Below are 56,470 nucleotides of genomic sequence, written 5' to 3' on the forward strand. Positions count from 1 at the left end.
CACGGTGATCCTGGCGTACGGCACCAAGCTGTCGGCCGGGGTGAGCCTGGCCGTCACCACGCTCAAGGTCGCGGTGGTGCTGCTGGTGGTGTCGGTGGGCGCGTTCTACATCAAGGCCGAGAACTACTCGCCGTTCATCCCGCCCGCCGAGCCCGGGGGTGCCGAAGGCGGCACGGCCGCCGAGCAGTCGCTGTTCTCGCTGATCACCGGCGCCGAAGGCAGCAGCTACGGCTGGTACGGGCTGCTGGCCGGCGCGTCGATCGTGTTCTTTGCGTTCATCGGTTTCGACATCGTCGCGACCACCGCCGAAGAGACCAAGAACCCGCAGCGCGACGTGCCCCGCGGCATCCTGGCCTCGCTGGGGATCGTGACCGTCCTCTACGTCGCCGTGGCCGTGGTGCTGTCCGGCATGGTCAATTACACCGAGCTGCGCGACGCCGAATCGCCCAACCTCGCGACCGCGTTCGCGCTCAACGGGGTGGACTGGGCGGCCAAGGTGATCTCCATCGGCGCGCTGGCCGGGCTGACCACCGTCGTCATCGTGCTGGTGCTCGGACAGACGCGGGTGCTGTTCGCGATGTCGCGGGACGGGTTGCTGCCGCGCCAGCTGGCCAAGACCGGCAACCGCGGCACGCCGGTGCGGATCACGCTGCTGGTCGGTGTGGTGGTGGCGGTGACTGCCACGGTCTTCCCGATCGACAACCTCGAGGAAATGGTGAACATCGGCACGCTGTTCGCGTTCGTGCTGGTGTCGGCGGGTGTGCTCGTGCTGCGGCGCACCCGGCCCGACCTCAAGCGTGGCTTCCGCACGCCGTGGGTCCCACTGCTGCCGATCCTGGCGATCATCGCCTGCGTGTGGTTGATGCTGAACCTGACCGGGCTGACGTGGATTCGCTTCAGCATCTGGATGGCGATCGGTGTGGTCGTCTACTTCCTGTATGGCCGCAGGCACTCGCGCCTGGCGCAGTAACTCCCGACGCCCCGCGAGCGCGCGCGTTTGCACGTCGACACGCCGCGCTGACTGGCATTCTGCGCGCGCTCGTCACCGACGAGCGCGACGTTCTTCACGCAACACGCCGCCCGGTGGCGTACAAACACGCGGCCTCGCGGGACCAGGGTGTTTTACAAAACAGCTAGTTCTGTCTAGACACGCGACAAAAGTGTCGATATAGTCAACCCCAGTTCGTGATCGCACTCACAGCAAGGAGGCATTGGGGTGACCACCGAAATCTCAGGAATGACCGACAGCGGCGTGACGCAGTGGCGGGACAAGAAGCGCTACCTCTGGTTGATGGGCCTGATCGTGCCCACGGCGCTGTTCGTCGTGATGCCCCTGGTGTGGGCGTTCAACCAGGCGGGTTGGCACGCCGCCGCACAGGTCCCGTTCTGGATCGGGCCGATCCTGCTCTACCTGGTGCTGCCCGCGCTGGACCTGCGGTACGGCCCGGACGGTCAGAACGCGCCGGACGCCGTGATGGAGCAGTTGGAGAACGACAAGTACTACCGCTACTGCACCTACATCTTCATCCCGTTCCAGTACGCCAGCGTCGTCTTCGGCGCGTACCTGTTCACGGCGTCCAACCTGAGCTGGCTCGGGTTCGACGGTGGCTTGGGCTGGCCGGCGAAGATCGGTCTGGCGCTGTCGGTGGGCGTGCTCGGCGGGGTGGGGATCAACACCGCGCACGAGATGGGTCACAAGAAGGACGAGCTGGAACGTTGGCTGGCCAAGATCACGCTGGCGCAGACCGGATACGGCCACTTCTACATCGAGCACAACCGCGGCCACCACGTCCGGGTCGCCACACCGGAGGATCCCGCTTCGGCACGATTCGGCGAGACGTTCTGGGAGTTCCTGCCGCGCAGCGTGTGGGGCAGCCTGAAGTCCTCATGGGAGTTGGAGACCAAGCGTCTGGAACGGGCCGGCAAGAGCAAGTGGCACTGGTCCAACGACGTGCTCAATGCGTGGGCGATGTCCATCGTGTTCTATGCCGTACTGATCGCGGTCTTCGGCCTCGCTCTCGTTCCGTTCATCGTGATCTCCGCCGTGTTCGGATTCGCACTGCTGGAAGCGGTGAACTACCTCGAGCACTACGGCCTGCTGCGGCAGAAGACCGAAAGCGGCCGCTACGTGCGGTGCGCGCCCGAACACAGCTGGAACTCCGACCATCTGGTGACCAACCTGTTCCTGTACCACCTGCAGCGGCACAGTGACCACCACGCCAACCCGACGCGCCGCTACCAGACGCTGCGCAGCATGCAGGGAGCACCGAACCTGCCCAGCGGGTATGCCTCGCTGATCGGGCTCACCTACTTCCCGCCGCTGTGGCGCAAGGTGATGGACCACCGGGTCATGGAGCACTACGACGGCGATATCTCCAAGGTCAACGTCCACCCGCGAGTGCGGGACAAGGTGATGGCCAAGTACGGGGCCGACGAGCGCTTGCGCGAGGAGCAGACGGGCCGAGACGCATGAGCGCCTACCGCTGCCCCGGCTGTGACTACGTCTACGACGAGGCCAAAGGTGCGCCGCGGGAGGGCTTTCCGGCTGGCACGCCATGGGAGGACGTCCCCGACGACTGGTGCTGCCCCGACTGCGCGGTGCGCGAGAAGGTCGATTTCGAAGAGATTGGAGCAACCAAATGAGCGACTACAAGCTGTTCGTCTGTGTGCAGTGCGGCTTCGAGTACGACGAGGCCAAGGGCTGGCCCGAGGACGGCATCGAGCCGGGCACCCGCTGGGACGACATCCCCGACGACTGGAGCTGCCCGGACTGCGGCGCGGCCAAGTCGGACTTCGAGATGGTCGAGGTCGCGCGGCCGTGAGCGCACACTCGATGTCCGCCAGCGCGCGCGCAGGTACGCGACATGCCGAGCGAAGGTGTGCAGACACGCGCGCTCGCGGGGAAGACGGGACGACATGACAGCCTGGGCGAGCACGACCGTCGGAAGCGATAGTGTCGCGCGTGTGAGCCGCTCCCACGAGAAGCGCATCAGCTACGCCGAGGCGTCCAGGGTGCTGTTGCGCGACTCGATCCTCGACGGCATGCGGGAGATGCTGCTGGCCCGCGACTGGTCGGCGATCACGCTGTCCGACGTCGCCAGGGCGGCCGGCATCAGCCGCCAGACGATCTACAACGAGTTCGGCTCGCGGCAGGGCCTCGCGCAGGGGTACGCCCTGCGCCTGGCCGACCGGCTCGTCGATCAGATCCACGACGCCATCAACCACAACGCCGGCGACATCTACGCCGCCTTCCTGCAGGGGTTCCGCGACTTCTTCACCGAATCGGCCGCCGACCCGCTGGTGATCTCGCTGCTGACCGGCACCTCCAAGCCAGACCTGCTGCAGATCATCACCACCGACAGCGCGCCGATCATCAGCCGGTGCTCCACGCGGCTGACCGAATCGTTGATGTCGAGCTGGGTGCGGGCCAGCGAGGAGGACGCCGGTGTCCTGGCCCGGGCCATCGTCCGGCTCGCCATGAGCTACGTGTCGATGCCCCCGGAAGCCGACCACGATGTGGCCAGGGACCTGGCCAGATTGATGACGCCCTTCGCCGAACGCTACGGTGTCATAGATACTTCTTAGCCGGCAGAGCGCAGCCGCTGTTGCAAAACGGATGAGCGCCTGTCCCGCGAGCCCGCAGGCTATGGGTGTCGCCGACTGCACATCCGTGCACGCACAGGCAATCGAACGAATATAGGGGCTCTACATGACTGCACTGACCGCCGATGTCCGCAACGGCATCGACTACAAGGTCGCCGACCTGGGACTGGCCGAGTTCGGCCGCAAGGAGATCCGGCTGGCCGAACACGAGATGCCCGGCCTGATGGCGCTGCGCCGCGAGTACGCCGACGTGCTGCCGCTCAAGGGCGCGCGGATCTCCGGCTCGCTGCACATGACCGTCCAGACCGCGGTGCTCATCGAGACGTTGGTGAGCCTCGGTGCTGAGGTGCGCTGGGCGTCGTGCAACATCTTCTCCACCCAGGACCACGCCGCCGCGGCCGTCGTCGTCGGCCCCAACGGCACCGTCGACGCGCCCAAGGGCACCCCGGTGTTCGCATGGAAGGGCGAATCGCTGGAGGAGTACTGGTGGGCCGCCGAGCAGATGCTCACCTGGCCCGGCGAGCCGGCCAACATGATCCTCGACGACGGCGGTGACGCCACCATGCTGGTGCTGCGCGGCGCGCAGTTCGAGAAGGCCGGCGTGGTTCCCCCCGGCGAGGACGACGACTCCGCCGAGTACAAGGTGTTCCTGTCACTGATCCGGGAGCGCTTCGAGACCGACAAAACCAAGTGGACCAAGATCGCCGAGGCCGTCAAGGGCGTCACCGAGGAGACCACCACCGGCGTGCTGCGGCTCTACCAGTTCGCCGCCTCCGGCGAGCTGTCCTTCCCGGCGATCAACGTCAACGACTCGGTGACCAAGAGCAAGTTCGACAACAAGTACGGCACCCGGCACTCGCTGATCGACGGCATCAACCGCGGCACCGACGTGCTGATCGGCGGCAAGGCCGCGCTGGTCTGCGGCTACGGCGACGTCGGCAAGGGCTGCGCCGAGGCTCTCAAGGCCCAGGGCGCCCGCGTCGCGGTCACCGAGATCGACCCGATCAACGCGCTGCAGGCGCTGATGGACGGCTTCGAGGTCAAAACCGTCGAAGAGGCCATCGGCTGGGCGGACATCGTCATCACCGCCACCGGCAACCAGGGCATCATCACCCTCGAGCACATGAAGGCGATGAAGCACCAGGCGATCCTGGGCAACATCGGCCACTTCGACGACGAGATCGAGATGGCGCGTCTGGAGAAGGATCCCGACGTGCGCCGCATCAACATCAAGCCGCAGGTCGACGAGTTCACCTTCTCCAACGGACACTCGATCATCGTGCTGAGCGAGGGACGTCTGCTGAACCTGGGCAACGCGACCGGCCACCCGTCGTTCGTGATGAGCAACAGCTTCTCCAACCAGGTGATCGCGCAGATCGAGCTGTGGACCAAGAACGACGAGTACGACAACGAGGTCTACCGGCTGGCCAAGCATCTCGACGAGAAGGTCGCCAAGATCCACGTCGAGGCGCTCGGCGGCTCGCTGACCAGGTTGACCAAGGAGCAGGCGGAGTACATCGGTGTCGACGTCGACGGCCCGTACAAGCCAGAGCACTACCGCTACTGACGTGACCAGGTCGAATCGGGCGCGCACGGTGACCACCACGGTCGGTGTGCGCGCCCGATTCGCCGGTCGGCTGGCCGCGACGGCCGGACTCCTGCTGGTGGTCTCGGCGTGTCAGACCCAGCAGGAAGAGCCGGCCGCCAGTTCGGCGCCGCCCGCTCCGGAGGTGCGTCACGACACCGAGGAGCTCGCCCGCATCTTCCCGGCTCTGGGTGCTCCGGTGTCGGCGTCGTGGATCCAGTGGGACAACACCGCAACCCGGCCTGAGAACTCACGGCTGAAGCTGCAGTGGATCGACGCCGTCGTGCAGGTCACCCCGGCCACGATGGAAGAACTTGTGACACAACATGAATCAGAGGAAACCGGTAGCCAGCCCGCGGTGCAGAAGGTGCTCGAGCCCGAGTTGCCGCCCGGGCCGTTTCTGACCGGCATCGAGCTGAACATGGTCTTCGGCGCCGAGCGCAGGAGCACCCGGGTGTTCCTGGACCCGCCGCAGGACGAGGTGGTGCTGCAGTCCAGCATCGCCGGCTGAATCGGGCGCGTCAGGCGACCTGCAGGGTCACATACCGCGCCGAATTCGCCTGCGGCAGCAGGCCCAACTGCCGGTACACGGTGGACCGCCACACGGGTGCCTGCGAGTTGATGTAGAGGCCGCCCAGCGCCCAGCCGTGCATCTGCCCGTCACCGATGATGACAGTGAAGTCGGCGTCGGGATCCTGCGCCAGAAGCTTGTCGCGGAACGCCAGCGCGCCCGGGTAGAGCTTCTCGAGCGTGCCGATGTACACCGCGGTCGGGGGCAGCCCGGTCAGATCCGCGCTCGAAATCGGGTTCACCCGTGGATCATCCATGTCCAGCTCGCCATTGAACTGCGGACCTTCCCCTGCCGGACGGCTCGGCAGGATCGGGTCGTCGATGGCGTCGATCTCGGGCCCGCTCAACGTCAGATGCAGCGCCGGTGAGACCAGCACCATTCTCGAGGGTTGGGATTCGGAGACTACACATTGCACGTCGGATCGGCAGCGGCGCAACATCTCCTGCACGGCCAGCATGGCGTACGAGCCGCCGGAAGAGTCACCGTAGAGGCTGACGTTGTCCACGCCGTGCGCGTCGATCAACATCGACAGGTAGTCGGCCATCGGCGGCACCAGCGTGCTCGCCGTGCCGGTGCCCTGCGGCGGGGCCAGCGGGAAGATCGGCACCAGCACGGTGGCGCCGGTGTCGCGGGCCATCTCCGCGTAGTCCGACCAGTGGATGATGTTCGCTTCGGCCTCGAAACCGCCGCCGTGCAACGCGACGACGTACTCGCCCGACGGCTGCGGCGACGCCAATTCCCACACTTTCCAGCCGTTGTAGCTGCGCTCGGTCACGGTCAGCCCGGTGGTCGTCGACGGTGGTGGGTCGACGCTGGTGACCGTCCCCACCACACCGCTGAACAACTTGATCCCGGTGACCGCCGAGAACCAGCGCAAGGTGCGCAGTGTGTCGACGACCAGTTGGTCCCCGAACGTGGGCGGTGTCGTCGTGACGGTGCGTGGACCCTCGGCGACGTCGTTGAGCCCGAGTTGGCGGTAGATGTCCGGACGCACCTTCGCCGCCTGCGAGTTGATGGAACCGCCCAGCGCCCAGTCGTGGATCTGGCCTCTGCCCACCACGAGCGAGGCCACCCCGCCGGCGGCATTCCACTTCTCGTGCAGCAGCAGGGTGTCGGGAAGTCCGATCTCGAGGGTCCCGATGTAGATCGTGGTGGGCGGAAAGCCTGCGAGCACAGCGTCTTCGATGAACAGCGGGCTGACCACCGGGTCCGTCGGCTCGAATCCGTCGGCCCAGTGACTGCCGTCGTTGTAGAAGTCGAGATCGTCGACGTCGATCACCGGGTCATCGATGTCGCGGATCGCCGGGTTGGACAGCGAGGCGTCCGGGGCGGGGGAGAGCAACACCATGCTCGCGGGAACGGGACGACCGTTCATCACCAGCCGGCGCACCGCGGACATCGCCAGGATGGTGCCGGCCGAATCTGCGTAGACACTGACGTCTTCGGCCCCGTGCGTGGCGATCTGATCGGAGAGGAACTGGGCCATGGCGGGCACCACCCGGGTGGCCGACCCCGCCTCGGTGGTCGCCAGCGGATACATCGGCACGAGCACGGTGGCGCCGGTGTCGCGTGCCATGGCCGCGTAGTCACTCCAGTGCGTCACCAGTGGCTGCACCACGAACCCGCCTCCGTGGACGGCGACGACGGTCTTGCCCGTCGGGTTGGGCGGGTGGAACTCCCACACCTGCCAAGGTTCCTCTTCCGACACCTGGTACTCGGTGCTGCGGACGTCGAGGCCGCGCTTGACGAACCACGGCGGCTTGTCGCTCTCCAGCGCTTTGGCCAGCAAGCCGTAGATGTCCACACCGATGAAGCTGGAGATCTGACGCATCACCCGAAGGCTGAAAACGACCACCTGGTCGAAGAAGGTCGGTTCGGCGGTGTAGGTGATCGAGTCCGAAGGCGTGGCAACCAGAGCCGCGCCCGAGATGATGTCGGCAGATGCTCTGAGCACCGGTGCCGGAGCCTCGTCGACCTCGCGGCGCGCCGCCCCGAGCGCCGTCCACAGCTGTGGGACGGCGGTCGGCGTCGGCCGCGGTGTGTCTTCCGGGACCGGCTGCTCCAACAGGGTGTGGGAGACCTGATCGGGCTCGGACTGGGGTTCGGGCTCGCCGGCCGGCTCGTCGTCCTCGACCGTCTCGGCCGTCTCGTCGGCGGGGGTGTCGTCCGGTTCCGCGGCGCGCGGCTTCCGCTCGTCGTCATCCCCCTCAGCCTCGGCGGCGGCGTCCTCAGCGGACTCGGATTCGGATTCGGATTCGGATTCGGTTGGCGCCGAATCGTTCCGGCTCGGGGCATCGCCGGAGCGGTCCTTGGGTGTGCTCGCCGGACCGGCCCGCTTCTTCCCGGAATCCCCGTCGGTTTGCGTCGACTTCGGGGCCGACCGCGACCCGCCGGAGTCGTCATCCGCAGACGCGACGGCGCACCCCCACCCCAGGAACACCGCGGTGCCGACACCGGCCACAACCGCAACTTCGCAAACTTTGCCAGCACGGACTCTGCTCCCCATCGGCTCACTATGAAGCCTACGGTTCCGCGTGGTCAACCTTTGCCGTCCCTGCCACTGCGGTGCCTGCATTACGCTCGCCGAGTGCTCATCGTGATCGAAGGAGTCGACGGTGCCGGCAAGCGGACGTTGACCAACGGTCTGCGCGCCGCCTTCGAGGCCGGCGGCCGGTCGGTGTCCAGCCTGGCGTTCCCCCGTTACGGGGTCTCGGCGCCCGCGGATCTGGCGGCCGAAGCCCTGCACGGTGCCCACGGTGACCTCGCCGACTCGGTCTACGCGATGGCCGTGCTGTTCGCGATGGACCGCGCAGGCGGTAAAGCCGAGATCGAGCGACTGGCCGCGGAATCCGACGTCGTGATCCTCGATCGCTACGTCGCCTCCAACGCCGCCTACAGCGCTGCGCGGCTGCACCAGGGCGGCGACGGGGATGTGGTGGCCTGGGTGCGCGACCTCGAGTACGGACGGCTGCAGCTGCCCGCCCCGGACTGGCAGGTGCTGCTGGATGTGCCGACAGAACTGGCGGCGCAACGTGCGGTGAACCGGGCCGCCGAAGAGGCCGACCGGGCCCGGGACGCCTACGAGCGCGACGACGGGCTGCAGCGTCGCACGTCAGCGGTGTACACCGAGTTGGCCGCAGCCCAGTGGTGCGGGCCGTGGACAGTCGTGCCACCGGACGTCGACGCAGCCGAACTCGCGGAAATTCTGCGTTAGCCGCCAGACCGCTGCGGATCGGCGAGACGGCAGATACCCTCAGCCATGGGGCGTCGCCCAGGCGACGAAATTGTGCAACGTGGTACCGGGGGGTCCGATGACTGTTCCAATTCATACGCGCGTCGAACTGCTTGCGGAGGTCGACGATCGCGTCGCCCGGATGAAGTCGGCCTGCGGACAATTCGACCAGGGCACCCTCGTCGAGGCCATGACAGTGGCAGTGCACGTCCGCGCGCTCGTCCACCACACCGACACCACCCGCGCCCTGATCGACCAGCGCGACCTCACCTGGGTGGACACCGCGGGCGTGCCCCATCCCAAGAACCAGTCCGGCGCGGCCTGCTTGACACTGATGAAGATCCGCAGCGGACCGCAGGGCTACGCCGAATACGTGCCGAAGCTCGGGCTGTACCCGCCGGCACCGATCCGCACCAGGGACGGCGGCAGGATCGACCGCGGCTCGCGCATCCCGTTCGACCACTGGTGGACCAACCCGGTGGTGCGGGACTGCGACGGCGCCGACTACTCCCGCAAGCAACTCGTGCTCGCGCTTGCCAACGAGCTGGTGGCCTCGGACGACCCGGAGACGACGGCTGCGCGGCGGGCGCTGGCCGACAGCTACTCGCTGGGGTGGGTGCTCGCAGGCGAAACCGGCGGCGCGGCGGGGAAGACTTTCGAGAGAAACCCGGTGCCTGCCAGCGTGCGGCAGATCGGCTACGAGGTGATCGAGTCGATCAGGCAGCAGCGCGACATCCTCGGCTGACATCTAACCGGGCGAACGCCGATGTGATGCGCCGGACAGCGATCCTGATTTGGTGCGCATCGCTGGTGGCGGTCGGCTGTCAGCGCTCGACCGACGGCGAATCCGCATCCGCCGGTGGTCTGCAGTCGTTACCGCTGACCGTGCAGGACGTCAGGCAGGTCAGCGGATTCGGCGAGTTCACCCGGACAGCCGACGATGACCGGACCGTCGCGGACACCGCAACCCCCGAGGGCCCGTGTCGCGCGTTGTTCGACCAGGGGGTGGCCTTCGGTGACGACTGGGTCGACTCCCGCACCGTCGTCGACGACGGCGATGTGGACATCGGGGACCGGGCGCCGGTGTTCGCCTCGATCATCCAGGCCGTGGTGGCGTATCCGGACAGCGACAGCGCGCGGGACGCGTTCGATCGCCGCCTGGTGGACATGGACAACTGCGCCGCCCTGCGCCTCGAATTCATGGACGGAGCTGTGCTGCGACCCGACCCGGCGACGGTCGCCTACGTCAATGATCAGTGGACGGTGGCGTCGGCGGTCAAGTCCTCGGTCGTCGTCGACGTGTCGGTGACCGTTCTGCCCGACTCCGAGACGATCGCCTCGGAAATCCTGCAACGGATCGTCGACCGGATCGACTGAGCCTGCGCCGCCAGAACGGCGTTCCAGACCTCGGTGCCGGTCAACACGCAAATCGCCCGGTGTGGTATCCGAGGTTTATTGCTTTCTGGTGACACCATGGACACCATGAGGCAAAGGATCCTGGTCGTCGATGACGACCCTTCGCTCGCCGAGATGCTCACCATCGTTCTGCGTGGCGAGGGCTTCGACACCGCGGTGGTCGGTGACGGCACCCAAGCGCTGACCGCGGTCCGCGAGCTGCGGCCCGATCTGGTGCTGCTGGACCTCATGTTGCCCGGCATGAACGGCATCGACGTGTGCCGGGTGCTGCGTGCGGACTCCGGCGTGCCCATCGTGATGCTGACCGCCAAGACCGACACCGTCGACGTGGTGCTCGGGTTGGAGTCCGGCGCCGACGACTACGTGATGAAGCCGTTCAAGCCCAAGGAACTGGTGGCCCGGGTGCGCGCCCGGCTGCGTCGCAACGAGGACGAGCCGGCCGAGATGCTGTCGATCGCCGACATCGACATCGACGTCCCGGCCCACAAGGTCACCCGCCAAGGCGAGCAGATCTCCCTGACCCCGCTGGAGTTCGACCTGCTGGTCGCGCTGGCACGGAAACCCCGCCAGGTGTTTACTCGAGATGTGCTGCTCGAACAGGTGTGGGGTTACCGTCATCCCGCCGACACCCGTTTGGTGAACGTGCACGTCCAGCGGCTGCGGGCCAAAGTCGAGAAGGACCCGGAGAACCCGCAGGTGGTGCTCACCGTTCGAGGAGTGGGATACAAGGCCGGACCCCCATGACTCTGACCGCTCGGCGGTGGGCGTGATCTTCAGTTCGAGACGGCGTATCCACCGGCGGTCGGCACCACTTGTCCGCGGCCTGGGTGCGCTGGGCAGGGCGCTGAGTTTGGCGTGGCGGCGCTCTCTGCAGCTACGTGTCGTCACCCTGACGCTGGGCCTGTCGCTGGCGGTCATCATGGTGCTGGGCTTCGTCCTCACCAGTCAGATCACCGACCGGATCCTCGAGGTCAAAGTGCGCGCGGCCACCGAGGAGATCGAACGGGCCCGCGGTACGGTCAGCGGAATCGTCGGCGGTGAGGAGACCCGTTCCCTCGACAGCAGCCTGCAGCTGGCCCGCAACACCCTGATCGACCGCAAGGCAGATGCCGGCTCCGGCCTCGCCGGCGCCTTCGACGCAGTGCTCGTCGTCCCCGGGATGGGTCCCCGCGCGGCCACCTCCGCCGGCCCGATCGACCAGGTGCCCAACGCGCTGCGCGACTTCGTCAACGCCGGACAGGTCAGCTACCAGTACTCGACCGTGCACACCGACGGCTTCTCCGGACCCGCCCTGATCGTCGGCACCCCGACGTCGTCGCCGGCGGCCAACCTGGAGCTCTACCTGATCTTCCCGCTGAACAGCGAAGCCTCCACGATCGCGTTGGTCCGCGGCACGCTGGCCACCGGCGGGGTGGTGCTGCTCGGCCTGCTGGCCGCGATCGCGCTGCTGGTGGCGCGTCAGATCGTGCTGCCGGTGCGGTCGGCGTCGCGGATCGCCGAGCGGTTCGCCGAAGGGCACCTCGCCGAGCGAATGCCGGTGCGCGGCGAGGACGACATGGCGCGGCTGGCGGTGTCGTTCAACGACATGGCGGAAAGCCTGCACCGCCAGATCACCCAGCTCGAGGAGTTCGGCAACCTGCAACGAAGGTTCACCTCCGACGTCAGCCACGAACTGCGCACCCCGCTGACCACCGTGCGGATGGCCGCCGACCTGATCCACGACCACGCCGAAGACCTCGACCCCGCGTTGCGCCGCTCGACCGAGCTGATGGTCAACGAGCTGGACCGGTTCGAGTCGCTGCTCAGCGACCTGCTCGAGATCTCCCGCCACGACGCCGGCGTCGCCGAGCTGGCCGTCGAAGCCGTCGACCTGCGCTCCATCGTCAAGAGCGCCCTGGACAACGTCGGTCACCTCGCCGAAGAAGCCGGCGTGGACCTGATCGTCGACCTGCCCACCGACGACGTCATCGCCGAAGTCGACCCGCGCCGGGTGGAGCGGATCCTGCGCAACCTGATCGCCAACGCCATCGACCACGCCGAGCACAAACCGGTGCGCATCCGGATGGCCGCCGACGAGGACACCGTCGCGGTCACCGTCCGCGACCACGGCGTGGGCCTGCGCCCCGGCGAGGAGAAGCTGGTGTTCAGCCGGTTCTGGCGGGCGGATCCGTCGCGGGTGCGCCGCTCCGGCGGAACCGGCCTCGGGCTGGCGATCAGCATCGAGGACGCCCGGCTGCACCAGGGCAGGCTGGAAGCCTGGGGCGAGCCCGGTAAGGGCGCCTGCTTCCGGTTGACGCTGCCACTGGTCCGCGGACACAAGGTGACCAGCAGCCCGCTGCCCGTCAAGCCCGTCGAACCGACACCGGTGCCCTCCGGCACCCGAGCGACCCGCGAACGCGAACCGGCAGGGGAGAGCGTGTGACACGCTTCCTAGCCGCGCTGTTCGCACTGGTGCTCGCGCTCACCGGATGTTCCGGGGTGCCCAGCTCGTCGTCGCCGCAGGCCATCGGCACCGTCGCCCTGCCGGCGCCACCCAGCCTGCCCGAGCCCACCCCGGGGATGGACCCCGACGTGCTGCTGCGGGAATTCCTCAAGGCCACCGCCGACCCCGCGAACAGGCACCTGGCCGCGCGGCAGTTCCTCACCGAATCGGCGTCGAGTGGCTGGGACGACGCGGGCAGCGCGCTGCTGATCGACAACGTGGTTTTTGTCGAGACCCGTACGCCCAACCGGGTTTCGGTGAGTATGCGCGCCGACATCCTCGGCTCACTGTCGGACATGGGAGTGTTCGAGACGGGCGAGGGGGCCCTGCCCGACCCCGGCCCGATCGAATTGGTGAAGACGTCGGACGGCTGGCGCATCGACCGTCTGCCCAACGGGGTCTTCCTGGACTGGCAGCAGTTCCAGTCCACCTACAAACGCAGCACCCTCTACTTCGCCGACCCCACGGGCAAGACCGTGGTGCCGGACCCGCGCTACGTCGCGGTGTCCGAGCCCGACCAGTTGCCCACCGAGCTGGTCAGCAAGTTGATCGCGGGTCCGCGGCCGGAGATGACCGACACCGTGCGCAACCTGCTCGGCCCGCCGCTGAAACTGCGGGGGCCGGTGACGCGCGCCGACGGCGGCAAGACCGGCGTGGGACGCGGCTACGGTGGGGCGCGCATCGACCTGGATAACCTGGCCACCACTGACCCCCAGAGCAGGCAACTGCTTGCCGCGCAGCTGATCTGGACGTTGTCCCGGGCCGGCATCAACGGGCCGTACGTGATCACCGCCGACGGTGCCGCACTCGACGACCGGTTCGCCGACGGCTGGGACACCGCCGACGTCGCCGCGACCGATCCCGGTGCCGTCGACGGTGCCGCGGCCGGGCTGCACGCCCTCGTCGGCGGGTCCCTGGTGCGGCTGGACGGCCAGCGCGCGCCGCGGGTGTCGGGTTCATTCGGGCAGATGCCCGGCCAGAGCGCCGCCTCGCTGTCGCGCGGCGGTCAGCTGGTCGCCTCGATCATCACCGAGCGCCCCGGCGCTCCCGACATGGCCTCGACACTGTGGGTGGGACCGCTGGGCGGGGACGCATCCCAGGCGATGGACGGCCGCAGCCTCAGTCGGCCGAGCTGGTCGCTGGACGACGCCATCTGGGTCGTCGTCGACGGCATCAACGTCGTCCGCGTCATCCAGGACGCCTCGGGCCAGCCCGCCCGGATCCCCGTCGACTCCGCCTCGGTGTCGACCCGATTCCCCGGCCCGATCGCTGAACTGCAGCTCTCGCGGGACGGCACCCGCGCCGCCATGGTGATCGAGGGACGGGTGATCCTCGCCGGTGTCGAGCAGACAGAAGGCGGCGGGTACGCGCTGACCTTCCCGCGACGGCTCGGCTACGGGTTGCGCGACACGGTGGTGTCGCTGTCCTGGCGCACCGGCGACGACATCGTCGTCAGCCGCACCGATGCCCAGCACCCGGTGGCCTACGTGAACCTCGACGGGGTGAACTCCGACGGCCCGACCTACAACCTGCTGCGGCCGGTGACGACGGTGGCGGCGAACCCGTCGGCCGTCTACGTCGCCGACGCGCGCGGGGTGCTTCAACTCTCGGGGTCGACCGCCGACGGCGACCCCGGGTGGGCGGAGGTCCGGCCGTTGATGACAGCGGGTGCGCTGCCGGTGCTGCCGGGCTGACACTGGACGTGCTGCCGGACAGCCCCCCGGCAGCCAGCCGATGGAGAGGTCACCGATGGATATCGACAAGATGCAGGTTTCCCGGAAGTCGGTGATCGTCGGCGCGGGAGTGGGCCTCGCGGCGGCCACGCTGGCGGCGTGTTCGGGCGGTGATTCCGGCGATTCGAGTGATTCCGGTGGCGAGGCTTCGGGGGCGGCGTCGGAGGAGCTCATCACGACCGCGGACGTGCCCGTCGGCTCCGGCATCATCGTCGGCGAGACCATCATCACCCAGCCGGTGGCGGGGGATTTCAAGGCGTTCTCGGCGGTGTGCACGCACTCCGGCTGCCTGATCAACGTGGTGGCCGACGGGACCCTCAACTGCCCCTGCCACGGCAGCAAGTTCAGCCTCGACGGCGCAGTGGTCAGGGGCCCGGCCGCGCGCCCGCTGACCGAGGAGACGATCACCGTGCAGGGAGATTCGATCGTCGCCGGCTGACGTGCCCCGCGAGTGTGAAGCCAGGGCTGTGGATCAGGGCGAAACCACGACCCGGGATGATATTTCGCGGCGAAGCGGGGCCGGGCTGTCGGACGCCGACGCCACACTGGGGGCGTGCTCGACCTGGTCCTTCCGCTGCAGTGCGGTGGCTGCGGTGTCGCGGGCGTGGGCTGGTGCGCGGCGTGCGACCGAGAACTCACCGTCCGGCCCGACCAGCCCCACCTGGTGACGCCTCGCCTGGACCCCGGCGTGCCTGTGCTGTCGCTCGGCCGGTACGCGGGCGCGCGCCGAAAGGCCGTCGTCGCGGTCAAGGAGCGGGGCCGCGCCGACCTGCTCGAACCGCTGGCCCGGGCGTTGCACACCGCGCTGGATCACCTGCTGACGTGGGGGCTGCTCGACACCCCGATGTCGGTGGTGCCCGCACCCACCAGACGCTCAGCGGCCAGGCGTCGCGGTGGTGACCCCGTCACCCGCCTCGCCCATCGGGCCATCGAGGGCCACCACGGCCTGACCGTCGCCCCGGTGCTGCGGATGAAGGCCTTCACCCGCGACTCCGTCGGGCTCTCCAGCGCCGCCCGGCAGCGCAACATCGCCGGGCGCATCCGCATCACCACACCGGTGACGGGGCCCGTCGTGGTGGTCGACGACGTGGTGACGACCGGCGCCACCGCCGCCGAATCGGTCCGGGTCCTGCAAACGTGCGGCACCGACGTCGTCGCCGTCCTCGCGCTGGCGCACGCCTGAGCATTGCCTTCAGATCAAGCGGACATGAAGAACTGAAAACACGTCTGCCGAATCAGTGGCACGACCAGGTGAACACGGACTACCGTCGGCACCAACCATCCGTGAACATCTCACGGCGGCGATCCGCACAGGAGACGCCGGTATCGCGCCCAGCGGTAGGAGGTGAGTAGTCGACACCTTGCACCGGCGAGCGGCGCAACCAGGACAGCCTCGTCGGTGCGATTTCTTCGTATAGCCGGGCACACGCAAGTGTGCACACGCGAAACAGAATCGAGTTGCCAAGTATGTCAAGTCATTCCATGGAATCAGACAGCACGATGGTGGTGGACCCGAGCACTGACGGATCGGCCGAACCTACTCCGAACGCCGAGGTGGCGGTGACGGGCCGAAACGTCGAGGTCCCCGACCACTTCCGTAACTACGTCTCCGAGAAGCTGTCTCGCCTGGAACGCTTCGACCGCACCATCTACCTCTTCGACGTCGAGCTGTATCACGAGCGCAACCGCCGCCAGCGGAAGAATTGCCAGCACGTCGAGATCACCGCCAAGGGGCGTGGACCCGTCGTCCGTGGCGAAGCCTGCGCCGACAGCTTCTACGCCGCCCTCGAATCGGCGGCAGGCAAACTCGAACGCCGGCTCCGCAAGAGCAAGGACCGCCGCAAGATCCACTACGGCGACAAGACGCCGGTGTCGCTGCACGAGGCCACCTCGCTGGACCACCTGGTCGACGGGTTCACCCCGCTGCAGGAGCCGGTCGAGAACACCAACGAGGTCGCCGTCGACGACCACGAGCCCGGACGGATCGTCCGCACCAAGGAGCACCCCGCCATCCCGATGACCGTCGACGACGCCCTCTACGAGATGGAGCTCGTCGGCCACGACTTCTTCCTGTTCCACGACAAGGACAGCGACCGGCCGTGTGTGGTCTACCGGCGGCACGCCTACGACTACGGTTTGATCAAGCTGGCCTGATCAACCTGGCCTGAGGTCGATCCGGCGCGCGGAAGCACCGCCAGTGTCGCTCTGCGCGCCGGATTCGCTCTCAGTGCGGCGCGCCTGACACGCTCGACCAGCGTTTTCGATGCGTCACCTACGATGGTGTCCGTCTGAACGCGTGCCGCCATCAACAAAGAGGAAACAGCGTGCTGGGAAAGTTGCTCCGTCTCGGTGAAGGCCGCATGGTCAAGCGCCTCAAGGGGGTGGCTGACTACGTCAACACCCTGTCCGACGACATCGAGAAGCTGTCCGACGCGGAACTTCGCGCCAAGACCGACGAGTTCCGGGACCGCCTGGGCGGCGGCGAGGACCTCGACGACCTGATGCCCGAGGCGTTCGCCGTCGCCCGCGAGGCGGCGTGGCGGGTGCTCAACCAACGGCACTTCGACGTCCAGGTGATGGGCGGCGCCGCGCTGCACTTCGGCAACGTCGCCGAGATGAAGACCGGTGAGGGCAAGACGCTGACCGCCGTGCTGCCCGCCTACCTCAATGCGCTGGCCGGCAAGGGCATGCACATCGTCACCGTGAACGATTACCTGGCCAAACGCGACGCCGAGCAGATGGGCCGCATCCACCGCTTCCTGGGCCTGGACGTCGGTGTGATCCTGTCGCAGATGACCCCCGAAGAGCGTCGGGCGGCCTACAACGCCGACATCACCTACGGCACCAATAACGAGTTCGGGTTCGACTACCTGCGCGACAACATGGCGCTGCGGCTGGAGGACTGCGTCCAGCGTGGGCACACCTTCGCGATCGTCGACGAGGTCGACTCGATCCTCATCGACGAGGCCCGCACCCCGCTGATCATCTCCGGCCCCGCCGACGGCGGTTCCAACTGGTACCCGGAGTTCGCCCGGCTGGCGCCGCTGATGGAAAAAGACGTGCACTACGAGGTCGACATCAAGAAGCGGACCGTAGGCGTGCACGAGATCGGTGTCGAATTCGTCGAGGACCAGCTGGGTATCGAGAACCTCTACGAGGCCGCGAACTCGCCGCTGATCAGCTACTTGAACAATGCGCTCAAGGCCAAGGAGCTCTTCGAGCGGGACAAGCATTACATCGTGCGCAACGGTGAGGTGCTGATCGTCGACGACTTCACCGGCCGCGTGCTGATCGGGCGCCGCTACAACGAGGGCCTGCACCAGGCCATCGAGGCCAAAGAGCAGGTGGAGATCAAGGCGGAGAACCAGACGGTCGCCACCATCACCCTGCAGAACTACTTCCGCCTCTACGACAAGCTCGCCGGCATGACGGGCACCGCCGAAACCGAGGCCGCCGAGCTGCACGAGATCTACAAGCTCGGCGTGGTGACGATCCCGACCAACATGCCGATGATCCGCACCGACCAGTCCGACCTGATCTACAAGACCGAGGAGGCCAAGTTCATCGCGGTCGTCGACGACGTCGTCGAGCGCTATGAGAAGGGCCAGCCGGTGCTGATCGGCACCACCAGCGTGGAGCGTTCGGAGTTCCTGTCGCGCCAGTTCCAGAAGCGCCGGATCCCGCACAACGTCCTCAACGCGAAGTACCACGAGCAGGAAGCCGGCATCATCGCCGAGGCGGGCCGGCTGGGCGCCATCACCGTCGCCACCAACATGGCCGGCCGCGGCACCGACGTCATGCTCGGCGGCAACGTCGACTACCTGCTGGACAAGCGGCTGCGGCAGCGCGGTCTCGACCCCGTCGAGACCCCTGACGAATACGAGACCGCCTGGCACGAGGACCTCCCGCACGTCAAGGCGGAGGCCGCCGCCGAAGCCAAGGACGTCGTCGCCGCGGGCGGGCTCTACGTGCTCGGCACCGAGCGCCACGAGTCGCGCCGCATCGACAACCAGCTGCGCGGCCGCTCCGGCCGCCAGGGCGACCCGGGTGAGTCCCGCTTCTACCTGTCGCTGGCCGACGAGCTGATGCGACGGTTCAACGGCGCGACGCTGGAGACGCTGCTGACCCGGCTGAACCTGCCCGACGACGTGCCCATCGAGGCCAAGATGGTCTCGCGGGCCATCAAGAGCGCGCAGACCCAGGTCGAGCAGCAGAACTTCGACATCCGCAAGGAAGTCCTCAAGTACGACGAGGTGATGAACCAGCAGCGCAAGGTGATCTACGCCGAGCGCCGCCGCATCCTGGAAGGGGAGAACCTCGCAGAGCAGGCCCAGAACCTGCTCACCGACGTGGTCACCGCCTACGTCAACGGCGCCACCGCCGAGGGCTACTCCGAGGACTGGGACCTGGAGAAGCTGTGGGAGGGGCTGCGTGCCCTCTACCCGGTGGGGATCGACCACCACGACCTGATCGACTCCGACGCCGTCGGCGAGCCGGGCGAACTGACCCGCGAGGAGCTGCTCGACGCGCTGCTCAAGGACGCCGAAAGGGCCTACGCGACGCGTGAGGCAGAGCTCGAGGAGATCGCCGGCGAGGGCGCGATGCGCCAGCTGGAACGCAACGTGCTGCTCAACGTACTGGACCGTAAGTGGCGCGAACACCTCTACGAGATGGACTACCTGCGCGAAGGAATCGGGCTGCGCGGGCTGGCGCAGCAGCGTCCCGAGGTGGAGTACGCGCGCGAGGGCTACGACATGTTCGTCGGCATGCTCGAGGGCATGAAGGAGGAGTCGGTCGGCTTCCTGTTCAACGTGCAGGTCGAGGCCACCGCCGGCCCGGCGGTCTCGGCGCAGGCGGCCCCGCCCGGACTCGCCGAGTTCGCGGCCGCGGCGGCCGCAGGACAGGGCGGTGTGGCCACCAAGCAGCGCCCGCCAGGTGCCGGCATTCGCGCCAAGGGCATCGACGACAAGGCCCGACCGCTGACCTACTCCGGACCGTCGGAGGACGGGTCGGTCGAGGTCAAACGCTCCGGTGGGGCTAAGCCGTCCGGCAATGGCGGCGGCAGCCGTCGCGAGCGTCGCGAAGCCGCCCGCCAGCGCGGCCGCCACGCCAAGGACAGCAAGCGCTGAGGCTCAGCCGATCTGTAGCGCGACCATGCGCCAGCGGTCGCGGTGCCGCTCGATGCGGGCGGCCACGGCGTGCACCCGACCGCAGCGGGTGAACGAGGCGAACACCTCTGCCGCGCACACGTCGTCGGGCGTCCCGCCGTCGTCCACCGCGCGCACCCGCACCCGGCGTATCGTGGCGCTGCCGCCGCGCGCCTCCCCGGCGTGCGCGATCACCCGGTCGACGAGCACGGGGGTCATCAGCGGGCGCAGCTGAGCGATCGGCCTGCGCCGGTCGATCACCTCGATCACCTGGCGCAGCGCCGTCTCGGCGAACACCACCGCCGATCTCGGCGGGGGCGGCTCACACGGGTGCCCCGGAGGGCGTCGCGCCGGACGCTGCGCGGGACGATGCAGCGATTCGCCCGACGGCGCCGCACACACCGGTCCGCGGCGCGGCCCGGGCGCCTCGGGTGCGGGTTCGTAGTCGATGACCGGCGAGGACGTCCACTGCTGGGGCGTCGGATCAGGCATCGGATCAGGCAGAGTCGAAGTGGTCATGAATGGTCTCCAGCGATCGGTCACGGCACGAGCGGGCGTCTGCTGGAGAGTCACAGACCGCTCCATGATCCCATGTCCGACAGGCACATCAGTGCACCCGTTGAGCGGGCGCCCAGAATTTCCGGATAACGTGGCACTGATTGTCAATCGAGCGAGGGAGCGTGGCGCCGCAATGGTGACGAGGTTGTCGGCGTCCGACGCGTCCTTCTTCCGGCTGGAGAACTCCGCCACCCCGATGTACGTGGGGTCGCTGTCGATCCTGCGCAAGCCCCGCAACGGGCTGAGCTACGAGACCTTGCTCGCCACCGTGGAACAGCGGCTACCACAGATCCCGCGGTATCGGCAGAAGGTGCGCGAGGTGAAGTTCGGACTGGCCCGGCCGGTCTGGGTCGACGACCCCGACTTCGACATCACCTATCACGTCCGCCGCTCCGCACTGCCGTCCCCGGGCAGTGACGCTCAGCTGCACGACCTCATCGCGCGCCTCGGCTCCCGGCCGCTGGACAAGTCCCGGCCGCTGTGGGAGATGTACCTGGTCGAGGGCCTGGCGAAAAACCGCCTCGCGATCTACACGAAATCGCACCAGGCGCTCGTCAACGGGATGACCGCGCTCGAGATCGGCCACGTCATCGCCGATCGGACCCAGAAGCCGCCAGAATTCGGCGAGGACATCTGGATCCCGTCGCGCGAACCCAACGACCGGCAACTGCTGATCGGTGCGCTCGGCGAATGGGTCACCGGCCCAACCGCGCAGGTGGCCGCCGTGCGTTCGGCGGTGACCGAGGCGGTCAACAACACCGGTCTGCTGGTGGATCTGGGGCGCCGCGCGGCCGAGGTGGCCCGCACCGTCGCGCGCGGCACCGCGCCGAGCAGCCCGCTGAACACCACGGTGTCGCGCAACCGGCGGTTCTCGGTGGCCTCGGCCGGCCTCGACGAGTTCCGGCGTATCCGGGCCCGCTACGACTGCGACGTCAACGACGTGGTGCTGGCCGTGATCGCGGGCGCGCTGCGGAACTGGCTGCTGTCCCGGGGCGAACCGGTGAGCACCACCACGACCGTGCGGGCGATGGCGCCGATGTCGGTCTATCCGGAGGATGAACACGACTCGAGCGGGCCGGGCCAGGCGATCAGCGAGGTGTCGCCGTTCCTGGTGGATCTGCCCGTCGGCGAATCGAACCCGGTGGTCCGGTTGTCCCAGATCGCCCACGCCACCGAGGCGCAGTCCAGCGCGACCAGCCTGGTCGACGCCCGGACGATCGTCACGCTGACGGGTTTCGGGCCACCGACGTTGCACGCCATGGGCATCCGGGTGGCGACCAGCTTCTCGGCCCGCCAGTTCAACTTGCTGATCACCAACGTGCCCGGCGCCCAGAAGCAGATGTACCTCGCCGGCACCAAGCTGCTGGAGACCTATGCCGTGCCGCCGCTGCTGCACGACCAGGTGCTCGCGCTCGGTGTCACGTCGTACAACGGCACGCTCTACTTCGGCATCAACGCCGACCGGGACGCGATGAGCGACGTCGATATGCTGCCCGGCCTGCTGCGCGAATCGCTGGACGAGCTCACCGAAGCCGCTCAGTAACCTGCGCCGGGAGGCAGCCGGCATCTAGGATCGGTCGGTGGGCAACAAGCGGGCCGGCACCAAGGTCAAGAAGATCCCGAGGGACGTATACGAGGCCGAACTGTTCCGTCTGCAAACGGAATTGGTGAAGTTGCAGGAGTGGGTCCGCGACACCGGTGCCCGCGTCGTGATCGTCTTCGAAGGCCGTGACGCCGCAGGCAAGGGTGGCACCATCAAGCGGATCACCGAATACCTGAGCCCGCGCATCGCCCGGATCGCCGCGCTGCCCGCGCCCTCGGACCGCGAGCGGGGGGAGTGGTACTACCAGCGCTACGTCGCCCACCTGCCCGCCAAGGGGGAGATCGTGCTGTTCGACCGGTCCTGGTACAACCGCGCCGGCGTGGAGAAGGTGATGGGTTTCTGCACCCCCGCCGAGCACTCGCTGTTCCTGCGCCAGACACCGATCTTCGAGCAGATGTTGATCGAAGACGGTGTGCTGCTGCGCAAATACTGGTTCTCGGTGTCCGACGACGAACAGCTCCGCCGGTTCCGGTCCCGTCTCAAAGACCCGATGCGGCAGTGGAAGCTCAGCCCGATGGATCTGGAGTCGGTGTACCGCTGGGAGGACTATTCGCGCGCCAAGGACGAGATGATGGTGCACACCGATACGCCGCTGAGTCCGTGGTACATCGTCGAATCCGACGTCAAGAAGCACGCCCGGCTGAACATGATCTCGCATCTGCTGTCCAGCATCGACTACTACGACGTGGATCCGCCGAAGGTGGCGCTGCCGAAGAAGCCGGTGCTCAGCGGATACTACGAACGGCCGCCGCGCGAGTTGTCGACCTACGTCGAGGACTACGTCGGGACGCTGATGGGCGACGTCGAGTAACCGGCCGGCCTCGCTACGGCCGGGTGCACGTCACCCCCCGCACACCACCCTGGGTATGGGGTCGTAGGTGACGGTGTGGGATTCGGTCCGGGTTCGTCCGGTGGCGATCTCGCGCAGCGTGCGGGTGTCGGTGACGGTGAACCCCGGCCCGCCACCGCTGGCACTGCAGGCTTCACCAGCCGGGATCGTGACGGTCCGCGGGCTCGTCGGCCGGCTGCGCGAACTCGTCGACGACGTCACCTCGTAGCGTTTGATGCCGATCAGTCGTGCGGTGATCGAACTCGACGTCCATTCGGTCTGAATCTGAACCGATGTCGGGCCGTCGTTGCGGAACTTGACGTCGAGGATGTCGCCGAACACCGTGGCTTCCCGGGCGGGCGGGTAGCGGCTGATGTAGTAGCTGTGTTCGTGGTGCTCGATGTCCTCCATGCCCGCGAAGTAGGCGGCATTGAACAACGTGGTGGCCATCTGCGAGACGCCGCCACCGACACCGCGGGCGGGCCTGCCGTTTCTGATGATTCCGGCCTCGACGTAGCCGGCAGCGGCGTTGCGCGGATTGGTTGCTGCGTTGAGGCTGAACGTTTCCCCGGGACCGACCACGATGCCGTCGATCTGCTCGGCGGCGCGTCGGATGTTCCTGCCCGAGTCACTGGCGAACCCGCCCGTCTGGAACTCCCCGATGACTTCGACAGGACCGAGTTCGCCGAGGTCTTCGAGGGTGATCCTGGCCTGCTCGTCCACGTACTGCGCGGTGATCTCCCGGTTGTCGTCGCTGGTGAGCACCGAGAGTAGATCGGACAGGGTGGCGTCGTAGTCGACCCGTCGACCGTCCTGCGCGGGCACCAGAACCGGAGGCGTGGCGGTGAAGTCGATGTCGGCGTCACGCTGCGGGGTTTCCGACGAAACAAGCTGGGGGCGTAGGGCGTCGACGATCCGCGCCTGGTCGATGTCCGGCACGAGTCCCTCGTCATCGGGCCGGAATGTCAGGGCCGCTGCGATGACCTCCTCGGTGATCACAGCCTCGGTGTCATCGTCGCCTTTGACGATGACCGGCCCCGACACCGCTGGGGTGGCGATTTCGCGGAGGGCTTCTGCGACGTCGGCGCGGGTGGTGCTCGTCCGGATCTGCACCATCGGCAGGTCGAGGGTCTCGCCGGTCGCCCAGTCGCGGGCGATCAGTTCCGCGGCGGCGGTGATGTCGAGGCGCTGTCCGGGTCGGGGGTCAGAGGACACCGGTTCGCCGTCGGCGAACCCGATGGAACCCTCGACCGGATCTTCGGCGACGGTGGCTGCGAGCTCTTCGAGCGTGGCTTCCAGGGCCTGTTCGTCCGCTGAGGAGACCACGCCGACGGGGGTGTCCACGAAGAACGACGTGAGTCGGGTGATCGGGTTCAGGGGTTGGGTGCCTGCTTGGTCGACGGTGGCCCGCGCATCCACGGTCAGCGCGACAGCATCGGGGTCCACTTGGGCGCGAACCGTGCCGAGTGTCACATCGACGGGCTGTCGCGCCCGTGGTCCGATCTGCTCCCGGACGCGCTGCTCGGCCTCATCCGGGGTCAGGCCGCCGAGCGGCACGCCGGCCGCGGTGACACCTCTGGGCAGCTTCGACGAGGTGACCGTCAGGTCGGCGACGTAGAGCACTCCCAGCAGGGCGAGCGCAACGCCGACTGCCAGGAGCAGATGCCGGCGTCTGGGCCTAGAACGCAGCATCGGCCGTCACCGCAGGCAGGTCCATGTGTTCCATCGTGCCCTGCCGGACCGCGGCACGCGGGCCGGCGGACGTAGTCTCGGCCTGTGCGCGTCTACGTTCCCGCAACCCTGGCCATGCTGGCGCAGTTGGTCGCCGACGGATCGCTGCGACCCGTCAGCAGCACCGCGTTCGCGGTGACCCCGACGCTGCGGGAGGCGTATTCGGACGGGGACGAAGACGAACTGGCCGACGTCGCGCTGCGCGACGCGGCGCTGGCGTCGCTGCGTCTGCTCGGTGCCGACGGCTCGGGGGAGGGCCTGCCGGCCCGGCGTGCGGTGCTCGAGGCCGACTGCGACGACGCCGAGGTCACGCTGCGGCCGGATCTCGACGACGCGGTGGTGCGGCTGGGCGCGCCGATCCCGCTGGAACGGGTGATCGCCGCCTATGTCGACAACGCGGCCGCCGAGGCCGCGGTGCTGGCTGCCGTCGAGGTCGTCGACGCGGCCGATCTGGGGGATGAGGACGCCGAGCTCACCGTCGGCGACGCCCAGGATCACGACCTGGCGTGGTACGCGCCACAGGAGCTTCCGTTCCTGCTCGACCTGCTCTGAGGGCTGGATACGGTACCGTAAGTTACGGTACCGTAGGTAGACGCCTCACGGGACCCAGAGTGTCACCGCAATCGGCAGGAGCCGTCATGGCCAAGAACACCATCAAGACCACGGCCAAGGTCGCCGACACCGTCCGGCCGAACATCGCCAAAGGTACTACCGGCTGGCATCTGCTGCGCACCATTGCGGGCCGGATCACCACGCCGCTGCTGCCCGATGACTACCTCAAGCTGGCCAACCCGCTGTGGTCGGCCCGCGAGCTGCGCGGCAAGGTGCTCGACGTCCGCCGGGAGACCGTCGACTCGGCCACCCTGGTCATCAAGCCCGGCTGGGGGTTCTCGTTCGACTACCAGCCCGGCCAGTACATCGGCATCGGCCTGCTCGTCGACGGACGGTGGCGTTGGCGGTCCTACTCGTTGACCAGCGTGCCCGAGCGGCACCGGGGCCTCGGCAAGGGTTCGCGCACCATCACGATCACGGTGAAGGCGATGCCCGAGGGGTTCCTGTCCACGCACCTGGTCGGCGGGGTGGAACCCGGCACCATCGTGAGATTGGCCGCCCCCCAGGGGAACTTCGTCATGCCGGACCCGGCGCCGGCGTCGGTGTTGTTCGTCACCGCCGGCTCGGGCATCACGCCGGTGATGTCGATGCTGCGGACACTGGCCCGGCGAGATCAGCTGGGCGACGTGATGCACCTGCACTCGGCGCCCACGGAGGCCGACGTACTCTTCGCCGACGAACTGTCCGAGCTGACCACCCGGCATCCCGGCTACCGGCTGCAGCTGCGTGCCACCCGCGCCGAGGGCCGGGTGGACCTGGCACGGCTGGACGACGTGGTGCCCGACTGGCGGGAGCGCCAGACCTGGGCCTGTGGGCCCGAGGCGATGCTCGAGGCCGCGGAGCGCACCTGGGCGGCGGCGGGCGTCCCGGAACGCCTGCATCTGGAGAGGTTTGCAGCCGTGCGCACCGCGGTACACGGCAGTGGAGGCACGGTTGAATACGCGCGCGCCGGCAAGACGGTCACGGTCGACGCGGCGACGTCGCTGATGGACGCCGGCGAGGCCGCCGGGGTGCAGATGCCGTTCGGCTGTCGGATGGGGATCTGCCAGTCGTGTGTGGTGGGCCTGCTGAAGGGCCACGTGCGCGATCTGCGCACCGGCGTCGAGCACGAGCCCGGCACCCGGATACAGACGTGCGTGTCGGCGGCATCGGGTGATTGCGTGCTCGATGTCTAGACTTTACTGGCTGGTAACCTACGAGGCCGTAGGTTACGGTAGCGTAGGTACTCGAGAGGAGGCTGACAATGGCGATTACCGACGTACCTGAGTTCACACATCTCACGGACGCAGACATCGAGAGCCTGGGGGTCGAACTGGATTCGATCCGCCAGGACATAGAAGACTCCCGCGGGGCGCGAGACGCCCGCTACATCCGCCGCACCATCGCCTTCCAGCGCGCCTTGGAGGTCGCCGGCCGGCTGATGCTGGCGGGCAGTTCCAAGCGTTCCTACTGGTGGGCCGGTACCGCGACGCTGGGCGTGGCCAAGATCATCGAGAACATGGAGATCGGCCACAACGTCATGCACGGCCAGTGGGACTGGATGAACGATCCCGAGATCCATTCCTCGACGTGGGAATGGGATATGAGCGGCGCCTCCAAGCACTGGCGCTTCACCCACAACTTCATGCACCACAAGTACACCAATATCCTGGGCATGGACGACGACGTCGGCTACGGCGTGATCCGGGTGACGCGCGACCAGCGCTGGAAGCCCTTCAATCTGAGCAATCTGTTCTTCAACACCCTGCTCGCGATCGGCTTCGAATGGGGAGTCGGCCTGCAGCACCTGGAGCTCGGCAAGATCTCCAAGGGCCGCGACGACCGGGCGGCCACGCTCGGCCGGGTGAAGGAGTTCGGCGTCAAGGCCGGCCACCAGCTGGCCAAGGACTACGTCGTCTACCCGGCACTGACCTCGATGTCGCCGGGCGCGACGTTCACGTCCACGATGAAAGCCAACGCGGTGGCCAACGTCATCCGCAACGTCTGGGCCAACGCGGTGATCTTCTGCGGCCACTTCCCGGACGGTGCCGAGAAATTCACCAAGACCGACATGGTCGGCGAGTCGCGGGGACAGTGGTACCTGCGGCAGATGCTCGGCAGCGCGAACTTCGAGAACGGCCCGGTGCTGCGCTTCATGAGCGGCAACCTCTGCTACCAGATCGAGCATCACCTCTACCCGGACATCTGCAGCAATCGGCTGCACGAGATCTCGTTCCGGGTCAAGGAGATCTGCGACAAGTACGACCTGCCCTACACCACGGGGTCGTTCCTGGTGCAGTACGGCAAGTCGTGGCGCACGATCGCCAAACTGTCTCTGCCGGACCGCTTTCTGACCGACACCGCCGACGATGCGCCGGAGACGCGCAGCGAGCGGATGTTCGCCGACCTCGAACCGGGGGAGCGGCGCGGGCTGAAATCCGCCATCGCCGCGGTGCGGGCCCGTCGTCGCAACAAGGTGGCCGCCAAGGCTGCGGTCAAGCGCGCCGACCTCGCGGCCTGACGGTCATCATCTGTCGTTGACACTGCGCTCACGGCGGGAGTTTCTCGTACTTCCCCGCCGTGAGCGCAGTGTCGATTCCACAGCTCAGCCGGGTACGTAGTCGAACGTGTCCGGGTTCGGGCCGATGCGGCCCGCCTCGCCCTGGTCCAGCGCCGAGATCGCGTCGAAGTCGTCGCTGCCGAGCTCGAAGTCGAATAGCGCGAAGTTGTCCTTGATGCGTTGGGTCGTCACCGATTTCGGGAACACGATGTCGCCGCGCTGGATGTGCCAGCGCAGCACCACCTGAGCCGGCGACTTGCCGGTCGCCTCGGCGATGCGGGTGATGACGTCGTCGTCGAGCACCTTGCCCTGCGCGATCGGTGACCACGCCTCGGTCGCGATGCCGTGCTGTTGGCCGTAGCCCCGCACCTCGTTGTTGGCGAAGTACGGGTGCACCTCGATCTGGTTCGCCGCGGGCACCGTGTCGGCTTCGTCGGCCAGCCGCTGCAGATGGGCGACCTGGAAATTCGAGACGCCGATGCTGCGTGCCCGGCCGTCGTTCTTGAACTCCTCCAACACCTTCCAGGTGGAGACGAAGTCGCCGTCATAGAGCGTGGGCAGCGGCCAATGGATCAGGAACAGGTCCACGTAGTCGAACCCGAGGGCGGACAGCGTGCCGTCGAAGGCGCGCCGGGCGTCGTCGGGTTTGTGGAAACCGTTGTTGAGCTTGCTGGTGATGTACACCTCGGACCGGTCGACACCGGCGTCGCGGACACCCTGCCCGACGCCCTTCTCGTTCTGGTACATCTGCGCGGTGTCGATGTGGCGGTAGCCGATGTCGAGGGCCGTCTTCACCGCGTCTGCGGTGTCCTCGGGCGGAATCTGGTACACGCCGAAGCCCAACTGCGGAATCTGCGTGCCGTCGTTGAGTTGAATTGTGGGAACTTTGCTCACGTTGTCGTCCTCCTTCGCGCACAGCGTGCCCAGGTAGCGGGTGCTGCAAACTCTCCGCTCGAGCCCGTCGAACCGGGCCACACGGTCGCTGTAAACGCCATTATGACGACCGGGAATCTCAGTTCGCGGGTGAGCGCATCGCGGCCAGCAGCCTGCGGGCGGCGCCCACCCGCTGCGACGCCGGGCCGGACAGCGCGTCGAGTGCGCACTCCGGGTCGGCGGGCGCCCCCATGTGGCCGCACCCTCGCGGGCAGTCCGCGATGGCCTCGGCCAGGTCGGAGAACGCCATGATCACATCGTCGGGCGCGATGTGGGCCAGCCCGAACGAGCGGATGCCCGGGGTGTCGACCACCCAGCCGCCGAACTCCAGCGGCAACGCCACCGACTGGGTGGAGGTGTGCCGGCCCCTGCCCACGTCGGTGACCGTGCCGATGGCCCGCTCCGCTGCCGGGACAAGGCGATTGACCAGCGTGGACTTACCCACCCCGGAGTGTCCCAGCATGGCGGTGACCTTGTCGGCCAGCAGGGGCACGACCTCGTCGAGTCGGTCGCCGCGGCCGGCGTTGACGATCGTCAGGTCCAGGTCGGAGAACTGCGCGGTGAACGGTTCCGCCGCAGCCAGATCGGTCTTCGTCAGGCACAGGATCGGCACCAGACCGCCGGCGAACGCGGCGATCAACGCCCGCTCGACCAGGCCGGTCCGCGGCGGAGGGTCGGCCAGAGCCACCACGATCAGCAGTTGGTCGGCGTTGGCGACGAACACCCGCTCGGACGGGTCGGTGTCATCTGCGGTGCGCCGCAACACCGTTCGGCGTTCGCCGCGGCGCACGATGCGGGCCAGCGTGTCGGTGCGCCCGGAGAGGTCACCGACGATGTCGACGTCGTCACCGACGACGATCGGGGTGCGGCCCAACTCGCGGGCCCGCATCGCGGTCACGCGGCGGGCCGGGTCGCGGCCGAGCACGCAGCCCCAACGGCCCCGGTCGACGGTGACCACCATCGCTTCCTGCGCGTCGGCGTGTTCCGGGCGGGTCTTGGTCCGCGGCCGCGAGCCCCGGCCCGGTCGCACCCGGACGTCGGTCTCGTCGTATTCGCGTGGACTCAAGCTCCCGGCTTTCTACAGATCGGTGGTCTGACCGGCGAGCATGCCGGCCCACAGCTGCGGGAAGTCGGGCATCGTCTTGGCCGTGGTGGCGATGTCGTCGACCTCGACGCCGGGCACCCGCAGCCCGATGATCGCGCCGGCTGTCGCCATCCGGTGATCGGCGTAGGACTGCCACACACCGGCGTGCAGTGGTTGTGCGGTGATCGTCAGCCCGTCCGGGGTCTCCTCGCACTGGCCGCCGAGCCGGGTGAGTTCGGTGCGCAGGGCGGCCAGCCGGTCGGTCTCGTGGCCGCGCAGATGGGCGATGCCGCGCAGCCGCGACACCGAGCCCTCGGTGGCGAGCGCGGCGAGGGCGGCGACCGACGGGGTGAGCTCTCCGACATCGCGCAGGTCGACGTCGATCCCGCCGTAGGCCGTCGCGCCCTGCACGTCGAGGTGGGAGTCGCCGCTGCGTACCGATGCGCCGAGCTTCTTCAGGATCGACAGGATGGTGCCGGCCGGCTGGATGCTCACCGTCGGCCAGCCGGTGAGGCGGACCGCTCCGCCGCTGACCACCGCGGCAGCCAGGAACGGCACCGCGTTGGACAGATCGGGCTCGATCATCCAGTGCCGCGCCTCGATCCGGCCGGGGGACACCTGCCACCGGTCGGGCTGGGAATCGTCGACCTGGACCCCGGCGTCGCGCAGCATCGACACCGTCATCGCCACGTGTGGCGCCGAGGGCATCGGCTCGCCGGTGTGCACGATCGTCAGGCCCTCGGTGAACGCGGCGCCGGAGAGCAGCAGGCCGGAGACGAACTGCGACGACGCCGACGCATCGATCTCGACGGTGCCGCCACGCACCGCTCCGTCGCCGTGCACGGCGAACGGCAGGCCCTCGCCTTCCACCTGCACCCCGAGCCCCCGCAGCGCGTCGAGCAGCGGGGCGATGGGGCGTGCCCGGGCCTGCTCGTCGCCGTCGAACGTCACCGTCTCGGTGCTCAGCGCGGCCACCGGCGGCAGGAACCGCAACACCGTGCCGGCCAGCCCGCAGTCGATGCTGGTGCCGGGCGGCGCCAGCGTGCCTCTGACCGTCAACTCGGTGCTGTCGGTGTCGGAAGCGTCCACCACGAACCCGAGCACCCGCAGCGCATCGATCATCAGGTCGGTGTCCCGGCTGCGCAGCGCACCGCTGACCGTCGACGCGCCGTGGTCGGCAGCCAGCGCCGCCAGCACCAGTGCCCGGTTGGTCTGCGACTTCGACCCCGGCACGGTGACGGTCGCATGTACGGGGATGTCGGTCGACGGGGCGGCCCAGGTGCTCACGAGTTCCTATTCTTGCCTGTCAGCGATTTCCGGGTGAATCCGGCGCGCAAAAGCGCCGTGACCGTCGGGTTTCGCGCCGAATTCGCCACGTCTGGAACGATGGAAACCATGTGCGGGCGATTCGCGGTGACCACTGATCCAGCGCTGCTGGCCGAGAAGATCAAAGCGATCGATGAGACCACGGCGACCGCATCCGCTGAGAAGGATCCGCCGCGACCCAACTACAACGTCGCGCCGACGACCACCGTGGCCACGGTCGTCAAACGGCACAGCGAGCCCGACGACGAGGCGACGCGCCGGGTCCGGCTGATGCGCTGGGGTCTGTTGCCGCCGTGGGCCAAGACCGCCGACGACGGCGCCCCCGACACGTCCGGACCGCTGCTGATCAACGCCCGCTCGGACAAGGTGACCACCTCGCCGGCGTTCCGCAGCTCCGCCAAGGCCAAGCGCTGCCTGGTGCCGATGGACGGCTGGTACGAGTGGAAGGGCACCAAAGGCAACAAGACACCGTTCTTCATGTACGCCGGCGACGGTGAGCCGCTGTTCATGGCCGGGCTGTGGACCACCTGGCGACCCAAAGGCGCCGACAAGGCCAGCAAACCGCTGCTGAGCTGCACGATCATCACCACCGACGCGGCCGGCCCGCTCGCCGACATCCACGACCGGATGCCGCTGACGATCAGCGAGCGGGACTGGGACCACTGGCTCGATCCCGACGCGCCGGTCGACGAGGGTCTGCTGCGCGGCCACGGTGACCTCGACCGGATCGAGATCCGTGAGGTGTCCCGGCTGGTGAACAGCGTCCGCAACAACGGACCGGAGCTGATCGAGCCCGCCGAACCCGAGCCGGAGCAGGCCACCCTGCTGTAGTCAGCGCCGGGTGGCCGCCACCACCGCGTAGCGCACGTCGAACGAGACGGCGCCGCGGTCGTCGCTGTGGGCGCGCAGTGCCTGGTCGAACGCCGCGACCAGGTTGTCGCGTGTCGAGCCCGGCACCCGGCCCAGCACGTCCACATGCATCGGCGACTCCTCGGTCACGAAGGTCATCGCCGCAGCGTGCGAAGCGAACTGCCAAGTGTGCCAACCCGATCGGATGGAAACGTCGTCGAAATCGGCTGCCAGCCTGGCCTCGGCGATGGCCGGCTCGCCCCACTGGTCAGGCGAGTAGCCCCGGTCGGGCGGCGCGCCCAGCGTCGCGACTATCGGATCGTAGAACGGGTTGTCGGTGCCGCGCACCCAGGTGGAGAACGCCAGGGTGGCGCCCGGGGCCAGCAGCCTCGCGATCTCGGCGACCTGGGCCGTCGGCTCCACGAACACGATGCCCATGTTGGACACCGCGACGTCGAACGACGCCGGAGGAAGTCCGGTGGCGGACGCGTCGGCCGTCACCCAGTTCACCGACGTGCCGCCGGCTTTCTGCGCCCCGAGGGCGAGCAGCTCCGGGGTGATGTCGACGCCGGTGACCCGGGCGCCGCGGGCCGCGGCCGACAGCGCGGCGTTGCCGGTGCCGCAGGCCAGGTCGACGAGGCCGATGTCGCGCAGCGGCCGGCGCTGTTCGGCGGCGTCGAGGACTTCCTCGGAGATGTTCGCGATGCGCTGGGCTACGGCCTCGTAGCGCCCGGCAGACCAGATCGTCGGTGATGACACCGCACCAGCGTGCCACGATGACGAGGTGAACGGTGAGCTCGGTCCATGCGGTGTGAGCCTGCTGGCGCCGGCGCTGGTGCGGCCCGTGATCTTCGACCAGTACTGGCTGGATCTGACGTTCGTGCACTGGCCCGTCGACCCGCGCGCCGTCGCGCATCTCTTTCCGCCCGGCACCCGCCCCGACGTGTTCGACGACGGCCTGACCTATGTCGCCCTGGTGCCGTTCGTCATGCGGCACACCCGGCTGGGCACCTCGGTGCCGCTGCCGTACTTCGGCACGTTCGCCGAGACGAACGTCCGGCTCTACTCGGTGGACGACGCAGGCAGACACGGCGTGCTCTTCCGGTCACTGGAGACCGAGCGGCTGACTGTCGTCCCCGCCGTCCGGAGCAGCTTGGGGGTGCCCTACACCTGGGCGAAGATGCGCGTCACCCGGTCGGCGGACCGCATCTCCTACGTCAGCACCCGGCGCTGGCCGCACCGCGGGCTGCACAGCCGGGTCACCGTGAGTGTCGGCGAGATCGTGGAGCCGACCGCGCTGGAGATCTGGCTGACCGCGCGATGGGGCGCGCACACCCGCAAGGCGGGCCGCACCTGGTGGCTGCCCAACGAACACACCAGCTGGCCGCTGCACGCCGCGGAGATCGTCGAACTCGACGACGAGCTGGTGGCGGCTGCAGGCGTCGTCGTGGCGGGCCCTCGACTGCGGGCGGTGTTCTCACCCGGGGTGCACACCCGCTTCGGACGACCGGCCCGCGTCGCCTGACCGGGAACTCAGGGTTGGGTGTAGCCGGGCGGGTTGGCGCCCTCGACCCAGAAGTCGACACCGAGGTCGGATCCGGGGATGCAGTCGTAGACCGACAGGTCGGTGACGCCGGATTCCAGCAGCACGTCCTCGCACAGCAGCGTGTTGCCGGTGTAGCTGGACGGCTTGGTCAGGACCACGTACGCCGCGTCGCTGTACACCTCGGGCTTGCGTGACCGAGCCATCGACTCGTCACCCCCGAGCAGGTTCTGCACCGCGGCGGTGGCCACCATGGTGCGCGGCCACAACGTGTTGGAGGCGATTCCCGACTCCCGCATCTCCTCGGCAATGCCCAAGGCACACAACGTCATCCCGTACTTGGCCATCATGTACGGGGTGGGTTTGAGCCACTTGGACTCCAGCAGGATCGGCGGGGAGAGCGTCAGCACGTGCGGGTTCTCCCGGCCCTTCATGTGCGGCAGGCAGGCCTGCGACACCGCGTAGGTGCCCCGCACCTGGATGCCGTTCATCAGATCGAAACGCTTGAGCGGGACGTCTTCGATGGAGCCCAGGTTGATCGCCGAGGCGTTGTTCACGCACATGTCGATGCCGCCGAACTGTTCGACGGCCTTGGCCACGGCGGCGGCCACCGAATCACCGTCGCGGACGTCACCGACGATCGGCAGCGCCTGACCGCCGACCTCCTCGATCTCCTTGGCTGCGGTGTAGACCGTGCCGGGCAGCTTGGGATGCGGCTCGGCGGTCTTGGCGACCAGCGCGATGTTGGCGCCGTCGGCCGCGACGCGTTTGGCGATCGCCAGCCCGATGCCGCGGCTGGCACCGGAGATGAACATGGTTTTCCCGGCAAGTGACATGGGCCCACCCTAGATGGCGCGGATCTCCGCGGTCACCGCCTCGGTGAGCGTGATCAGATCGGCGGGCGCCAGCGCGACGTCCCACCCGCGTTTCCCGGCGCTGCACAGCACCCGGTCCCACTGCAGCGCCGACGAGTCGACGACCGTCGGCAGCAGCTTGCGCTGGCCGAGCGGCGAGATGCCGCCGAGGACGTAGCCGGTCGCCCGCTGGGCGTCGGCGGGTTCGGCCATCGTGGCCTTCGGCACGCCCAGCGCCGCGGCTGCGGCCTTCAACGACAGCTTCGACGGCACCGGCAGCACCGCGACACCGAGCCCCCGGGGTAGCGCGACCACAAGCGTCTTGAAGATCTGCCCGGGGTCGACGTCGCCGGTCCGGGCCAGCTCGTCGACCGCCTCCTCGCCGAACGAGTCGCTGCGGGGGTCGTGTTTGTACTGCACCACGGTGTGCGGGATGCCGGCGGCCAGCAGGGCCGCGATCGCCGGTGTTGCTGCACGGGCCACCGGCTCAGCGTAGAGCCGGGAGTCACCGCGAGGCGGAGCGCCAGGTGATCCGGGGCGGGGTATCGGTGCCGAACCGTGACAGGCGCCGGAAGGCCCGCACGCCAACCCCGACCATCACCGCGGCGAGCACAGCGTTGAGCGCTGCCGCGGCAGTCACGGCCCGGCCGGTGCGTTCGGCGACGGGACCGAAGTCGTGGAGAAAAGACCGGATGTCGCCCACCGCGATCATCTGCACGTTCGCCAGCCCGGTGTAGGACGTGGGGCCACCGGCGCCCATGCCGCCCTGCAACTCACCCCACACCACCACCGGGTCGCCGCGGCGCAGCACACACTCGCCGTCGACGGACGGCCACGCCCACGCCTGATCGGGCGCGATCGGCCCGGCGACGATCGGCGGACCGCCCGGTAGCTCGAGCAGATACCGGCTGGGCAGCTGATCGCGAGTGGCCGGAAGCCGAAGCCACCCGATGGTGGGACACCGATACGACGCCGCCACCCCGGACGCCGATTCCGCTGTGGCAGCACTGATCCTGGCCTCCAGCAGCACCGCACCGGGCGGGCCCGGTGAGTCACGCCGGTCGATGAACTCGTCGCGGGTACGCAACTGGGGAAGATCCTGCACCTGTGACCCGTCGTGTGCGGCCGCGGCCAGAAACGCGCCGACCGCCAGGTACATCGCCGCCACCGCCGCGAACACCACCACCACGGAGTGCCGGTCGTTCCTGCTGACGAGCTGAGGCAGGGTCCGGACGAGCAGCAGCACCGCGACGATCGACAGCACCACCGTCGCAACGGAAATCTTTGCTGCCGTTGCGAACAGGTCAGGCGCCACCTCGCCGGTGACGGCCACCGTCAGGGCCAGGGCCGCCGCGACGCCGACCACCAGAACACACAGCCGCAGCGCCCGGTGGCGCCATCGATGCGCCAGCACCGCCGCGCCCAGCCCCACCGCACACCACGCGGCAGCCAGCGTCACGTCCCGGTCCGGCCGATCGCGTCGCGGCACCGCACGCCGAGTTCGACGAACGCGTCGAGCCGCTCGACCGAGCGCAGGACGTCGGTGCGGACCCGAATGCTGACACCGGTGTCGTCGATCGACAGCACCGGCTGGTCCCGTTCGGCGCGATGCACCGCGCACCAGGCGCTGACCGCGTCGGCGACACCGGCGAGCGCACCCACCGGGCCGTAACCGTCCGTCGCGAACACCAGCAGACGCCGATCGGCTGACGGCACCGCGCGCAGGGGGCGCCCGTCGCTGACCTGATCGATGCCCAGCAGCCGGCTCATCGCCGGCGTCGCAGATCCGAGTAGCTCCGCGGCGAGATCGCGCAACTGCGGATCAGGTGCCGGGCCGGCGACCAGCGCCGCGTCGTGCACGGCGGGGGTCGGCGCGCTCCACACGCTGGTGACGACGTGTGAGCTCGGTGGCGACATCTGCGCAGCGAACGACCGGTTCATCGTGACCATCCAGTCGCCGGTGGCCGGGGCGACGGTGGTCTTCCCGCCCCGGCGGGTCTGCTGCCAGCCACGATGCGCCAGTGCAGAGCGGAACGCGGCGCGGCGGCGGAGCAGCCACACCCACACCGCAGCGGCGACCGCGAGCGCGACCGCGCCGACAAGGAGGTTGCTCAGCACGTCCATGGCGAAGTCAGTATCGCCGAGCTGCACCCGGGCCGCGAGGCACCGGGGAACAACGTCGCCCGTCGGCGCTGTTGTTCAGCACAGCTGTGGTAGCGCACGGCCGAGCGAAGAAAGTCGTCGGTCGAAACCTCTAGGATCGGCAGAAGGGGATTGATGGTGCCAGTGTTGGCCATGGAGGCCCCGTGGCGTCCGGTGGTTTCGCCGGACGTTTTTGGCGGCGCCGCGACAGAAGGGACGGTGTTCCCCACGATGACCGACACCGATGGGTCTGCTTCCAAGACGACCCTGAAAGACACAGACGAACCTGTGGAAACCGATACCGAGCTGACCGCCCGTTTCGAGCGTGATGCCATCCCGATGCTCGACCAGCTCTACGGCGGTGCGTTGCGGATGACCCGCAATCCCGCCGATGCCGAGGATCTGCTCCAGGAAACGATGGTGAAGGCCTACGCCGGGTTCCGCTCGTTCCGGGCGGGCACGAACCTCAAGGCGTGGCTGTATCGCATCCTGACCAACACCTACATCAACAGCTACCGCAAGAAGCAGCGTCAGCCCGCTGAGTATCCGACCGAGGAGATCACCGACTGGCAGTTGGCGGCCAACGCCGAACACACCTCCACGGGGTTGCGTTCGGCCGAGGTCGAGGCACTGGAATCGATGCCCGACAGTGAGATCAAGGAAGCGCTGCAGGCGCTGCCCGAGGATTTCCGGATGGCGGTGTACTACGCCGACGTCGAGGGCTTCCCCTACAAGGAGATCGCCGAGATCATGGACACACCGATCGGAACGGTGATGTCGCGGTTGCACCGCGGCAGGCGCCAGCTACGCGAGTTGTTGGCCGAGGTGGCCCGCGATCGCGGGTATCTCCGGGGCCAGCAGTCCGACGCGCCGGAGGAGGTCTCGTCATGAGCGGCACCGATTCGACCGGGGCGTCGGATTCCGAGGAGCGGTGGACCCCGCCGATCGGACCGGTCGACCCCGAGCATCCCGAGTGCGCCGCCGTGATCGCGGAGGTGTGGACGCTGCTCGACGGTGAGTGCACCGTCGAGACCCGGGACAAGCTGCGTCAGCACCTCGAGGAGTGCCCGACGTGCCTGAGGCACTACGGGATCGAGGAGCGGGTCAAGAAACTGATCGCCACCAAGTGCAGCGAGCGGGCCCCGGAGGGACTTCGTGAGCGGCTGCGCATCCAGATCAGCCGCACCACGATCATCCGCGGCGGCTAGCGCACCGACTTCGAGCCGGCGTTGGGCCGCTTGCCGTGGTTGGCCTTCGAGTGCTTGCGGTCGCGCTTCTTACGGCCACGCTTGGCCATGGTGTACCTCCAGGTAGTCGGTGGGTGGTTGTCCCGCGCGGGCGGGAGCGTTGATCCATTGTCGCATGCGGGACCGACACCGGTTTCGCGGCGGCGGGGGACGCAAGTCCTGCGCGAACCGCGTCCGCTCCGCGCTTCAGCCAGTGATTGTGGTTCGATAGGACGCGACAGCACCAGCGGTGGATTGAGTGGGGTGAAGATGGCCGAGGATGTTCGCGCCGAGATCGTGGCCAGTGTGCTCGAGGTCGTGGTCCACGAGGGCGATCAGATCGGTGAAGGCGACACCCTGGTGCTGCTGGAGTCGATGAAGATGGAGATCCCCGTGCTCGCCGAGGTCGCCGGGACGATCAGCAAGGTCAGCGTGTCGGTGGGCGATGTCATCCAGGCCGGCGACCTCATCGCGGTCATCAGCTAAGCACCCCTTGACCTGGACCGACCCGACGTCACGAACGCAGTAGGCGATGTCCACCCTCGGTGACCTCCTCGCCGAGCACACCATTCTGCCCGGCAGCGCCGTCGACCACCTGCACGCGGTGGTGGGGGAGTGGCAGCTGCTGGCCGACCTGTCGTTCGCCGACTACCTGATGTGGGTGCAGCGCGACGACGGGCAGGTCGTCTGCGTGGCCCAGGTGCGGCCCAACACCGCGAGCACGGTGCTGCTGGCCGATGCCGTAGGAACACTCGCCGAAAGCGAGGACGTGCCGATCGTCGCCGCGGCCTTCCAGTCCGGCGCCATCGGCCGCGCCACCGTCGAGGGACGAAACGGTTCACCCGGCCTGAACGTCGAGGCCGTTCCGGTGCGGCAGGGCAGCGACGTCGTCGCCGTGCTCACCCACCAGACATCATTGGCGCCGCGACAGACCAGTCCGCTGGAGACCGCGTACGTCGCCTGTGCCGGTGACCTGCTCAACATGCTGTCCGAAGGCACCTTCCCCAACGTCGGTGACCTCGCGATGTCGCGATCGAGCCCCCGGGTGGGTGACGGCTTCATCCGGCTCGACGAGACCGGCGTGGTGACCTTCGCCAGCCCGAACGCCATCTCGGCGTATCACCGGATGGGGCTGGCGGCCGAACTCGGTGGCCACAACCTGGTCACCGTCACCCGCCCGCTGATCTCCGATCCGTTCGAAGCCCAGGAGCTGGCCAACCACGTCCGGGATTCACTGGCCGGTGGATCCAGCATGCGGATGGAAGTCGACGCCGGCGGCGCGGCGGTCCTGCTGCGCACCCTGCCGCTGGTCGTGCACGGCGCAGCGGTGGGCGCCGCGGTGCTGATCCGCGATGTCACCGAGGTCAAACGCCGCGACCGGGCGCTGCTGTCCAAGGACGCCACCATCCGCGAGATCCACCACCGGGTGAAGAACAATCTGCAGACCGTCGCCGCGCTGCTGCGACTGCAGGCGCGTCGCACCAACAACGCCGAGGGCCGCGAAGCGCTGTTCGAGTCGGTTCGCCGGGTGTCGTCGATCGCGCTGGTGCACGATGCGCTGTCGATGTCGGTCGACGAAGAGGTCAACCTCGACGCGGTGATCGACCGGATCCTGCCGATCATGAACGACGTCGCGACGGTGGACGCCCCGATCCGGATCAACCGGGTGGGAGAGCTGGGCGTGCTCGACGCCGACCGCGCCACCGCGCTGGTCATGGTCATCACCGAGTTGGTGCAGAACGCGATCGAGCACGCCTTCGACGAGAGCACCGCGCAGGGGTGCGTCTCGATCCGGGCGGAACGCTCCGCACGCTGGCTCGACGTCGTGGTCCACGACGACGGACGCGGCCTTCCCGAGGGTTTCAGCCTGGAGAAGTCCGACCGCCTCGGCCTGCAGATCGTGCGCACCCTGGTGTCCGCCGAACTGGACGGATCGCTGGGCATGCACGACGCCGAAGCCGGCGGGACCGACGTGATTCTGCGGGTGCCGATCGGCCGGCGGGGCCGCACGAATCAATATTGACCGTCACCGAAAAATGGCGGTGCATGACGCGAATTCGGTCGAATTGTATTCACAAAGTGACGGCCCCGACTTTTTGTCGGGGCCGTCACTGTGAAAGTGCTGAACGCGCTAGACCCCGCTGCGGGCCTTGGTACGGGCGTTGCGACGCTTGAGCGCGCGGCGCTCGTCCTCGCTCATGCCGCCCCAGACGCCGGCGTCCTGGCCGGACTCCAATGCCCAGCTCAGGCACTCCGCGGTGACCGGGCAGCGGTTGCAGACGAGCTTCGCGTCAGCGATCTGGGCGAGGGCCGGACCGCTGTTTCCCACCGGGAAGAACAGCTCCGGATCCTCGTCGCGACAGACCGCCTTGTGGCGCCAATCCATAAGATCAAACTCCTCGTCAATGTGTCATGTGTGCGCAGCAGAGCGCACGAGCTTTACATCGGCTGTTAACGCAAGCGCACCAAATGTTTCTGCGCTGTTGCATCCGATGCTTTCACAGGCTGAACAGATGTCAATAGAAGTTCCATAACACGTGGGCTATCTCACTGCGTAGGTCGGGTAGCGGAAGCCTTACTCCGTTGTACTACGCTTAACCCACCTGCGCCCTGATTCCGCACTGTGAACTAGCTTGCACAGCTGGTTCGTGCTGGTCAGGGCGTTTCTATGGGCGAAAGGCGGGGCGGGGCCACCACGGCGAGCGCGTCCGGCACCGCGGTGAACTCCATGGCTTCGCGCAGCCCGAGGTAGTCGCCGTCGATCTGACATGCCACAGGCGTGTCGCTGGTCACCTTCAGCCACGCGAGGTCGTCGTCCCGGATGAGGTGCTCGGCATCGAGGTGGGGGTCACGCGAGAGCATCTGGCGCACCACCCCCAGGTTCGCCCAGACGTTCATGCTGGTGATCGCGAACACGCCCAGCCCGGTTTCGAAGGTGGTGTCGGGATTGGTCCACACCGGCCGCGCGTTGGCGTAGGTCCACGGGCTCGAGTTCGACACGAACGCAAAATGCACGCCCGAGACCGGCTCACGGCCGGGGAGCTGCAGGGTCAGCGTCGGCTTCCTGCGGGCGCTGGCCAGCATCTCGCGGATCGCCACCCGGATGTAGCGCGACGCGGTGACCTTGCGGCCCTTGGCCCGTTGCGCTTCCACAGCCGCGACGACATCGCCGTCGACGCCCATGCCCGCCGTGAACACCCCCCACCGCTCCTGGCAGTCCATCAGGCCGATACGCCGCCACGTCCTGCCGCGTCGGTAGTCGCCGAGCAGGTCCACCAGCTGGTTCGTCGCCTCGACGGGATCGGGACTGATGCCCAGCGCACGCGCGAACACGTTGGCCGAACCCCCGGGAACCACGCCCACCGCGGGTCCCTCGCCACCCGGACCCTGCTCACCGAGGATGCCGTTGACCACCTCGTTGACCGTCCCGTCGCCGCCGTGCACGATCAGCACGTCGACCCCGCCGCGGGCGGCTTGCTGCGCGATCTCGATGGCGTGGCCGCGGTGGTCGGTGTGCACCACGCTGAGCTCCACCCGGCTCTCCAGGGCGTGGGCCAGCAGATCGCGGGCGGCGGGCGTCGTCGAGGTCGCATTCGGGTTCACGATCAGCACGGCGCGCACGAGGGGTGAGCCTAAACCGCTTCACCGGTGACGCCCAAGCTCGCGCAGTGCCTCGGGTCGGCGGCGCTTCGCCGGTACCGTACAACGGTGACCGAACGTCGACTGCTGCTCGTCAACGGGCCGAACCTGAACCTGCTGGGCACCCGGCAACCCGAGGTGTACGGAACCACCACGCTGGCCGACATCGAGGCGCGGGTGGCCGAGGTTGCCGCGGAGTCGGGACTCGACACCCGGGCCGTGCAGAGCAACCACGAAGGCGTGATCGTCGATGCGATCCACGCGGCACGCGCCGACTGCGCGGGCATCGTCATCAACCCTGCCGCCTACAGCCACACCTCCGTGGCCATCGCCGACGCGCTGCGGTCGGTCGGGTTGCCGGTCGCCGAGGTGCACCTGAGCAACATCCACGCCCGCGAGGAGTTCCGGCACCACTCGTATGTGTCCGCCGTGGCCGACATGGTGGTCGCGGGCGCCGGTGCGCTGGGCTACGAGATGGCGGTGCGCTACCTGGCCGACAGGTTGTCGCGGTGACCCCGCGCGCGGTGCGCGCGGCCGGTGCCATCACCGGGCTGCAGGGAGCGCTGGCGATCGTGACGGCCGTGGCGCTCACGGTGCGCGAGCTCGGCGGCCACCGCGAGGCCGCGATCAGCGGGTACGGCACGGCTGCATGGTTCGCGATCATGGGATCGGCGGTGGTGGCGGCCGGCGTGGCGTTGTGGACGGGGCGGCGGTGGGGCCGCGGCGTCTCGGTGTTCGCCAACCTGCTGCTGCTGGGCGTGGCCTTCTACGTCTTCAGCTCGGGGCAGCTGCCGTATGCGGTGCTGGTGGGTGTGGTGTCGGTGGCCGTGCTTGCGCTGCTGTTCAGCCCGTCGGTGCTGCACTGGCTGACTCAGGATTCGGCGGCCAGTTCCGAAAGCCCGGGGCCCGACACCCGGTAGGTGATCCAGTCGCTCTGCGGGCGCCCACCGACGCTGTCGTAGAGCGCTATCGCGTCGACGTTCCAGTCCAGCACCGCCCAGCTCAGCCGCGAGTAGCCGTGATCGACGCATTCGCGGGCCAGCGTCGCGAGCAGCTTGCGGGCCAGGCCGCGACGGCGAAACCGCGGGCGCACGAACAGATCCTCGAGGTAGATGCCGGCCACCCCGTCCCACGTCGAGAAGTTGCGGAACCACAGCGCGGCGGCCGCCGCCTCGCCGTCCACCTCGGCCAGATGTCCATAGACCACCGGGTTCGGGCCGAAAAGCGCTTCCCGAAGCTGGTTTTCGGTCACCGTGCAGTCAGCCGCGGCGCGTTCGAAGTCGGCGAGCTCATGGATCATCGCGGTCAGATCGGCCTCGTCGCCGGGGCGGACGGTGCGGATGAGGTCGGTCACGGCTGCACTCCCAACGCCGACAGTATTGTCCTGAACTTTGTTGTGGTCTCCGCGACTTCGTCGTCCGGGTCGGATTCGGCGACGATGCCTCCGCCGGAGTGCGCGTCGGCGGTGCGCCGGTCGGCGGAGAGCTGCGCGCACCGGATCGACACCACCCATCGGCCGTCGCCGCGCTGGTCGCACCAGCCCACCGCGCCGGCGTAGAATCCGCGATCGCCCTCGAGCTGGTCGATCAGGGCGGTCGCCTCGTGAACAGGGGACCCGCCCACCGCCGGGGTGGGGTGCAGCGCAAGCGCCAGATCCAGTGCAGTGGTTGCTCTTTCGCGCAACCGGCCGGAGATGGGGGTATACAGATGCCAGACTGCCGCGGTCTTGGTCAGCTGGGGTTTCGCGGCGATCTGCAACTCGGTGCACAACGGCTCGAGCGTTGCGCGCAGGGCATCGACCACAAGCTGATGTTCGTGGCGATCCTTGGCCGACTCTGCCAGAGCGGCACCGCTGGCCTCATCAGCCCGGGGGTCGGCGAGCCGTGGGGCCGACCCGGCGAACGGCCGGCACGTGACCTGCTGGCCGCGTCGGGCGACGAGCAGTTCGGGGCTGGCGCCGACGAGCGCGGCACCGGAGTACCCTTCGCCGGCCGCGGACAGGTCGACGAGAAACGAACTCGCCAGCGCGTCGTTGGCGACCAGTCGCTGCAGCACCGTCCTGGCGTCCAGCGGTCCGTCGGCGGCCACCCGCAGCGCACGCGCCAGCACCACCTTGTGCAGGTCGCCTGCCGGGTCGCGCAGCCGGGTCAACGCCGCCGCGATGCGTGCGCGGTGTTCGTCGGCGGCCGGGATGGTCTCGGCGACCCGCGCGACGGGGAGCTCACGCACCGGCCATTCGGGCAGCTCCTCGGTGAAACCCACCGTCTGCGGACGGATCAGCGCCGCCGGTTGGGAGATGTCGAAAGGCAAGGCGCCCAAGATTATCGGCGCGCTGTGCGAAGCCAGAGCGGCTCGCGCGTCGGCGATCTTCGGGAAGGCGGTGTGCACTCCCTCAGCGGTGATCACACCGTCGGGGCCGGTGAGGACGAACGTCGGCTCGCGGGTCACGCCGGTGCGGCCGGGTCCGGGTGTCCGGTCAGCGCCAACGCGCTGAGCTGACGTACGCCGTGCTCGAAGCTGCAGATCGCGATCGACGCGGCCGGCATCGACACCCGGATGCCCTCGTAGACGGGCTGCTCGATCCATCGGACGACCAGCGCGCGGGAGAAATGGCCGTGCCCGACGAAGACCACGTCGCGGGATTCCATGTGGCCCAGCGCCAGCTCGATCGCCCGGTCCGCCCGCTCACAGACCTGCGCCGAGGTCTCGCCGCCCGGGCAGCCGTGCGTCCACACCAGCCAGTTCGGCACCGTCTGGCGGATCTGGACGGTGGTCGTTCCCTCGTAGTCGCCGTAATCCCATTCGCTGATCAGTGGATTGACGTCATCGACCGTCAGGCCGGCCAGATCGGCGGTGATCCTCGCGCGCTTGCGCGGGCTGCTGACCACGAACGGATCGTCCAACCGCAGCTGCTGCAGCGTCTCGGCCGCCGCGGCCGCCTGCTCACGGCCGCGTGGCGTGAGGTCGAGCTCGGTGCGGCTGGTGTGCTGACCCGACTTCGACCACTCCGTCTCGCCGTGTCGGAGCAGGATCAGCCGGTGCTGCAGAAGGGCCACAGCCCCGATTCTGCCGCACGCCGCGTCGCCACTCGCGGGTGCATGACAGGATGGTGTCGTGACGCGGGTACTTGCGGTCGCCAATCAAAAGGGTGGGGTCGCCAAAACGACGACGGTGGCGTCGCTGGGCGCAGCGATGATGGAGCTCGGTAAGCGGGTGCTGCTCGTCGACCTGGACCCCCAGGGCTGCCTGACGTTCTCGCTGGGGCAGGACCCCGACAAGCTGGCCGTCTCCATCCACGAGGTGCTGCTCGGCGATGTCGAACCCGACACGGCACTGGTCGAGACGTCGGAGGGGATGACCCTGCTGCCGGCCAACATCGACCTCGCGGGCGCCGAGGCGATGCTGCTGATGCGGGCCGGCAGGGAGTACGCGCTCAAGCGGGCCCTGGCGAAGATCTCCGGACAGTTCGACGTGGTGATCGTGGACTGCCCGCCGTCGCTGGGGGTGCTCACGCTCAACGGCCTGACCGCCGCCGACGACGTGATCGTGCCGCTGCAGTGCGAGACGCTCGCCCACCGCGGCGTCGGTCAGTTCCTGCGCACCATCACCGACGTCCAACAGATCACCAACGCCGACCTCTCGCTGCTGGGTGCGCTGCCCACGTTGTACGACTCGCGCACCACCCACAGCCGCGACGTGCTGCTCGACGTCGCCGACCGTTACAACCTGCCGGTGCTGGCGCCGCCGATCCCGCGCACCGTGCGCTTCGCGGAGGCCAGCGCTTCGGGTTCTTCGGTGCTGACCGGGCGCAAGAACAAGGGCGCGCTGGCCTACCGCGAGCTCGCGGCCGCGCTGCTCAAGTACTGGAAGAACGGCAAAGCGCTGGCCACCTTCACCCCCGACGTGTGATTCGGGTGCATTTGTCGCCGTGAAGGTGACGAATCGCGCCGAAATCGCCTGGGTCTAACCGAGAGCGACCACGTCGTCGCCTCGCTGTTCGATCAGCATGGACCCGGCCACCGCGGGCACCACGGGTCCTTCCACCGGCGGGCGCTGCAGCGGGATGTGACGCTCACCGGCGCCGGTCGCCGCGTCGAAGACGTCGTAGCCGCTGCTGACCGGCACCATCAACCGTCCGGCCATCACCGTCGCCGGACCGACGGGCGCGTTGTCGCCCGCCGCGGCCACCGTGTATTTGTACTGAAAGTTGTTGGCGGAGAACACCATCAGGCTGTCACCGGTCCACCAGGTAATCAGATCGGCGGTCCGCGACATGGTGGCGTCGGGGGAGAGGGGCCCGGGCACCACCGTGCTGGCGATCGTCGCCCCCGTCTCGTCGACGATGTCGACCCTCGGTTTCGGGGTGGGGGCGTAGACCGCGGTGGTGGTGTCCGTCACCGCCACTACGCGGGCGTCGCTGTCGACCCCCACGCCGGTCTGCTGCACGTACTTCATCTCCGGGGTGTCCTCTTCCTCGGAGGGACGCAGCAAGGTCAGGCGCAGGTCGGCCTGACCGTCGCAGGCCTCCAGCACGGACACCGCCGCCGAACTCGCTGCGGCCGAGACCAGTCGGCACAACGGCAGCTTCGGCGTGCCCGCCTTGATCGGGGCGTCGAGCGCACCGTAGCTGAGCATCCGCACCATGTCGGAGCGCCACAACTCCAGGCGGGTGTCGCCGGCCGAGAGCACCGTGGTGCCGTCGCTGGACAACGTCACCTCGGAGTCGGAGTAACTGGTGCGGGTCGGCCCGCGGAGGCCGGTCTCGGCGTCCACGGTGCTGACCTGCCCGCACCCGCGGACGTCCGGGTAGACCGCGACGGCGTAGCTGTACACCGAGGTGACCCCGCAGAGATCGAGGTCACGGGTGAAGCTCCAGAGCGGCTCGCCGGTGCTGGGATCGCGGCCCTGCATGCCACGGTCGGCGCCGGTCACCACGGCGCCTGCGACCACCAGGGGCCTGCTGGTCGCGGGGCTGGGTGCGGTCCAGCGCTCGGCCAGCGACTCCGGCACCGCAGTGGGCGGTTCCAGGTTGGGGACCGGGGCCGCAGCGGGCACGCTGTCGGTCGCTCTGGCGTCGCTGGTCCACCAGACCACGGCCGCGATGAGCGCGACCACTCCGGCGATCGCCACCGCCGCCAGCATGTCGGCCCGAGTGCGGCGTTCGGGTTTGACCATCGGGTGGGTTGGTCTGCAGCTAGTTGGTGCCTGCGGCCGGGGCCTTGCTGGGGCGGCGGCGCCGACGGCGACGTCCTGACCGTGCCGCGTCCGACTGCTCGCCGCCGGTGTTGTCGGCTTCTGCCGGCGCACCCTGCTGAGCAGCTTCGGGATGGCTGCCGGGTGTCTGGCCGCCGCGGGTGCGTTGCCGTGTCCGGTTGCTGCGGCGGGCCGGCTTGTCATCGGAGTCCGCGGAACTGGTGCGCCTGCCCTCTTGCCTGGGCGCCTTCTTGGCGCCCTCCGCCGCGCGGCTGCGTCCGATCTTGCCGGTGGCGTCGGCCGGGATGTTCATTTCCTCGAACAGGTGCGGTGAGCTGGAGTACGTCTCGGCCGGGTCGGGGGTCTCCAGACCCAGGGCCTTGTCGATCATCGTCCAGCGCGGGAGTTCGTCCCAGTCCACGAGCGTGACGGCGATGCCGGTCTTGCCCGCACGCCCGGTTCGGCCGATGCGGTGCACGTAGGCCTGCTCGTCCTCGGGGATCTGGTAGTTGATCACGTGGGTGATGTCGTCGATGTCGATGCCCCGGGCGGCCACGTCGGTCGCGACGAGCACGTCGACATCACCGCTGCGGAAGGACTTCAGCGCCTTCTCCCGGGCGCCCTGGCCGAGATCGCCGTGCACGGCGTCGACCTTGAACCCGCGCTCGGCGAGTTCGTCGCAGACCTTCTGGGCGGTCCGCTTGGTGCGGGTGAAGATCATCGTCGCACCGCGATTGTCGGCCTGCAGAATTCGGGCGACCATCTCGACCTTGTCGAGGGCGTGCGCCCGGTAGGCGAACTGCTCGGTGGACTCGTGGGTGGCCGAGCCCTGCACACCCTCGGCCCGGATGTGGGTCGGCTGGTTCATGAACGTGCGGGCCAGCGTGATGATCGGGTCCGGCATGGTCGCCGAGAACAGCATCGCCTGACGGTTGGTCGGGATCTGCTTGAGAATCCGCTCGATGTCGGGCAGGAAGCCCAGGTCGAGCATCTCGTCGGCCTCGTCGAGCACCAGCGTCGACAGCCCACCGAGCTGGAGGTGGCCCTGCTGCGCGAGGTCCAGGAGGCGGCCGGGGGTGCCGACGACGACGTCGGCGCCCTTCTGCAGCGACGCCACCTGTGGCTCGTAGGGGCGGCCGCCGTAGATCGCGACGACCGACAGCGGTCGGCTCTGACCTTCGTGCTCGGCCTTGAGGTATTTCGACGCCTCGGTCAGGTCGCCGAAGACCTGGATGCACAGCTCCCGGGTGGGCACGACGATCAGCGCGCGCGGGATACCGGAGAGCGGGCGTTCGGTGTCGGTGGTGAGCCGGTGCAGCAGCGGCACGCCGAAGGCGAAGGTCTTGCCCATGCCGGTGCGGGCCTGGCCGATCAGGTCGTCGCCGGCCAGGGCCAGCGGCAGGGTCTGTTCCTGGATGGCGAAGGGATGCTCGATGCCGGATTCGGACAGTGCGCGGACGATCTCCTCGCGCACTCCGAGCTCGGCAAACGACGGGCTTGTATGTGGGATTACAGGTGTCATGCTGGGTAAACGAAGCCTTTCACGGTCATTCCTCGTTGCGTTCCAGCGCGCACGAGTTGTGAAGAGAACTCCGTCAGGCCCTGCGATGAGGAGGCGGGCCGCCTGTCGTGCACGCACATTGTCAAGGTGCCTGCGGCGACCATCAGCCCACGTGACCTGTATCGATCTGTCGACTTTCGCGCCGACACCAGACCCCATGGTAGCCGGTCGGTCGGCTGCCCGGTCACCGCACTCGTTGCGGGCGCGCCGGCGCTCTAGAGTTGGGGCCATGTCTTCGACGCCTCCCACGGCCGCCGATCCCGCTCCGGCGGGAGCGCAGAACAACCCGGAAAAAGCGGGTGCTGCCACGGTGTCGCCCCTGCACCCGGGCATCAACGAGCTGTTCGCGCTGTTGGCATACGGCGAGGTCGCGGCGTTCTATCGGCTCACCGAAGAGGCGCGGATGGCGCCCAACCTGCGTGGCCGGATCAACATGGCCAGCATGGCGGCCGCCGAGATGAACCACTACGAAGTGCTGCGCGACGCGTTGGAGCGCCGCGGTGTCGACGTCGTCCCGGCGATGACCAAGTACGCCTCGGCGCTGGAGAACTATCACCGGCTGACCACGCCGAGCACCTGGCTCGAGGCGTTGGTCAAGACCTACGTCGGCGACGCGATGGCCGCCGATTTTTACCTCGAGACCGCCGGGTCGATGCCCGACGAGGTCGCCGACGTGGTGCGTTCGGTGTTGTCGGAGACGGGACACTCGCAGTTCGTCGTCGGCGAGGTGCGCGACGCGGTGACGGCCAGTGACCGTCAGCGCCACCGGTTGGCGCTGTGGTCGCGGCGGCTGCTGGGTGAGGCGATCACCCAGGCCCAATACGTCCTCGCCGACCACGACGAGCTCGTCGACCTGGTGATGTCGGGCGGTGGGCTGTCGCAGATGACCGACTTCTTCGACCGCCTGCAGCACACCCACAGCACCCGGATGCGCGAGCTCGGGCTGGCCTGACCAGGCCCGCTACCGCGTGCAGTTGGTGATGAACGAGTTGCTGTTCTGCGCGGCGATCACGGCGCCGTTGGCGTCGGTGATGCTGCAGTTGAGCTGACCCCGGACGCTGGTTGCGGTCACCGAGCTCAGCGTCACACCGGGATCGAGCACCACGGTCTTGGACCAGGGCAGCGCGACGTTCACGTCGGTCACCAGGGCGCCCCGCTGGTCGGTGTAGATCACCGTCACCAGATCGATGAGTGAGCGATCTCCGGTGATCCGGTAGGTCACGGTGCCGGGAGCGACAGCCGCGGGCGGCGGAGCGGCCTGCGGCGGGGGCAGCACGGGTTGTGCCGTCGGCGTCGCGGTCGCGCTCGGGGTCGGGGATGGGGTCACCGTGGTGACCGTCTCGGGAGGCAGCGACGGCGGGGCCGCGACGCGGGGTGCGGAGGGCTCAGGAGCGCTGCTGGACGTCGGTGCGCCCTGGCTGGATGCGATGGTCGCCGACACCGATCCGCTGTCACCCCCGCCCAGGATCAGGCTGGCTGCGATGACGGCGACGAACAGGATGGCGCCTGCGATCCCGGCGATCCACATCCACCGGCGGTCGACGCTGGCCTCGTCGATGTCGTAGTCGTCGTAGTCCTCGATGGGACCGTCGGGGTCGTAGTCGCCGGGATACGGCGGAAGGGTATCGGTGATCAGGTCGCCGTCGGGTTCGCCGTACGGATCGGCGTACCGGTCGGCACTCCCGTGTCCGCCCGCGTAGCGCCGGCCCCGGCGGGGGCTTTCGATGCGCTCCGTCGGGGTCAGGGAGTACGGCGATTGTGCGGTGTAAGGCCTGTTCATCCAGCTATCCCAGTCGCTTTCCTTGCGGTACGAGGGCTGATGCTATCGGGACAGAAGTGACGAATGAGGTTGGCGCGCCTGCTCTGCGGTCACGGTCGGGACTCGGTTCGGTCGCCCGTCGGTTTCAGGCTCGCGGCGCTGTTTCGCTGACCGCGTAGATCCCGGCGCGGCCTGACGGGCACAGCGTCCATTAGCCTCCTGTGGAGAAGACGAGCACTCGAACAGAAGGGTTTTCACCGTGGAGGTCAAGATCGGTGTCACCGACAGCCCGCGCGAACTGATCCTCAGCAGCGCGCAGACGCCGGCTGAGGTGGAGAAGTTGGTCGCCGATGCGCTCGCCGCCGATGCGGGCGTTCTGAGCCTCACCGACGAGAAGGGCCGGCGCTTCCTCGTGCAGTCCGCGAAGATCGCCTACGTCGAGATCGGGGCCGCCGACTCGCGCAGGGTCGGATTCGGAGTGGGCGCCGTCGGCGCCGAAGCCACCCGCTGAGTCGTCGCCGGAACGGTATTGCGCGCGCGAAATCCCGAGTGAGCACCGCGCGCAATACAGTTCCGGCGAAAGGTCAGGAGCGGGTCAGTGGCACGTGGGACAGCCCGCCCCAGATGAACTGCACCGTGCCCTCGACGGCGTCGCTCTTGTCGATCGGGCGCTCGTTGTTGAGCCAGTAGCGTGCGGAGTCGACGCTGATGCTCACCAGACCCACCGCGATCATCCTGGCCCGATGCGGTTCAAGCCCGGAATCGTGGCTGATCAGGTCGAACACGGCGTCGGTGCACGACTCGGTGGCGACCTTGACCTGCGCGGCCACCTGGGGCTCGGTGACGTAGTCGTTCTCGAAGATCAGCCGGTAGCCCTGGCCGTCGTGCTCGATGAAGTCGAAGAACGCCTCCACCGCGGCACGCACCCGCTGGCGGTTGTCGGTGGTGGTCCGCAGCGCCTGACGCACCCCGGAGACCAGGTTGTCGACGTGCCGTTGCAGCACTGCCAGGTACAGCTCGACCTTCGACGAGAAATGTTGGTACAGCACCGGTTTGCTGACGCCGGCGCGGTCGGCGATCTCGTCCATGCCCGCGGCGTGATACCCGCGGTCGACGAACACCTCGCTGGCAGCGATCAGCAACTGTCCACGGCGCTCGTCTCGGGGCAGCCGGTTACCGCGCCGGGCCGCGGTGGCGGGCAACCCGGTGCCGTTGGCTGGTTGTCCCCCCCGCCGCTGCGCCGTCTTGGCGAGATCGCTCATCAGAACCTCTAGATCTACAGCCGGCGCGACCGGCGTGTTTGATTCGCTCCGCACTGACACTACTACCGTTGGCCTGCGGTACGCGTGAGGTCCGCGCCCGGTTGGCGCGGCGTGCGGTGGCGCGCCGGGAGTGCAAGTCCTCTGAGCTGTGTCATCCTGTTTCGGTGACCTACGACCCGGGGCGTCGCGGGAGCGGTCGGGTCCCCGTGCTGCGCGACGAGTGGCGAGAGCCTCTCCGCGCGCAGCGTGACCCGCTGGCCGAACAGCCGGGCCGGGTCAGATCGAACCGGGACGACCGCAAGCGGTGGCGCAAGCAGACCTGGATCGGTCGCTTCATCTCCACATACGGATGGCGTGCCTACGCGCTGCCGCTGCTGGTCGCGCTGACGGTGGTGGTCGGCTACCAGACCATCACCGGAACCAGCGTCCCGGAGGTGGTGGACGAGGACGGACCCGTGCAGGGTCCGCCGACCATCGGCGTCGCGAGCACCGCGATCGTCGGCGCACCGCCCAAGGGACTCACGGAGTTCGACGCCAGCCTGCCCACCGGGATCCTGCCCGACGGCGGGCCGTTCACCCCGGCGGGTGCCCGGACGTGGCACGTGGTGCCCGGCACCACGCCCCAGGTCGGGCAGGGCACCACCAAGGTGTTCACCTACACCGTCGAGGTGGAGGACGGGATCGACACCACGACGTTCGGCGGCGACGACGGCTTCGCGCGGATGGTCAGCGAGACGCTGGCCAACCCGAAGAGCTGGACCCACAACCAGCAGTTCGCGTTCACGCGGGTGGACGCCGCCTCGGGCATCGAGCCGGACTTCCGGGTGTCGCTGACGTCCCCGATGACGATTCGGGACGGCTGCGGCTATGACATCCAGCTCGAGGCGTCCTGCTACAACCCGGCATTCGAGGGCCAGCCGCGAGTGTTCGTCAACGAGGCCCGGTGGGTGCGCGGCGCGGTGCCGTTCCAGGGAGACGTCGGCTCCTACCGGCAGTACCTGATCAACCACGAGGTGGGCCACGCGATCGGCTACCAGCGCCACGAGCAGTGCGCCGCCAACGGTGAGCTGGCGCCGATCATGATGCAGCAGACGTTCTCGACGAGCAACAACGACGCGGCCCGGTTCGACCCCGGCACGGTCACCCCGGACGGCATCACCTGCCGGTTCAATCCCTGGCCCTACCCGATCGCCTGAATCCGGGCCAGTGAGCACCCGGGAAGCCCCGGGCCCTCATCGCTGTTGATTGCAGTACCCATGCACAACTGATGTGATGATTCCTGAAGCCAACCAAGGAGAACTCGGTGTCGACCCCGTTGCCGCCGCTGGTAGCACCAGCAGCTGAACTCACCCGCGAAGAGGTGGCGCGCTACAGCCGTCATCTCATCATCCCCGACCTCGGCCTGGACGGGCAGAAGCGCCTGAAGAACGCCCGTGTCCTGGTCATCGGGGCGGGCGGACTGGGTTCGCCGACACTGCTCTACCTCGCCGCCGCCGGTGTGGGCACGATCGGGATCGTCGAGTTCGACGTCGTCGACGAGTCGAATCTGCAGCGGCAGATCATCCACGGGCAGTCCGACATCGGCCGGTCCAAGGCGCAGAGCGCCAAGGAGTCGATCCTGGAGGTCAACCCGCTGGTCGACGTCCGGTTGCACGAGGTCCGGCTGGAACCGGACAACGCCGTCGAACTGTTCTCCCAGTACGACCTGATCCTCGACGGCACCGACAACTTCGCCACCCGCTACCTGGTCAACGACGCCGCGGTGCTCGCGGGCAAGCCGTACGTGTGGGGCTCGATCTACCGCTTCGAGGGTCAGGTGTCGGTGTTCTGGGAGGACGCCCCCGACGGGCTGGGCCTGAACTACCGCGACCTCTACCCGGAGCCGCCGCCGCCCGGGATGGTGCCGTCCTGCGCCGAGGGTGGGGTGCTGGGCATCCTGTGCGCGTCCATCGCCTCGGTGATGGGCACCGAAGCCATCAAGCTGATCACCGGCATCGGGGAGCCGCTGCTGGGCCGGCTGATGGTCTACGACGCCCTGGACATGAGCTACCGAACGATCAAGATCCGCAAGGACCCGGCCACGCCGAAGATCACCGAGCTGATCGACTACGAGGCGTTCTGCGGTGTGGTCTCCGACGAAGCCGCGGAAGCGTCCGCCGACGCCACCGTGACGCCGCGGGAGCTGCGGGAGATGCTCGACTCCAGCCAGAAGTTCGCGTTGATCGACGTCCGTGAGCCGGTCGAGTGGGACATCAACCACATCGACGGCGCCGAGCTCATCCCGAAGTCGACGATCGAGACCGGCGACGGTCTGACGCGGCTGCCGCACGATCGGGTACCGGTGCTGTACTGCAAAACCGGGGTGCGCTCGGCCGAAGCCCTGGCGGTCATCAAGAAGGCCGGTTTCGCCGACGCCATGCATCTGCAGGGTGGGATCGTGGCCTGGGCCAAGCAACTCGAACCCGACATGGTGATGTACTAACGCTGGGTTGGGCGCGGTTCCGCTTAGGCTGAGCCGGTGACCGCCGAGCGCCCACCCGACCATGTGCTTGCGGCCTTCGGGCTGTCCGGGGTGCAGCCGGCGCCGCTGGGATCCAGCTGGGAGGGCGGCTGGCGCTGTGGTGAAGTGGTGCTGTCGATGGTCGCCGATCACGCCCGGGCCGCTTGGTCGGCCAAGGTGCGCGAGACGCTGTTCGTCGACGGGGTGCGGCTGGCCCGGCCGGTGCGCTCCACCGACGGCCGCTACGTCGTCGCCGGCTGGCGCGCCGACACCTACGTCGCCGGCACCCCGGAGCCCCGCCACGACGAGGTGGTCTCCGCTGCCGTCCGGTTGCACGAAGCCACCGCCAAGCTCGAGCGGCCCCGGTTCCTGACCCAGCCGCCGGTGGCGCCGTGGGCCGACGTCGACGTGTTCATCGCCGCCGACCGGGCGGCGTGGGAGGAGCGTCCGCTGCACTCGCTGCCGCCAGGTGCGCGGGTGGCGCCCGGAACCGCCGACGGGCAGAAATCCGTCGAACTGATCAACCAGCTCGCTTCGCTGCGCCGGCCCACCAAGAGTCCGAGTCAGCTGGTCCACGGAGATCTCTACGGCACAGTGCTTTTCGCCGGCACCGCGGCTCCGGGGATCACCGACATCACGCCGTACTGGCGACCGCCGGCATGGGCCGCCGGGGTGGTGGTGGTCGACGCGCTGTCCTGGGGCGACGCCGACGACGGCCTGATCGAGAGGTGGACACCGTTGCCGGAGTGGCCGCAGATGCTGTTGCGCGCGTTGATCTTCCGGTTGGCGGTGCATGCGCTGCATCCGCGGTCGACGGCCGCGGCGTTCCCCGGCCTGGCCCGCACCGCAGCGCTGGTCCGCCTGGCGGTCTAGCTGCCCGAGCGTGCGCTCACCGTAGCTTCAGAGTCAAGATCTCTACGCTGACAGCACGCTCGCGGTCAGAAGGCGTGGCGGTACTGCCGCAGCGGCACCCGGCCGTCGGCGGCGAGCACCCCTTCGGCGCGCAGCCGTTCCAACTGCCGAGACGCCAGATGCGGCGCCGGTTTTCCCGACGCGGTGATCACCCGGTGCCACGGCAGATCCGACGAGTCGGTGCGCATGATCCACCCGACGATGCGGGCGCTGGACAGCCCTGCCGCACAAGCGATGTCGCCGTAGGTGGTCACCCTTCCCGGTGGCACGGCCGCGACGAGCGCGCGCACTGCCTCCACCTGCTCGTCGGTGATGGCCGCCACGGTCAGCTCAGCTGGTCGCGAATCACGGCCGCAGTCTCCGCAGTCTTGGCGAGCGGCACCATGTGATCACAATCCCATTCCAGCAGAACAAATCCCGATCCCAGCCCGGCGTCCAGGCCTGCGATCAGTTCGTCGGAGGCGTACGGCGGATCGGTGCGGGTGGCGCGCACCAGCGTGGTCGGTGTGCCGTCGCGCGGAAGGGCAACGGGGCGGGTGAGCTCACTCCAGTACGACAGCATCGCCGGGATGCTGATGCGCCACCCGACTCGGCCGTTCGGCAGTGCGACGAGGTGTTCGTCGAGTTCGCGGTCCAGTTCAGCGGTGGCCACGTCGCCCCACGACCCGTTGGCCTTCTCGGCGCGTGCTTCCTCGCGGTCGGTGTAGTCCGGTGATTCGATCATGCTGTCGGCCACCTCCCGCATCCACCGCCCGTCGAGGGCGACCGCCGGGTCGAGAAGCACCAGAGCGCTGACCAGGTCGGGCCGCGTCGACGCCAGGCTCAGGGCGACCGCGCCACCGAACGAATGGCCGACGACCACGACGGGTCCGGCCGCCTCGGCCTCGAGCAACGCCGCGGCCGCCGCCACGTTCGCCTCGATCGTCCACGGCGCATCCCACGACGACCTGCCATGGCCCAGCAGGTCGGGCGCGAGCGCCGCGACGTCGGGCAGGTGCTGCTCGAAGAGTGTCTGCCACCGTCGGCCGTGCCCGGTCAGCCCGTGGATCGCCAGCACGCGCGCCGACCCGGCCGGTCCGAAACGATGGGTGTGCAACACGTCGATGATGGTGCCAGTTCGGCCGTCACGCCTCCACTCGTGGCCCGTCGAGGAGATCCGCCAGTGCGGCGCGGGTCTCGGGGTCAGCCCGACCTGCGTCGAGTTCCAGCAGCGCGCATTCGGCGTTCGCGGCGAGCCACAGCCGGGCCGCTGCGCGCGGGCGGGGCCGACGCATCGCGACGAAGTCGTCGGTGAGGAGATCGACGGTGGTGCTGTTGCGGCGGATGATCTCGTCCTGGATGGGGAGCTGCCCGCGGGCCTCGAGGATCAGGGCCCGCACGCCGCGCCGGCGCAGGCAGCCGTCGAGGTAGGTCACCGACATCGCGGTCAACCGGTCCCGGCCTGGTCGCATCGACGCGGTGGCCCGCTGCACCTCGTCGAAGATGTCGTCGTGAAACCGGCGGTGCAGCGCCACGAGATACGACGTGCGGTCGCCGAAGTGATGAAAGAACGTTCCCTTGGCCACGCCGGCGGTGGCCACCACCGCGTTGACGCTGAGGCCGTCGAGACCGGTGGTCTCGGCCAGGACGAAGCCCGCCGACAGCAGCGCGTCGCGGGTGCGTTCCTTGGCCGCCGCCCGCGCGCCGGGTGTCTGAGATGGGGGAGTCATCGGTCTTCCAACATACCGACCGGGTGGTCAACGAACCGTCGGTGCGCTAGGTTGTTGACCGACCGACCGGTCAATGAGGAGATGAGCATGCCCCTGGCGAGGACGCCGTCGGGAACCCTGGCCTACACCGATCAGGGCACCGGACCCGCGGTGGTGCTGCTGCACGCGACGTTGCACGACCGCACCGACTACACCCACGTCGCCGCCGCCCTGGCCGGCCGGTACCGCGTCGTCGCCGTCGACTGGCCCGGTCACGGTGACTCACCTGTCCCGGCAGTGCCGCTGACCGCCCCGCTCCTGGCCGACGCGCTCGAGCAGTTCGTGTCCGCCCTCGAGC

61 protein-coding genes (2 of these 61 only partly in view) are annotated in these 56,470 nt (G+C 68.5%); 37 read left to right on the forward strand and 24 right to left on the reverse strand.

Annotated elements, in window-relative coordinates; genetic code table 11:
* The 7 genes from G6N53_RS12100 to G6N53_RS12130 form a co-directional block, all read left to right on the forward strand.
* Nucleotides 1–970, forward strand: the 3' portion of a protein-coding gene (locus G6N53_RS12100; RefSeq protein WP_371870818.1) for an APC family permease. It extends 527 nt beyond the left edge of the window; only the last 970 of its 1,497 coding nucleotides appear in the window; its start codon lies off the left edge, out of view; it ends in the stop codon at nt 968–970.
* A 267-nt stretch (nt 971–1,237) separates the two neighbouring features.
* On the forward strand, nt 1,238–2,473 hold the full coding sequence (locus tag G6N53_RS12105) for an alkane 1-monooxygenase (RefSeq protein WP_163895801.1): 1,236 nt from the start codon (nt 1,238–1,240) through the stop codon (nt 2,471–2,473).
* Nucleotides 2,470–2,643 carry a rubredoxin gene (locus tag G6N53_RS12110; RefSeq protein ID WP_163888674.1) on the forward strand — a complete coding sequence of 58 codons (174 nt, stop codon included), beginning with the start codon at nt 2,470–2,472 and terminating at the stop codon, nt 2,641–2,643. Before G6N53_RS12105 ends, G6N53_RS12110 begins: the two co-directional genes overlap by 4 nt.
* Nucleotides 2,640–2,822, forward strand: coding sequence for a rubredoxin (locus G6N53_RS12115; protein WP_163888675.1), 183 nt, complete (start codon nt 2,640–2,642; stop codon nt 2,820–2,822). The genes G6N53_RS12110 and G6N53_RS12115 overlap by 4 nt, the downstream gene beginning before the upstream one ends.
* Nucleotides 2,823–2,916: 94 nt before the next feature.
* A complete protein-coding gene (locus G6N53_RS12120) occupies nt 2,917–3,585 on the forward strand; it encodes a TetR/AcrR family transcriptional regulator (RefSeq protein WP_163888676.1) in 669 nt (222 codons plus the stop codon).
* 124 nt (nt 3,586–3,709) lie between these two features.
* Nucleotides 3,710–5,170, forward strand: a complete 1,461-nt coding sequence (gene ahcY, locus G6N53_RS12125; protein ID WP_163888677.1) for an adenosylhomocysteinase — start codon at nt 3,710–3,712, stop codon at nt 5,168–5,170.
* Between the two features lies 1 nt (nt 5,171).
* Entirely contained in the window at nt 5,172–5,699 is a 528-nt protein-coding gene (locus G6N53_RS12130; protein WP_237166502.1) for a hypothetical protein, read from the forward strand.
* 10 nt (nt 5,700–5,709) lie between these two features.
* Here G6N53_RS12130 and G6N53_RS12135 read toward each other — a convergent pair whose 3' ends face one another.
* The gene (locus G6N53_RS12135; protein WP_237166503.1) at nt 5,710–8,220 is read right to left on the reverse strand and encodes an alpha/beta hydrolase fold domain-containing protein; all 2,511 of its coding nucleotides are present in this window, start codon (nt 8,218–8,220) and stop codon (nt 5,710–5,712) included.
* A gap of 126 nt (nt 8,221–8,346) precedes the next feature.
* On the opposite strand from G6N53_RS12135, the gene G6N53_RS12140 reads away from it, so the two are divergent.
* From G6N53_RS12140 to secA, 10 genes are all read left to right on the forward strand, one after another.
* A complete protein-coding gene (locus tag G6N53_RS12140) occupies nt 8,347–8,973 on the forward strand; it encodes a dTMP kinase (RefSeq protein WP_163888679.1) in 627 nt (208 codons plus the stop codon).
* Between the two features lie 97 nt (nt 8,974–9,070).
* On the forward strand, nt 9,071–9,736 hold the full coding sequence (locus G6N53_RS12145) for a hypothetical protein (protein WP_163888680.1): 666 nt from the start codon (nt 9,071–9,073) through the stop codon (nt 9,734–9,736).
* A gap of 26 nt (nt 9,737–9,762) precedes the next feature.
* A complete protein-coding gene (locus G6N53_RS12150; protein ID WP_163888681.1) occupies nt 9,763–10,368 on the forward strand; it encodes a sensor domain-containing protein in 606 nt (201 codons plus the stop codon).
* A gap of 96 nt (nt 10,369–10,464) precedes the next feature.
* Nucleotides 10,465–11,151, forward strand: a complete 687-nt coding sequence (gene mtrA, locus G6N53_RS12155) for a two-component system response regulator MtrA (RefSeq protein WP_159233213.1) — start codon at nt 10,465–10,467, stop codon at nt 11,149–11,151.
* A gap of 22 nt (nt 11,152–11,173) precedes the next feature.
* On the forward strand, nt 11,174–12,829 hold the full coding sequence (gene mtrB, locus G6N53_RS12160; protein ID WP_163888682.1) for an MtrAB system histidine kinase MtrB: 1,656 nt from the start codon (nt 11,174–11,176) through the stop codon (nt 12,827–12,829).
* Nucleotides 12,826–14,583, forward strand: a complete 1,758-nt coding sequence (gene lpqB, locus G6N53_RS12165) for an MtrAB system accessory lipoprotein LpqB (RefSeq protein WP_163888683.1) — start codon at nt 12,826–12,828, stop codon at nt 14,581–14,583. Before mtrB ends, lpqB begins: the two co-directional genes overlap by 4 nt.
* Nucleotides 14,584–14,638: 55 nt before the next feature.
* A complete protein-coding gene (locus tag G6N53_RS12170; protein ID WP_237166504.1) occupies nt 14,639–15,061 on the forward strand; it encodes a QcrA and Rieske domain-containing protein in 423 nt (140 codons plus the stop codon).
* Between the two features lie 114 nt (nt 15,062–15,175).
* Nucleotides 15,176–15,805 carry a ComF family protein gene (locus G6N53_RS12175; protein WP_163888684.1) on the forward strand — a complete coding sequence of 210 codons (630 nt, stop codon included), beginning with the start codon at nt 15,176–15,178 and terminating at the stop codon, nt 15,803–15,805.
* A 284-nt stretch (nt 15,806–16,089) separates the two neighbouring features.
* Nucleotides 16,090–16,776, forward strand: a complete 687-nt coding sequence (gene hpf / locus G6N53_RS12180; protein ID WP_205390365.1) for a ribosome hibernation-promoting factor, HPF/YfiA family — start codon at nt 16,090–16,092, stop codon at nt 16,774–16,776.
* Between the two features lie 170 nt (nt 16,777–16,946).
* Nucleotides 16,947–19,751, forward strand: a complete 2,805-nt coding sequence (gene secA, locus G6N53_RS12185; protein WP_163888686.1) for a preprotein translocase subunit SecA — start codon at nt 16,947–16,949, stop codon at nt 19,749–19,751.
* Between the two features lie 3 nt (nt 19,752–19,754).
* Here secA and G6N53_RS12190 read toward each other — a convergent pair whose 3' ends face one another.
* Nucleotides 19,755–20,288, reverse strand: a complete 534-nt coding sequence (locus G6N53_RS12190) for an Rv3235 family protein (protein WP_163888687.1) — start codon at nt 20,286–20,288, stop codon at nt 19,755–19,757.
* A 172-nt stretch (nt 20,289–20,460) separates the two neighbouring features.
* On the opposite strand from G6N53_RS12190, the gene G6N53_RS12195 reads away from it, so the two are divergent.
* Together G6N53_RS12195 and ppk2 are read left to right on the forward strand one after the other, a co-directional pair.
* Nucleotides 20,461–21,870: a WS/DGAT/MGAT family O-acyltransferase gene (locus G6N53_RS12195; RefSeq protein WP_163888688.1), complete on the forward strand. Its 1,410-nt coding sequence runs from the start codon at nt 20,461–20,463 to the stop codon at nt 21,868–21,870.
* Between the two features lie 37 nt (nt 21,871–21,907).
* On the forward strand, nt 21,908–22,741 hold the full coding sequence (gene ppk2 / locus G6N53_RS12200) for a polyphosphate kinase 2 (RefSeq protein ID WP_205390366.1): 834 nt from the start codon (nt 21,908–21,910) through the stop codon (nt 22,739–22,741).
* A gap of 30 nt (nt 22,742–22,771) precedes the next feature.
* Here the strand turns inward: ppk2 and G6N53_RS12205 are convergent, their stop codons facing one another.
* Nucleotides 22,772–24,451, reverse strand: coding sequence for a VanW family protein (locus G6N53_RS12205; RefSeq protein WP_163888689.1), 1,680 nt, complete (start codon nt 24,449–24,451; stop codon nt 22,772–22,774).
* 84 nt (nt 24,452–24,535) lie between these two features.
* Here G6N53_RS12205 and G6N53_RS12210 point away from each other — a divergent pair, with 84 nt between their 5' ends.
* The 3 genes from G6N53_RS12210 (at nt 24,536) to G6N53_RS12220 (ending at nt 27,602) form a co-directional block, all read left to right on the forward strand.
* Entirely contained in the window at nt 24,536–25,042 is a 507-nt protein-coding gene (locus tag G6N53_RS12210; RefSeq protein ID WP_371870819.1) for a DUF6912 family protein, read from the forward strand.
* Nucleotides 25,043–25,128: 86 nt separating this feature from the next.
* Nucleotides 25,129–26,277 carry a ferredoxin reductase gene (locus tag G6N53_RS12215; RefSeq protein ID WP_163888690.1) on the forward strand — a complete coding sequence of 383 codons (1,149 nt, stop codon included), beginning with the start codon at nt 25,129–25,131 and terminating at the stop codon, nt 26,275–26,277.
* Between the two features lie 68 nt (nt 26,278–26,345).
* Complete coding sequence (locus G6N53_RS12220; RefSeq protein WP_163888691.1) at nt 26,346–27,602, forward strand: fatty acid desaturase family protein; 1,257 nt, start codon at nt 26,346–26,348, stop codon at nt 27,600–27,602.
* An 84-nt stretch (nt 27,603–27,686) separates the two neighbouring features.
* Here the strand turns inward: G6N53_RS12220 and G6N53_RS12225 are convergent, their stop codons facing one another.
* From G6N53_RS12225 to aroA, 3 genes are all read right to left on the reverse strand, one after another.
* The gene (locus G6N53_RS12225; RefSeq protein WP_163888692.1) at nt 27,687–28,535 is read right to left on the reverse strand and encodes an aldo/keto reductase; all 849 of its coding nucleotides are present in this window, start codon (nt 28,533–28,535) and stop codon (nt 27,687–27,689) included.
* 118 nt (nt 28,536–28,653) lie between these two features.
* A complete protein-coding gene (rsgA, locus tag G6N53_RS12230; protein WP_163888693.1) occupies nt 28,654–29,640 on the reverse strand; it encodes a ribosome small subunit-dependent GTPase A in 987 nt (328 codons plus the stop codon).
* Nucleotides 29,641–29,652: 12 nt separating this feature from the next.
* Entirely contained in the window at nt 29,653–30,945 is a 1,293-nt protein-coding gene (gene aroA, locus G6N53_RS12235; protein WP_163888694.1) for a 3-phosphoshikimate 1-carboxyvinyltransferase, read from the reverse strand.
* 108 nt (nt 30,946–31,053) lie between these two features.
* Between aroA and G6N53_RS12240 the strand changes: the two genes are divergently transcribed.
* Nucleotides 31,054–31,815 (forward strand): SOS response-associated peptidase, encoded by a 762-nt coding sequence (locus G6N53_RS12240; RefSeq protein ID WP_163888695.1) that lies wholly within the window; start codon nt 31,054–31,056, stop codon nt 31,813–31,815.
* Here G6N53_RS12240 and G6N53_RS12245 read toward each other — a convergent pair whose 3' ends face one another.
* Nucleotides 31,816–32,592 (reverse strand): class I SAM-dependent methyltransferase, encoded by a 777-nt coding sequence (locus G6N53_RS12245; protein ID WP_163888696.1) that lies wholly within the window; start codon nt 32,590–32,592, stop codon nt 31,816–31,818.
* Nucleotides 32,593–32,617: 25 nt separating this feature from the next.
* Here G6N53_RS12245 and G6N53_RS12250 point away from each other — a divergent pair, with 25 nt between their 5' ends.
* Nucleotides 32,618–33,358: a YqjF family protein gene (locus G6N53_RS12250; RefSeq protein ID WP_237166505.1), complete on the forward strand. Its 741-nt coding sequence runs from the start codon at nt 32,618–32,620 to the stop codon at nt 33,356–33,358.
* An 8-nt stretch (nt 33,359–33,366) separates the two neighbouring features.
* Here the strand turns inward: G6N53_RS12250 and G6N53_RS12255 are convergent, their stop codons facing one another.
* The 4 genes from G6N53_RS12255 to G6N53_RS12270 are packed head-to-tail and all read right to left on the reverse strand — an operon-like array spanning nt 33,367 to nt 36,354.
* Entirely contained in the window at nt 33,367–34,212 is an 846-nt protein-coding gene (locus G6N53_RS12255) for an SDR family oxidoreductase (protein WP_163888697.1), read from the reverse strand.
* A 9-nt stretch (nt 34,213–34,221) separates the two neighbouring features.
* Nucleotides 34,222–34,713, reverse strand: a complete 492-nt coding sequence (locus G6N53_RS12260; protein WP_163888698.1) for an aminoacyl-tRNA deacylase — start codon at nt 34,711–34,713, stop codon at nt 34,222–34,224.
* A gap of 22 nt (nt 34,714–34,735) precedes the next feature.
* Entirely contained in the window at nt 34,736–35,689 is a 954-nt protein-coding gene (locus G6N53_RS12265) for a hypothetical protein (RefSeq protein WP_163888699.1), read from the reverse strand.
* Nucleotides 35,686–36,354: a hypothetical protein gene (locus G6N53_RS12270; RefSeq protein ID WP_163888700.1), complete on the reverse strand. Its 669-nt coding sequence runs from the start codon at nt 36,352–36,354 to the stop codon at nt 35,686–35,688. Before G6N53_RS12270 ends, G6N53_RS12265 begins: the two co-directional genes overlap by 4 nt.
* A 249-nt stretch (nt 36,355–36,603) precedes the next feature.
* Between G6N53_RS12270 and G6N53_RS12275 the strand changes: the two genes are divergently transcribed.
* Nucleotides 36,604–37,263, forward strand: coding sequence for a sigma-70 family RNA polymerase sigma factor (locus G6N53_RS12275; protein WP_205390367.1), 660 nt, complete (start codon nt 36,604–36,606; stop codon nt 37,261–37,263).
* Nucleotides 37,260–37,580, forward strand: coding sequence for a mycothiol system anti-sigma-R factor (gene rsrA, locus G6N53_RS12280; protein WP_163888702.1), 321 nt, complete (start codon nt 37,260–37,262; stop codon nt 37,578–37,580). Before G6N53_RS12275 ends, rsrA begins: the two co-directional genes overlap by 4 nt.
* On the opposite strand, the gene G6N53_RS30615 is transcribed toward rsrA, so the two are convergent.
* Nucleotides 37,577–37,669, reverse strand: a complete 93-nt coding sequence (locus G6N53_RS30615; protein ID WP_003882799.1) for a 50S ribosomal protein bL37 — start codon at nt 37,667–37,669, stop codon at nt 37,577–37,579. The two genes, rsrA and G6N53_RS30615, sit on opposite strands and share 4 nt — an antisense overlap.
* 199 nt (nt 37,670–37,868) lie before the next feature.
* Here G6N53_RS30615 and G6N53_RS12285 point away from each other — a divergent pair, with 199 nt between their 5' ends.
* Nucleotides 37,869–38,084, forward strand: coding sequence for a biotin/lipoyl-binding carrier protein (locus G6N53_RS12285; protein WP_163888703.1), 216 nt, complete (start codon nt 37,869–37,871; stop codon nt 38,082–38,084).
* A 46-nt stretch (nt 38,085–38,130) separates the two neighbouring features.
* Complete coding sequence (locus G6N53_RS12290; RefSeq protein ID WP_163888704.1) at nt 38,131–39,621, forward strand: two-component system sensor histidine kinase PdtaS; 1,491 nt, start codon at nt 38,131–38,133, stop codon at nt 39,619–39,621.
* A gap of 108 nt (nt 39,622–39,729) precedes the next feature.
* On the opposite strand, the gene whiB1 is transcribed toward G6N53_RS12290, so the two are convergent.
* Entirely contained in the window at nt 39,730–39,984 is a 255-nt protein-coding gene (whiB1, locus tag G6N53_RS12295; RefSeq protein WP_043406682.1) for a transcriptional regulator WhiB1, read from the reverse strand.
* A gap of 269 nt (nt 39,985–40,253) precedes the next feature.
* Entirely contained in the window at nt 40,254–41,219 is a 966-nt protein-coding gene (locus G6N53_RS12300) for a diacylglycerol/lipid kinase family protein (RefSeq protein ID WP_163888705.1), read from the reverse strand.
* Nucleotides 41,220–41,306: 87 nt separating this feature from the next.
* On the opposite strand from G6N53_RS12300, the gene aroQ reads away from it, so the two are divergent.
* Nucleotides 41,307–41,750, forward strand: a complete 444-nt coding sequence (gene aroQ / locus G6N53_RS12305) for a type II 3-dehydroquinate dehydratase (protein ID WP_163888706.1) — start codon at nt 41,307–41,309, stop codon at nt 41,748–41,750.
* Nucleotides 41,747–42,157 carry a hypothetical protein gene (locus G6N53_RS12310; protein ID WP_163888707.1) on the forward strand — a complete coding sequence of 137 codons (411 nt, stop codon included), beginning with the start codon at nt 41,747–41,749 and terminating at the stop codon, nt 42,155–42,157. The genes aroQ and G6N53_RS12310 overlap by 4 nt, the downstream gene beginning before the upstream one ends.
* Here G6N53_RS12310 and G6N53_RS12315 read toward each other — a convergent pair.
* Genes G6N53_RS12315 through G6N53_RS12325 form a run of 3 tightly spaced genes read right to left on the reverse strand, consistent with a single transcriptional unit; the run spans nt 42,109 to nt 44,293 of the window.
* Nucleotides 42,109–42,591: a GNAT family N-acetyltransferase gene (locus G6N53_RS12315; protein ID WP_163888708.1), complete on the reverse strand. Its 483-nt coding sequence runs from the start codon at nt 42,589–42,591 to the stop codon at nt 42,109–42,111. The two genes, G6N53_RS12310 and G6N53_RS12315, sit on opposite strands and share 49 nt — an antisense overlap.
* The gene (locus G6N53_RS12320; protein WP_163888709.1) at nt 42,588–43,685 is read right to left on the reverse strand and encodes an isochorismate synthase; all 1,098 of its coding nucleotides are present in this window, start codon (nt 43,683–43,685) and stop codon (nt 42,588–42,590) included. The genes G6N53_RS12315 and G6N53_RS12320 overlap by 4 nt, the downstream gene beginning before the upstream one ends.
* The gene (locus G6N53_RS12325) at nt 43,682–44,293 is read right to left on the reverse strand and encodes an acid phosphatase (protein WP_163888710.1); all 612 of its coding nucleotides are present in this window, start codon (nt 44,291–44,293) and stop codon (nt 43,682–43,684) included. Before G6N53_RS12325 ends, G6N53_RS12320 begins: the two co-directional genes overlap by 4 nt.
* A 58-nt stretch (nt 44,294–44,351) precedes the next feature.
* On the opposite strand from G6N53_RS12325, the gene G6N53_RS12330 reads away from it, so the two are divergent.
* Nucleotides 44,352–45,146, forward strand: coding sequence for a ParA family protein (locus tag G6N53_RS12330; RefSeq protein WP_163888711.1), 795 nt, complete (start codon nt 44,352–44,354; stop codon nt 45,144–45,146).
* Between the two features lie 54 nt (nt 45,147–45,200).
* Here G6N53_RS12330 and G6N53_RS12335 read toward each other — a convergent pair whose 3' ends face one another.
* Nucleotides 45,201–46,412, reverse strand: coding sequence for an Rv3212 family protein (locus G6N53_RS12335; protein WP_163888712.1), 1,212 nt, complete (start codon nt 46,410–46,412; stop codon nt 45,201–45,203).
* A gap of 19 nt (nt 46,413–46,431) precedes the next feature.
* Nucleotides 46,432–47,952: a DEAD/DEAH box helicase gene (locus G6N53_RS12340; protein WP_163888713.1), complete on the reverse strand. Its 1,521-nt coding sequence runs from the start codon at nt 47,950–47,952 to the stop codon at nt 46,432–46,434.
* A gap of 268 nt (nt 47,953–48,220) precedes the next feature.
* Here G6N53_RS12340 and G6N53_RS12345 point away from each other — a divergent pair, with 268 nt between their 5' ends.
* Nucleotides 48,221–48,943: a ferritin-like fold-containing protein gene (locus G6N53_RS12345; RefSeq protein ID WP_163888714.1), complete on the forward strand. Its 723-nt coding sequence runs from the start codon at nt 48,221–48,223 to the stop codon at nt 48,941–48,943.
* A gap of 9 nt (nt 48,944–48,952) precedes the next feature.
* On the opposite strand, the gene G6N53_RS12350 is transcribed toward G6N53_RS12345, so the two are convergent.
* Nucleotides 48,953–49,771 (reverse strand): hypothetical protein, encoded by an 819-nt coding sequence (locus G6N53_RS12350; RefSeq protein ID WP_163888715.1) that lies wholly within the window; start codon nt 49,769–49,771, stop codon nt 48,953–48,955.
* A gap of 238 nt (nt 49,772–50,009) precedes the next feature.
* Here G6N53_RS12350 and G6N53_RS12355 point away from each other — a divergent pair, with 238 nt between their 5' ends.
* The gene (locus G6N53_RS12355; RefSeq protein WP_163888716.1) at nt 50,010–50,261 is read left to right on the forward strand and encodes a DUF3107 domain-containing protein; all 252 of its coding nucleotides are present in this window, start codon (nt 50,010–50,012) and stop codon (nt 50,259–50,261) included.
* A 73-nt stretch (nt 50,262–50,334) separates the two neighbouring features.
* On the opposite strand, the gene fasR is transcribed toward G6N53_RS12355, so the two are convergent.
* Entirely contained in the window at nt 50,335–51,012 is a 678-nt protein-coding gene (gene fasR, locus G6N53_RS12360; protein ID WP_163888717.1) for an HTH-type transcriptional activator FasR, read from the reverse strand.
* Between the two features lie 164 nt (nt 51,013–51,176).
* Between fasR and G6N53_RS12365 the strand changes: the two genes are divergently transcribed.
* From G6N53_RS12365 to G6N53_RS12375, 3 genes are all read left to right on the forward strand, one after another.
* Nucleotides 51,177–52,208 carry a DUF3152 domain-containing protein gene (locus G6N53_RS12365; RefSeq protein ID WP_163888718.1) on the forward strand — a complete coding sequence of 344 codons (1,032 nt, stop codon included), beginning with the start codon at nt 51,177–51,179 and terminating at the stop codon, nt 52,206–52,208.
* A gap of 119 nt (nt 52,209–52,327) precedes the next feature.
* Entirely contained in the window at nt 52,328–53,494 is a 1,167-nt protein-coding gene (gene moeZ / locus G6N53_RS12370) for an adenylyltransferase/sulfurtransferase MoeZ (protein WP_205390548.1), read from the forward strand.
* Nucleotides 53,495–53,530: 36 nt separating this feature from the next.
* Nucleotides 53,531–54,385 carry a TIGR02569 family protein gene (locus tag G6N53_RS12375; RefSeq protein ID WP_163888720.1) on the forward strand — a complete coding sequence of 285 codons (855 nt, stop codon included), beginning with the start codon at nt 53,531–53,533 and terminating at the stop codon, nt 54,383–54,385.
* 65 nt (nt 54,386–54,450) lie between these two features.
* Here the strand turns inward: G6N53_RS12375 and G6N53_RS12380 are convergent, their stop codons facing one another.
* From G6N53_RS12380 to G6N53_RS12390, 3 genes are read right to left on the reverse strand one after another with little or no spacing between them, the layout of a single operon-like run.
* Nucleotides 54,451–54,747 (reverse strand): MGMT family protein, encoded by a 297-nt coding sequence (locus G6N53_RS12380; protein WP_163888721.1) that lies wholly within the window; start codon nt 54,745–54,747, stop codon nt 54,451–54,453.
* 2 nt (nt 54,748–54,749) lie between these two features.
* Complete coding sequence (locus G6N53_RS12385) at nt 54,750–55,532, reverse strand: alpha/beta hydrolase (RefSeq protein WP_163895815.1); 783 nt, start codon at nt 55,530–55,532, stop codon at nt 54,750–54,752.
* 16 nt (nt 55,533–55,548) lie between these two features.
* Nucleotides 55,549–56,133 (reverse strand): TetR/AcrR family transcriptional regulator, encoded by a 585-nt coding sequence (locus G6N53_RS12390; RefSeq protein ID WP_163888722.1) that lies wholly within the window; start codon nt 56,131–56,133, stop codon nt 55,549–55,551.
* 87 nt (nt 56,134–56,220) lie between these two features.
* Here G6N53_RS12390 and G6N53_RS12395 point away from each other — a divergent pair, with 87 nt between their 5' ends.
* On the forward strand, nt 56,221–56,470 hold the 5' end (the start) of the coding sequence (locus G6N53_RS12395; protein ID WP_163888723.1) for an alpha/beta fold hydrolase. It continues 545 nt past the right edge of the window; the window shows 250 of its 795 coding nt (coding positions 1–250); it begins with the start codon at nt 56,221–56,223; its stop codon lies beyond the right edge, outside the window.

The sequence above is a fragment of the Mycolicibacterium hippocampi genome, from assembly GCF_010723735.1.
GTDB lineage: Bacteria > Actinomycetota > Actinomycetes > Mycobacteriales > Mycobacteriaceae > Mycobacterium > Mycobacterium hippocampi.

Excerpts from the sequence above, each read along its gene's own strand:
- G6N53_RS30615 (WP_003882799.1), bottom strand. The coding sequence starts at position 37,669 with ATGGCCAAGCGTGGCCGTAAGAAGCGCGACCGCAAGCACTCGAAGGCC.
- ahcY (WP_163888677.1), top strand. The coding sequence starts at position 3,710 with ATGACTGCACTGACCGCCGATGTCCGCAACGGCATCGACTACAAGGTC.
- G6N53_RS12170 (WP_237166504.1), top strand. The coding sequence starts at position 14,639 with ATGGATATCGACAAGATGCAGGTTTCCCGGAAGTCGGTGATCGTCGGC.
- G6N53_RS12145 (WP_163888680.1), top strand. The coding sequence starts at position 9,071 with ATGACTGTTCCAATTCATACGCGCGTCGAACTGCTTGCGGAGGTCGAC.
- G6N53_RS12190 (WP_163888687.1), bottom strand. The coding sequence starts at position 20,288 with ATGACCACTTCGACTCTGCCTGATCCGATGCCTGATCCGACGCCCCAG.
- G6N53_RS12290 (WP_163888704.1), top strand. The coding sequence starts at position 38,131 with ATGTCCACCCTCGGTGACCTCCTCGCCGAGCACACCATTCTGCCCGGC.
- fasR (WP_163888717.1), bottom strand. The coding sequence starts at position 51,012 with ATGAGCGATCTCGCCAAGACGGCGCAGCGGCGGGGGGGACAACCAGCC.
- G6N53_RS12115 (WP_163888675.1), top strand. The coding sequence starts at position 2,640 with ATGAGCGACTACAAGCTGTTCGTCTGTGTGCAGTGCGGCTTCGAGTAC.
- G6N53_RS12215 (WP_163888690.1), top strand. The coding sequence starts at position 25,129 with ATGGCCAAGAACACCATCAAGACCACGGCCAAGGTCGCCGACACCGTC.
- G6N53_RS12390 (WP_163888722.1), bottom strand. The coding sequence starts at position 56,133 with ATGACTCCCCCATCTCAGACACCCGGCGCGCGGGCGGCGGCCAAGGAA.
- G6N53_RS12150 (WP_163888681.1), top strand. The coding sequence starts at position 9,763 with ATGCGCCGGACAGCGATCCTGATTTGGTGCGCATCGCTGGTGGCGGTC.
- G6N53_RS12275 (WP_205390367.1), top strand. The coding sequence starts at position 36,604 with ATGACCGACACCGATGGGTCTGCTTCCAAGACGACCCTGAAAGACACA.
- mtrA (WP_159233213.1), top strand. The coding sequence starts at position 10,465 with ATGGACACCATGAGGCAAAGGATCCTGGTCGTCGATGACGACCCTTCG.
- G6N53_RS12255 (WP_163888697.1), bottom strand. The coding sequence starts at position 34,212 with ATGTCACTTGCCGGGAAAACCATGTTCATCTCCGGTGCCAGCCGCGGC.
- rsrA (WP_163888702.1), top strand. The coding sequence starts at position 37,260 with ATGAGCGGCACCGATTCGACCGGGGCGTCGGATTCCGAGGAGCGGTGG.
- G6N53_RS12285 (WP_163888703.1), top strand. The coding sequence starts at position 37,869 with ATGGCCGAGGATGTTCGCGCCGAGATCGTGGCCAGTGTGCTCGAGGTC.
- G6N53_RS12220 (WP_163888691.1), top strand. The coding sequence starts at position 26,346 with ATGGCGATTACCGACGTACCTGAGTTCACACATCTCACGGACGCAGAC.
- G6N53_RS12270 (WP_163888700.1), bottom strand. The coding sequence starts at position 36,354 with ATGGACGTGCTGAGCAACCTCCTTGTCGGCGCGGTCGCGCTCGCGGTC.
- G6N53_RS12240 (WP_163888695.1), top strand. The coding sequence starts at position 31,054 with ATGTGCGGGCGATTCGCGGTGACCACTGATCCAGCGCTGCTGGCCGAG.
- G6N53_RS12110 (WP_163888674.1), top strand. The coding sequence starts at position 2,470 with ATGAGCGCCTACCGCTGCCCCGGCTGTGACTACGTCTACGACGAGGCC.
- G6N53_RS12335 (WP_163888712.1), bottom strand. The coding sequence starts at position 46,412 with ATGGTCAAACCCGAACGCCGCACTCGGGCCGACATGCTGGCGGCGGTG.
- G6N53_RS12205 (WP_163888689.1), bottom strand. The coding sequence starts at position 24,451 with ATGCTGCGTTCTAGGCCCAGACGCCGGCATCTGCTCCTGGCAGTCGGC.
- G6N53_RS12345 (WP_163888714.1), top strand. The coding sequence starts at position 48,221 with ATGTCTTCGACGCCTCCCACGGCCGCCGATCCCGCTCCGGCGGGAGCG.
- G6N53_RS12120 (WP_163888676.1), top strand. The coding sequence starts at position 2,917 with ATGACAGCCTGGGCGAGCACGACCGTCGGAAGCGATAGTGTCGCGCGT.
- G6N53_RS12340 (WP_163888713.1), bottom strand. The coding sequence starts at position 47,952 with ATGACACCTGTAATCCCACATACAAGCCCGTCGTTTGCCGAGCTCGGA.
- G6N53_RS12105 (WP_163895801.1), top strand. The coding sequence starts at position 1,238 with ATGACCGACAGCGGCGTGACGCAGTGGCGGGACAAGAAGCGCTACCTC.
- whiB1 (WP_043406682.1), bottom strand. The coding sequence starts at position 39,984 with ATGGATTGGCGCCACAAGGCGGTCTGTCGCGACGAGGATCCGGAGCTG.
- G6N53_RS12195 (WP_163888688.1), top strand. The coding sequence starts at position 20,461 with ATGGTGACGAGGTTGTCGGCGTCCGACGCGTCCTTCTTCCGGCTGGAG.
- hpf (WP_205390365.1), top strand. The coding sequence starts at position 16,090 with ATGTCAAGTCATTCCATGGAATCAGACAGCACGATGGTGGTGGACCCG.
- G6N53_RS12350 (WP_163888715.1), bottom strand. The coding sequence starts at position 49,771 with ATGAACAGGCCTTACACCGCACAATCGCCGTACTCCCTGACCCCGACG.